Source organism: Streptococcus sanguinis (genome assembly GCF_003943735.1).
GTDB lineage: Bacteria > Bacillota > Bacilli > Lactobacillales > Streptococcaceae > Streptococcus > Streptococcus sanguinis_E.
In genome coordinates this window covers 1-57,671 of sequence record NZ_RJMV01000006.1, presented here as the reverse complement: position 1 = coordinate 57,671, position 57,671 = coordinate 1, and the positions used below count along the sequence as shown (strand labels likewise).

58 protein-coding genes and 1 pseudogene (1 of these 59 running past the window's edge) are annotated in these 57,671 nt (G+C 43.6%); 47 read left to right on the top strand and 12 right to left on the bottom strand.

Annotation, left to right across the window (positions count from 1 at the left end):
• From D8877_RS07885 to D8877_RS07825, 13 genes and pseudogenes are all read left to right on the top strand, one after another.
• Positions 1-738, top strand: partial view of a DHH family phosphoesterase gene (locus D8877_RS07885; protein ID WP_486985099.1) — the 3' end only. Its footprint begins 1,254 nt before the window's first position; 738 of the gene's 1,992 nt are visible here — the last part of the coding sequence; its start codon lies off the left edge, out of view; the stop codon is at positions 736-738.
• Positions 735-1,187 (top strand): 50S ribosomal protein L9, encoded by a 453-nt coding sequence (rplI, locus tag D8877_RS07880; protein WP_002894242.1) that lies wholly within the window; start codon positions 735-737, stop codon positions 1,185-1,187. Before D8877_RS07885 ends, rplI begins: the two co-directional genes overlap by 4 nt.
• 26 nt (positions 1,188-1,213) lie before the next feature.
• The gene (dnaB, locus tag D8877_RS07875) at positions 1,214-2,569 is read left to right on the top strand and encodes a replicative DNA helicase (protein WP_002894241.1); all 1,356 of its coding nucleotides are present in this window, start codon (positions 1,214-1,216) and stop codon (positions 2,567-2,569) included.
• A gap of 2 nt (positions 2,570-2,571) precedes the next feature.
• The gene (locus tag D8877_RS07870) at positions 2,572-2,847 is read left to right on the top strand and encodes a Veg family protein (protein WP_002894239.1); all 276 of its coding nucleotides are present in this window, start codon (positions 2,572-2,574) and stop codon (positions 2,845-2,847) included.
• Positions 2,848-2,943: 96 nt separating this feature from the next.
• A pseudogene (locus D8877_RS07865) lies at positions 2,944-3,573 on the top strand (HAD family hydrolase).
• 268 nt (positions 3,574-3,841) lie between these two features.
• The gene (locus tag D8877_RS07860; RefSeq protein WP_169449403.1) at positions 3,842-4,621 is read left to right on the top strand and encodes an ABC transporter permease; all 780 of its coding nucleotides are present in this window, start codon (positions 3,842-3,844) and stop codon (positions 4,619-4,621) included.
• Between the two features lie 44 nt (positions 4,622-4,665).
• Positions 4,666-5,664 carry an ABC transporter substrate-binding protein gene (locus D8877_RS07855; protein WP_032909456.1) on the top strand — a complete coding sequence of 333 codons (999 nt, stop codon included), beginning with the start codon at positions 4,666-4,668 and terminating at the stop codon, positions 5,662-5,664.
• Complete coding sequence (locus D8877_RS07850) at positions 5,664-6,386, top strand: ABC transporter ATP-binding protein (RefSeq protein WP_002899560.1); 723 nt, start codon at positions 5,664-5,666, stop codon at positions 6,384-6,386. Before D8877_RS07855 ends, D8877_RS07850 begins: the two co-directional genes overlap by 1 nt.
• Before the next feature lie 262 nt (positions 6,387-6,648).
• Positions 6,649-7,260, top strand: a complete 612-nt coding sequence (gene rpsD, locus D8877_RS07845) for a 30S ribosomal protein S4 (protein ID WP_002899562.1) — start codon at positions 6,649-6,651, stop codon at positions 7,258-7,260.
• A gap of 198 nt (positions 7,261-7,458) precedes the next feature.
• Positions 7,459-8,490 carry an NAD-dependent epimerase/dehydratase family protein gene (locus D8877_RS07840; protein WP_125352979.1) on the top strand — a complete coding sequence of 344 codons (1,032 nt, stop codon included), beginning with the start codon at positions 7,459-7,461 and terminating at the stop codon, positions 8,488-8,490.
• Positions 8,465-9,292, top strand: a complete 828-nt coding sequence (locus tag D8877_RS07835) for an MBL fold metallo-hydrolase (RefSeq protein WP_185760200.1) — start codon at positions 8,465-8,467, stop codon at positions 9,290-9,292. Before D8877_RS07840 ends, D8877_RS07835 begins: the two co-directional genes overlap by 26 nt.
• The gene (locus D8877_RS07830; protein ID WP_185760199.1) at positions 9,261-10,520 is read left to right on the top strand and encodes a F390 synthetase-related protein; all 1,260 of its coding nucleotides are present in this window, start codon (positions 9,261-9,263) and stop codon (positions 10,518-10,520) included. Before D8877_RS07835 ends, D8877_RS07830 begins: the two co-directional genes overlap by 32 nt.
• Positions 10,510-11,565, top strand: a complete 1,056-nt coding sequence (locus D8877_RS07825) for a 3-oxoacyl-[acyl-carrier-protein] synthase III C-terminal domain-containing protein (RefSeq protein ID WP_125352973.1) — start codon at positions 10,510-10,512, stop codon at positions 11,563-11,565. Before D8877_RS07830 ends, D8877_RS07825 begins: the two co-directional genes overlap by 11 nt.
• 103 nt (positions 11,566-11,668) lie before the next feature.
• Here the strand turns inward: D8877_RS07825 and D8877_RS07820 are convergent, their stop codons facing one another.
• Together D8877_RS07820 and D8877_RS07815 are read right to left on the bottom strand one after the other, a co-directional pair.
• Positions 11,669-12,199, bottom strand: a complete 531-nt coding sequence (locus D8877_RS07820; RefSeq protein WP_048773828.1) for a TetR/AcrR family transcriptional regulator — start codon at positions 12,197-12,199, stop codon at positions 11,669-11,671.
• A 232-nt stretch (positions 12,200-12,431) separates the two neighbouring features.
• Positions 12,432-12,824: a DUF4947 domain-containing protein gene (locus D8877_RS07815; RefSeq protein ID WP_081102933.1), complete on the bottom strand. Its 393-nt coding sequence runs from the start codon at positions 12,822-12,824 to the stop codon at positions 12,432-12,434.
• 241 nt (positions 12,825-13,065) lie between these two features.
• On the opposite strand from D8877_RS07815, the gene D8877_RS07805 reads away from it, so the two are divergent.
• From D8877_RS07805 to D8877_RS07795, 3 genes are all read left to right on the top strand, one after another.
• Positions 13,066-15,489 (top strand): YhgE/Pip domain-containing protein, encoded by a 2,424-nt coding sequence (locus D8877_RS07805; RefSeq protein WP_002910965.1) that lies wholly within the window; start codon positions 13,066-13,068, stop codon positions 15,487-15,489.
• A 178-nt stretch (positions 15,490-15,667) separates the two neighbouring features.
• Positions 15,668-16,381 (top strand): polyphosphate polymerase domain-containing protein, encoded by a 714-nt coding sequence (locus tag D8877_RS07800; protein ID WP_125352971.1) that lies wholly within the window; start codon positions 15,668-15,670, stop codon positions 16,379-16,381.
• A gap of 19 nt (positions 16,382-16,400) precedes the next feature.
• Positions 16,401-17,660 (top strand): carbohydrate-binding domain-containing protein, encoded by a 1,260-nt coding sequence (locus tag D8877_RS07795; protein ID WP_185760198.1) that lies wholly within the window; start codon positions 16,401-16,403, stop codon positions 17,658-17,660.
• A 79-nt stretch (positions 17,661-17,739) separates the two neighbouring features.
• On the opposite strand, the gene D8877_RS07790 is transcribed toward D8877_RS07795, so the two are convergent.
• From D8877_RS07790 to D8877_RS07775, 4 genes are all read right to left on the bottom strand, one after another.
• Positions 17,740-18,693 carry a S66 family peptidase gene (locus tag D8877_RS07790; protein ID WP_125352966.1) on the bottom strand — a complete coding sequence of 318 codons (954 nt, stop codon included), beginning with the start codon at positions 18,691-18,693 and terminating at the stop codon, positions 17,740-17,742.
• Positions 18,694-18,838: 145 nt separating this feature from the next.
• Entirely contained in the window at positions 18,839-19,906 is a 1,068-nt protein-coding gene (locus D8877_RS07785; RefSeq protein WP_125352963.1) for a DUF4097 family beta strand repeat-containing protein, read from the bottom strand.
• A complete protein-coding gene (locus D8877_RS07780) occupies positions 19,899-20,498 on the bottom strand; it encodes a DUF1700 domain-containing protein (RefSeq protein ID WP_002910970.1) in 600 nt (199 codons plus the stop codon). The genes D8877_RS07785 and D8877_RS07780 overlap by 8 nt, the downstream gene beginning before the upstream one ends.
• Positions 20,473-20,811 (bottom strand): PadR family transcriptional regulator, encoded by a 339-nt coding sequence (locus D8877_RS07775; RefSeq protein WP_002899377.1) that lies wholly within the window; start codon positions 20,809-20,811, stop codon positions 20,473-20,475. The genes D8877_RS07780 and D8877_RS07775 overlap by 26 nt, the downstream gene beginning before the upstream one ends.
• 258 nt (positions 20,812-21,069) lie before the next feature.
• On the opposite strand from D8877_RS07775, the gene D8877_RS07770 reads away from it, so the two are divergent.
• Genes D8877_RS07770 through D8877_RS07745 form a run of 6 tightly spaced genes read left to right on the top strand, consistent with a single transcriptional unit; the run spans position 21,070 to position 26,058 of the window.
• Positions 21,070-21,201: a teichoic acid D-Ala incorporation-associated protein DltX gene (locus D8877_RS07770; protein WP_002894209.1), complete on the top strand. Its 132-nt coding sequence runs from the start codon at positions 21,070-21,072 to the stop codon at positions 21,199-21,201.
• Between the two features lie 19 nt (positions 21,202-21,220).
• On the top strand, positions 21,221-22,771 hold the full coding sequence (gene dltA, locus D8877_RS07765) for a D-alanine--poly(phosphoribitol) ligase subunit DltA (protein WP_002910971.1): 1,551 nt from the start codon (positions 21,221-21,223) through the stop codon (positions 22,769-22,771).
• Positions 22,768-24,012: a D-alanyl-lipoteichoic acid biosynthesis protein DltB gene (dltB, locus tag D8877_RS07760; RefSeq protein WP_002899375.1), complete on the top strand. Its 1,245-nt coding sequence runs from the start codon at positions 22,768-22,770 to the stop codon at positions 24,010-24,012. The genes dltA and dltB overlap by 4 nt, the downstream gene beginning before the upstream one ends.
• 19 nt (positions 24,013-24,031) lie before the next feature.
• Entirely contained in the window at positions 24,032-24,271 is a 240-nt protein-coding gene (gene dltC, locus D8877_RS07755; protein WP_002894204.1) for a D-alanine--poly(phosphoribitol) ligase subunit DltC, read from the top strand.
• Entirely contained in the window at positions 24,264-25,532 is a 1,269-nt protein-coding gene (gene dltD / locus D8877_RS07750; protein WP_125341477.1) for a D-alanyl-lipoteichoic acid biosynthesis protein DltD, read from the top strand. The genes dltC and dltD overlap by 8 nt, the downstream gene beginning before the upstream one ends.
• Positions 25,533-25,572: 40 nt before the next feature.
• Positions 25,573-26,058, top strand: a complete 486-nt coding sequence (locus D8877_RS07745) for a GNAT family N-acetyltransferase (protein ID WP_125341478.1) — start codon at positions 25,573-25,575, stop codon at positions 26,056-26,058.
• Between the two features lie 29 nt (positions 26,059-26,087).
• Here the strand turns inward: D8877_RS07745 and D8877_RS07740 are convergent, their stop codons facing one another.
• From D8877_RS07740 to D8877_RS07730, 3 genes are all read right to left on the bottom strand, one after another.
• The gene (locus D8877_RS07740) at positions 26,088-26,915 is read right to left on the bottom strand and encodes a Cof-type HAD-IIB family hydrolase (RefSeq protein WP_125341479.1); all 828 of its coding nucleotides are present in this window, start codon (positions 26,913-26,915) and stop codon (positions 26,088-26,090) included.
• Positions 26,916-26,947: 32 nt separating this feature from the next.
• Complete coding sequence (locus D8877_RS07735) at positions 26,948-27,694, bottom strand: DeoR/GlpR family DNA-binding transcription regulator (protein ID WP_125341480.1); 747 nt, start codon at positions 27,692-27,694, stop codon at positions 26,948-26,950.
• 163 nt (positions 27,695-27,857) lie between these two features.
• A complete protein-coding gene (locus D8877_RS07730; RefSeq protein ID WP_002917987.1) occupies positions 27,858-28,253 on the bottom strand; it encodes a hypothetical protein in 396 nt (131 codons plus the stop codon).
• A gap of 280 nt (positions 28,254-28,533) precedes the next feature.
• Here D8877_RS07730 and D8877_RS07725 point away from each other — a divergent pair, with 280 nt between their 5' ends.
• Complete coding sequence (locus D8877_RS07725; protein ID WP_185760197.1) at positions 28,534-29,115, top strand: DNA-3-methyladenine glycosylase; 582 nt, start codon at positions 28,534-28,536, stop codon at positions 29,113-29,115.
• Between the two features lie 3 nt (positions 29,116-29,118).
• On the top strand, positions 29,119-30,381 hold the full coding sequence (locus tag D8877_RS07720; RefSeq protein ID WP_125341482.1) for a S41 family peptidase: 1,263 nt from the start codon (positions 29,119-29,121) through the stop codon (positions 30,379-30,381).
• Positions 30,382-30,407: 26 nt separating this feature from the next.
• On the opposite strand, the gene D8877_RS07715 is transcribed toward D8877_RS07720, so the two are convergent.
• Together D8877_RS07715 and D8877_RS07710 are read right to left on the bottom strand one after the other, a co-directional pair.
• Positions 30,408-31,574, bottom strand: coding sequence for a CynX/NimT family MFS transporter (locus tag D8877_RS07715; RefSeq protein WP_125341483.1), 1,167 nt, complete (start codon positions 31,572-31,574; stop codon positions 30,408-30,410).
• A 38-nt stretch (positions 31,575-31,612) separates the two neighbouring features.
• Positions 31,613-32,134 (bottom strand): TetR/AcrR family transcriptional regulator, encoded by a 522-nt coding sequence (locus D8877_RS07710; protein ID WP_002910979.1) that lies wholly within the window; start codon positions 32,132-32,134, stop codon positions 31,613-31,615.
• Positions 32,135-32,303: 169 nt separating this feature from the next.
• On the opposite strand from D8877_RS07710, the gene D8877_RS07705 reads away from it, so the two are divergent.
• From D8877_RS07705 to D8877_RS07595, 23 genes are all read left to right on the top strand, one after another.
• Positions 32,304-33,191, top strand: a complete 888-nt coding sequence (locus D8877_RS07705; RefSeq protein ID WP_125352961.1) for a cation diffusion facilitator family transporter — start codon at positions 32,304-32,306, stop codon at positions 33,189-33,191.
• Between the two features lie 1,120 nt (positions 33,192-34,311).
• A complete protein-coding gene (locus D8877_RS07700) occupies positions 34,312-35,994 on the top strand; it encodes a GspE/PulE family protein (RefSeq protein ID WP_002899360.1) in 1,683 nt (560 codons plus the stop codon).
• Position 35,995: 1 nt separating this feature from the next.
• Entirely contained in the window at positions 35,996-37,060 is a 1,065-nt protein-coding gene (locus tag D8877_RS07695; protein ID WP_002899359.1) for a type IV pilus twitching motility protein PilT, read from the top strand.
• 3 nt (positions 37,061-37,063) lie between these two features.
• Entirely contained in the window at positions 37,064-38,290 is a 1,227-nt protein-coding gene (locus tag D8877_RS07690; RefSeq protein WP_004190372.1) for a type II secretion system F family protein, read from the top strand.
• 121 nt (positions 38,291-38,411) lie between these two features.
• Entirely contained in the window at positions 38,412-38,921 is a 510-nt protein-coding gene (locus tag D8877_RS07685) for a prepilin-type N-terminal cleavage/methylation domain-containing protein (RefSeq protein WP_111676827.1), read from the top strand.
• Positions 38,922-39,063: 142 nt separating this feature from the next.
• The gene (locus D8877_RS07680) at positions 39,064-39,522 is read left to right on the top strand and encodes a type II secretion system protein (RefSeq protein ID WP_049542294.1); all 459 of its coding nucleotides are present in this window, start codon (positions 39,064-39,066) and stop codon (positions 39,520-39,522) included.
• Between the two features lie 72 nt (positions 39,523-39,594).
• The gene (locus tag D8877_RS07675; RefSeq protein WP_049542296.1) at positions 39,595-40,095 is read left to right on the top strand and encodes a prepilin-type N-terminal cleavage/methylation domain-containing protein; all 501 of its coding nucleotides are present in this window, start codon (positions 39,595-39,597) and stop codon (positions 40,093-40,095) included.
• 132 nt (positions 40,096-40,227) lie between these two features.
• The gene (locus tag D8877_RS07670; protein WP_125341486.1) at positions 40,228-40,722 is read left to right on the top strand and encodes a hypothetical protein; all 495 of its coding nucleotides are present in this window, start codon (positions 40,228-40,230) and stop codon (positions 40,720-40,722) included.
• 14 nt (positions 40,723-40,736) lie between these two features.
• Positions 40,737-42,113 carry a VWA domain-containing protein gene (locus D8877_RS07665; RefSeq protein ID WP_125341487.1) on the top strand — a complete coding sequence of 459 codons (1,377 nt, stop codon included), beginning with the start codon at positions 40,737-40,739 and terminating at the stop codon, positions 42,111-42,113.
• A gap of 12 nt (positions 42,114-42,125) precedes the next feature.
• Positions 42,126-43,586 carry a type II secretion system protein gene (locus D8877_RS07660; RefSeq protein WP_125341488.1) on the top strand — a complete coding sequence of 487 codons (1,461 nt, stop codon included), beginning with the start codon at positions 42,126-42,128 and terminating at the stop codon, positions 43,584-43,586.
• Between the two features lie 43 nt (positions 43,587-43,629).
• Entirely contained in the window at positions 43,630-45,042 is a 1,413-nt protein-coding gene (gene pilM / locus D8877_RS07655) for a pilus assembly protein PilM (RefSeq protein ID WP_002899353.1), read from the top strand.
• Positions 45,042-45,623 carry a PilN domain-containing protein gene (locus D8877_RS07650; RefSeq protein ID WP_125341489.1) on the top strand — a complete coding sequence of 194 codons (582 nt, stop codon included), beginning with the start codon at positions 45,042-45,044 and terminating at the stop codon, positions 45,621-45,623. Before pilM ends, D8877_RS07650 begins: the two co-directional genes overlap by 1 nt.
• Positions 45,607-47,193 carry a hypothetical protein gene (locus tag D8877_RS07645; protein WP_125352958.1) on the top strand — a complete coding sequence of 529 codons (1,587 nt, stop codon included), beginning with the start codon at positions 45,607-45,609 and terminating at the stop codon, positions 47,191-47,193. The genes D8877_RS07650 and D8877_RS07645 overlap by 17 nt, the downstream gene beginning before the upstream one ends.
• Positions 47,194-47,481: 288 nt before the next feature.
• On the top strand, positions 47,482-49,194 hold the full coding sequence (locus D8877_RS07640) for an SSA_2305 family type IV pilus system protein (RefSeq protein WP_427196719.1): 1,713 nt from the start codon (positions 47,482-47,484) through the stop codon (positions 49,192-49,194).
• A gap of 55 nt (positions 49,195-49,249) precedes the next feature.
• Complete coding sequence (locus D8877_RS07635) at positions 49,250-50,338, top strand: PRC-barrel domain-containing protein (RefSeq protein ID WP_004184880.1); 1,089 nt, start codon at positions 49,250-49,252, stop codon at positions 50,336-50,338.
• Between the two features lie 7 nt (positions 50,339-50,345).
• Entirely contained in the window at positions 50,346-51,410 is a 1,065-nt protein-coding gene (locus tag D8877_RS07630; RefSeq protein WP_002919953.1) for a VanW family protein, read from the top strand.
• The gene (locus tag D8877_RS07625; RefSeq protein WP_185760196.1) at positions 51,407-52,219 is read left to right on the top strand and encodes a prepilin peptidase; all 813 of its coding nucleotides are present in this window, start codon (positions 51,407-51,409) and stop codon (positions 52,217-52,219) included. Before D8877_RS07630 ends, D8877_RS07625 begins: the two co-directional genes overlap by 4 nt.
• Before the next feature lie 35 nt (positions 52,220-52,254).
• A complete protein-coding gene (locus D8877_RS07620) occupies positions 52,255-52,854 on the top strand; it encodes a glucosaminidase domain-containing protein (protein ID WP_002899346.1) in 600 nt (199 codons plus the stop codon).
• 161 nt (positions 52,855-53,015) lie between these two features.
• On the top strand, positions 53,016-53,930 hold the full coding sequence (locus D8877_RS07615) for a hypothetical protein (protein WP_125341491.1): 915 nt from the start codon (positions 53,016-53,018) through the stop codon (positions 53,928-53,930).
• A gap of 48 nt (positions 53,931-53,978) precedes the next feature.
• Positions 53,979-54,869: a hypothetical protein gene (locus D8877_RS07610; protein ID WP_002894163.1), complete on the top strand. Its 891-nt coding sequence runs from the start codon at positions 53,979-53,981 to the stop codon at positions 54,867-54,869.
• Positions 54,870-54,920: 51 nt separating this feature from the next.
• A complete protein-coding gene (locus tag D8877_RS07605) occupies positions 54,921-55,955 on the top strand; it encodes a SepM family pheromone-processing serine protease (RefSeq protein ID WP_002907534.1) in 1,035 nt (344 codons plus the stop codon).
• A gap of 196 nt (positions 55,956-56,151) precedes the next feature.
• A complete protein-coding gene (locus D8877_RS07600) occupies positions 56,152-56,751 on the top strand; it encodes a DUF3796 domain-containing protein (protein WP_125341492.1) in 600 nt (199 codons plus the stop codon).
• Positions 56,752-56,753: 2 nt separating this feature from the next.
• Positions 56,754-56,972 carry a helix-turn-helix transcriptional regulator gene (locus tag D8877_RS07595; protein WP_004184866.1) on the top strand — a complete coding sequence of 73 codons (219 nt, stop codon included), beginning with the start codon at positions 56,754-56,756 and terminating at the stop codon, positions 56,970-56,972.
• A 103-nt stretch (positions 56,973-57,075) separates the two neighbouring features.
• On the opposite strand, the gene D8877_RS07590 is transcribed toward D8877_RS07595, so the two are convergent.
• A complete protein-coding gene (locus D8877_RS07590; RefSeq protein WP_446677723.1) occupies positions 57,076-57,654 on the bottom strand; it encodes a DUF4238 domain-containing protein in 579 nt (192 codons plus the stop codon).
• Positions 57,655-57,671 lie beyond the last annotated feature (17 nt).

The following is a 57,671-nucleotide window of genomic DNA, read 5'->3' as shown; positions in this document are numbered from 1 at the left end:
CACTCCAAGATATCTCTGACGCTGTCTAAGGATTTCTTTGATCAATTCAGTCAGATTATCGTAGTCGACCACCATCGCCGTGATGAAGATTTTCCGGAAAATGCTGTGATTGCCTATATCGAAAGTGGGGCTAGCAGTGCCAGTGAGTTGGTAACGGAGCTGATTCAGTTCCAGAATTCTAAAAAGAATCGTCTCAGTAAGATGCAAGCCAGCATTCTCATGGCGGGGATTATGCTTGACACCAAAGGATTTTCATCTCGAGTCACCAGTCGGACCTTTGATGTGGCCAGCTATCTGCGGACTCGAGGCAGTGACAGTGTTGTGATTCAGGATATTTCCGCTACGAATTTTGAGGAATATCGTGCGATTAATGAGCTGATTTTAAACGGCAAGAAGATTTTGCCTAATGTCATTGTAGCAGCTGGTCCAGAAGAGAACACTTATGATACAGTTGTCATCAGTAAGGCAGCTGATACCATGCTCTCTATGTCAGGAATTGAAGCAACTTTTGTCGTGAGCAAGAATACCAAAGGTTATGTGTCTATTTCGGCTCGCAGTCGTAGCAAGATCAATGTTCAGCGAATTATGGAAAAGCTGGGCGGTGGCGGCCATTTCAATCTGGCGGCAGCTCAAATTGAAGGTAAAACAGTTTCTGAGGTCCTTCAGTCGCTGAATCAAGAAATTATGGACCAAGTCATTAAAGAGGAAGTAATAATAGACGAGGAGAAAAAAGGATGAAAGTAATTTTTTTAGCAGATGTAAAAGGCAAGGGCAAAAAAGGCGAAATCAAGGAAATGCCGACTGGCTATGCTCAAAATTTTCTGATTAAGAAAAATTTAGCCAAGGAAGCAACAGCGCAGGCTATCGGTGAGCTGCGCGGTAAGCAAAAGTCTGAAGAAAAAGCCCACGCTGAACTAGTGGCAGAAGCTCAGGCTATTAAAGCTAAGTTAGCAGAAGAAGCTACTCTTGTTGAATTTACTGAAAAAGTTGGTCCGGACGGCCGCACCTTTGGCTCTATTACCAGCAAGAAAATAGCAGAAGAGCTGCAGAAGCAGTTTGGCATTAAAATTGACAAGCGCCATATTAAGGTGGACTCACCGATTCGCTCCATTGGTCTGATCGATGTTCCAGTGAAAATTTATCAGGATATAACTGGGGTGATTCGTTTGCGGGTTAAAGAAGGATAATAGTGATTTGAAGGAAGGATTTACCGATGGCAGAGATTGATGAACTCCGAGCTCAGCCTCAGGATATTTTAGCGGAGCAGTCCGTTTTAGGAGCCATTTTCATTGATGAGAGCAAACTGGTCTTTGTTCGTGAGTATATCGAGCCTGCTGACTTCTTTAAGTATGCCAATCGCTTGATTTTCAAGGCTATGATTGACTTGGCTGACCGCGGCGATGCCATTGATGCAACGACTGTTCGCAATATTTTAGACAGTCAGGGTGACTTGCAGAATATCGGCGGTCTCAGCTACTTGGTGGAAGTGGTCAATTCTGTGCCAACCTCTGCCAATGCTGAATACTATGCTAAAATCGTTGCAGAAAAGGCTATTCTAAGGCGGCTGATTTCGCGTCTGACAGAGTCTATCAATCAAGCCTACGATGGTGACCGTCTGTCAGAGGAAATTATTGCCGGAGCTGAAAAAGCTCTGATTGATGTCAGTGAAACAGCTAACCGCAGCGGTTTTAAAAATATCCGTGATGTGCTGAATCTTAACTTTGGCAATCTGGAGGCTCGGTCTCTGCAGACATCAGATATCACTGGGATTGCGACTGGCTACCGTGAGCTGGACAAGATGACGACTGGTCTGCATGAGGAAGAATTAATCATTTTGGCGGCCCGGCCAGCGGTCGGAAAGACAGCCTTTGCCCTCAATATCGCTCAGAATATCGGAACCAAGCTGGATAAGACTGTAGCCATTTTCTCTCTGGAAATGGGGGCGGAGAGCTTGGTGGACCGGATGCTGGCTTCAGAAGGGGTGATTAATTCTCATTCCATTCGTACGGGGCAACTGACAGATGAAGAGTGGCAAAAATATACCATTGCGACAGCTAATCTGGCTAACGCTAGTATCTATATCGATGATACACCAGGGATTCGGATTACAGAGATTCGCTCGCGGGCTCGAAAACTGGCCCAGGAAACGGGGAATCTAGGGCTGGTTTTGATTGACTATTTGCAGCTGATTACGGGAACTGGGCGTGAAAACCGCCAGCAAGAGGTTTCGGAAATTTCCCGGCAGTTGAAAATCTTGGCTAAGGAGCTCAAGGTGCCGGTCATTGCGCTGAGTCAGCTCTCGCGTGGCGTAGAGCAGCGGCAGGATAAGCGACCAGTGCTGTCTGATATTCGGGAATCAGGTTCCATTGAGCAGGATGCGGATATCGTTGCTTTCCTTTACCGGGATGATTATTATGATCGGGCTGGTGAGGAGGAAGAAGGCATTCCCAACAACAAGGTTGAAGTCATTATTGAGAAAAACCGGAGTGGGGCGCGTGGTACAGTAGAGTTAATTTTCCAGAAAGAGTATAATAAATTCTCAAGTATTTCCAAAAGAGAGGATGAATAAAGATGAGTGATGCATTTACAGATGTGGCAAAAATGAAAAAAATCAAAGAAGATATCAAGGCGCATGAAGGACAAATCGTTGAGATGACGCTGGAAAACGGTCGTAAGCGCCAAAAAAGCAAGCAAGGCCGTCTGATTGAAGTCTATCCGTCTTTGTTTATCGTGGAATATTCCAATGAAGGCGGTCAGCCAGGGGAAATCTCCAATACCTATGTGGAGTCTTATACTTATTCTGACATTTTGACAGAAAAGAACCTCATCCGTTATTTTGATGAATAGAAAGGTCCAGTGGGCCTTTTTACTTATATTTGAAGCAATTCCTCAGTCAAATCGACGTATATAGAGGATGATAAGCAAAGAAAACAGGTGGTCATCATGATTAAAAATTTGGTTTTTGATTTGGGCAATGTTCTGATTGAATGGAATTCTAAGAAAATCCTGACATATTTTGAACCTGAGAAAGAGCGGCGGCAGGTTCTTAGACAGGCCATTTTTGAGTCAGGTGTCTGGCATCAGACGGACAAGGGAGAGCTGAGTTTGAAAGAAGCTTGTGAGGGAGTCCAGACTCAGTTAGATGCTTCCTATCATTCTGCCGTTAAGAATATCTTTTATCATTGGTATGAGGTTGTGCATGTTTACAGTGGTTTACAGGAAAGGATTCGGCTATGGTCTGATCAAGGTTATTGAATCTATATCTTGTCAACCACTTGTGAGATTTTTTATCATATTGAAAAAGCTGGTTTGTTGCCCATTTACCCACTGCTGTCGGGCTATATCCTTTCCTCAGAGGTTGGGGTCGTCAAGCCAGAAGCAGAGATTTACCAAAAGCTGTTGAAAAAATATAATCTGAATCCAGTGGAATCCGTCTTCATTGATGATATTCAGGCTAACTTAGATACGGCAGCTGAATTGGGTTTTGAAACCATCTTATCCACAAGCGAGACAGAGAATATCAGTGCTATGGAGGATTTGCTGGCTGTGAAAGGGAATTTGACTGAGCCATGATTATTTGCTTCACTTATCGTTGAAAAGTAGTGAGTCTGAGCTCCAACCTTGACATTTGCTGATGATTGCGCTATCATAGTCCTATATATGGGAGTCTGTGTACAGTCTGAGAGGAAGTGTAAGCTTCGACCGCACCTGATCTGGGTAATGCCAGCGTAGGAATCATACCGAAAATAGTGGTATTTGTGCGCCTTTTCCATATATGGAAAAGGCCTTTTCTTTTATCATCTTTATCGATGGTAATATCTTGAAGAATTGCAGCACCAAAATGCAGGAAGGGAGGAAAATAGTTCTAATGAAAGCACTACAAAGGCTGATGCGACAGCAAATCGGTCTCTTAGGTATGCTGGGTGTACTTGTCATCTGGCAGGTCATGGGCTGGCTCAAGCTCTTGCCCAAGTTTATCCTGCCGACACCTCTGGAAATCGGTCAGGCCTTTATCAGAGATGCTGGCTTTCTAGCAAGTCATAGCTGGGCGACCTTAAGAGTAGCCTTACTGGGTTTAGTCTTGGGTGTCATCTTGGCCTGTATACTAGCTATACTCATGGACAGCATGAGCTGGCTCAATGATCTGATTTATCCCATGATGGTCGTGGTGCAGACGATTCCGACCATTGCTTTGGCGCCAATCCTGGTTCTTTGGCTGGGTTATGGGATTTTGCCCAAGATTGTGCTGATTATTCTGACGACGACCTTTCCAATTATCGTCAGTATTCTGGATGGTTTTCGGCATTGTGATCGGGATACTCTAACTCTCTTTGAGCTAATGCAGGCCAATCGCTGGCAGATTCTCTGGCATTTTAAGATTCCAGCTAGTCTGCCCTATTTCTATGCGGGCTTGCGCGTCAGTGTTTCCTATGCCTTTATCACGACTGTGGTTTCCGAATGGCTGGGCGGTTTCGAAGGCTTGGGTGTCTATATGATCCAGTCTAAGAAACTTTTCCAGTACGACACCATGTTTGCCATTATTATATTGGTTTCGGTCATCAGTCTTCTGGGGATGAAGCTGGTGGCTGTCAGTGAAAAATATGTCATCAAGTGGAAATAGGAGCTCATCTCTGCTATTTCCCAAAGAAAGAAAAGAGGATAATGATGAAAAAAAGTTATAAAGTGTTGCTGGCAGGCTTGGCTGCCGTGTCAATCATCGGCCTAGCGGCCTGCGGTCAGTCGAAATCTACGTCTGAAAGCAAGGATAAAAAGATTGATTTTATCCTAGACTGGTCACCTAACACCAACCATACCGGCCTCTATGTAGCTCAGGAAAAGGGCTACTTCAAGGAAGCAGGCGTGGATGTGGATATCAAGTTGCCGCCGGAAGATAGCAGTTCGGATCTGATTATCAATGGCAAGGCACCTTTTGGTATTTATTTCCAAGATTCTATGGCTAAAAAACTGGATAAGGGCGCAGAAATCACAGCTGTCGCGGCTATTGTAGAGCATAATACTTCGGGCATTATTTCCAAGAAGTCTGCAGGGATTACAAGTCCTAAGGATCTGGCTGGGAAGAAATATGGTACCTGGAATGATCCAGTGGAGCTAGGCATGCTCAAAACTTTGGTTGAAAGCCAAGGCGGCCAGTTTGATGAGGTAGAAAAGGTTCCCAACAACGATTCCAACTCCATTACGCCGATTGAAAATGGCTTGTTTGATGCTGCGTGGATTTATCATGGCTGGGACGGTATCATGGCTCAAACTCAGGGCATGGACACTAATTTCTTTTACATGAAGGACTATGTCAAGGAGTTTGACTATTATTCTCCAGTCATCATTGCCAATAATGACTATCTGAAGAAGAATCCGGACGAGGCGAAAAAGGTCTTGCAGGCCATCAAAAAGGGCTATCAATATGCCATGGAGCACCCTGAAGAAGCAGCGGATATTTTAATCAAGCATGCGCCAGAGCTGAAAAATAAGCGTAACTTTGTCTTGGCTTCTCAAAAATATTTGTCCGAGCAATATGCATCGGATAAGGACAAGTGGGGTCAGTTTGAGGCTAGCCGCTGGAATGCCTTTTATAAATGGGCCAAGGATAAGGGTATCGTGGACAATGATTTGAGTGACAAGGGATTTAGCAACGATTATATAAAATAATGACAGAAATTAAACTTGAAAATGTAAGCTATGCTTATGATGAGCAGCAGATTTTGAAAGATATCAGCCTACAAGTAGAAGCAGGCCAGGTCGTAGCGATTTTGGGATCAAGCGGAGTCGGGAAAACGACCCTCTTTAACCTCATTGCTGGGATTTTGGAGGTCCAGTCGGGCAGGATTATCCTAGATGGCCAGGAAAATCCCAAGGGCCGGGTGAGTTATATGCTGCAGAAAGACTTGCTGCTGGAGCACAAGACGGTGCTGGGCAATGTCATCTTGCCCCTGCTAATCCGAAAGGTATCCAAAAAGGAAGCAACGGAGCAGGCAACCCAGATTTTGAAGGAGTTCGGGCTCTTTGATGTGGCAGAAAAGTATCCACATGAGCTGAGCGGGGGGATGCGGCAGCGCGTGGCACTGCTACGGACCTATATGTTCGGCCACAAGCTATTTCTTCTAGACGAGGCCTTTAGTGCTTTGGATGAGCTGACCAAGATGGAGCTGCACGCTTGGTATCTGGATATTCACCGTAGGCTAGGTCTGACGACTCTTCTCATTACTCATAGCATCGAGGAAGCTCTGGCTCTCAGTGACCGTATTTATATTCTGAAAAATCGGCCTGGGCAAATTGTTGCAGATCTCCAACTGACTTGGTCAGACAGCGAGGATAAGGAACTGCAGAAGCTGCGATATAAGCAGGAGATTTTAAAGATTTTGGGAGTGTGAAGTAACTGCCTGAATTCCTTTGCTTTCAAGAAACAACTTCAATCAAGCCTTTTGGCTTGATTTTTTGTCTGAGGCCCTTTACTTTTGACTTTATTAATGGTACAATAGCCTTTGTGTGAAATAGCAGCAGGAAAGCATGGAGCTCGTCAACAGAACATCAGCTATAAAAGTAGCCTTAGCTGTTTGGGCGAAAATGTTCTGCACGAATCAGGGCTTTCTAAGTGACTATTTCCTCAAAAATATTTTATAGGAGGACATTTTTATGTCACGTTATACAGGACCATCTTGGAAACAAGCTCGTCGTTTGGGTCTTTCTCTTACTGGTACAGGTAAAGAATTGGCTCGCCGTAACTATGTACCTGGTCAACATGGACCAAACAACCGTAGCAAATTGTCAGAATACGGTTTGCAATTGGCTGAAAAGCAAAAACTTCGTTTCACTTACGGTGTAGGTGAAAAACAATTCCGTAACTTGTTTGTTCAAGCTTCAAAAATCAAAGAAGGAATCCTTGGTTTCAACTTCATGCTTCTCTTGGAGCGTCGCTTGGATAACGTTGTTTACCGTCTTGGTCTTGCGACTACTCGTCGTCAAGCTCGTCAATTCGTAAACCACGGTCACATCCTTGTTGACGGCAAACGTGTTGATATCCCATCATACCGCGTAACTCCAGGTCAAGTAATCTCAGTTCGTGAGAAATCATTGAAAGTGCCTGCAATCCTTGAAGCTGTTGAAGCAACTCTTGGACGTCCAGCATTCGTATCATTCGATGCTGAAAAATTAGAAGGTTCATTGACTCGCCTTCCAGAGCGCGACGAAATCAACCCAGAAATCAACGAAGCACTTATCGTTGAATTCTACAACAAAATGCTTTAATTTGTATTTGTTCAGAAGCCGGGAAACCGGCTTCTTTTTTATACTCTCAATGAACTAATAAAGCTGATTCTAACTAAGAATAGGTCGAAAAGAGGCAGCTGTTTTTCAGAAATTGGTTGATTTCTTTCTGCTCCTATCCAATCAGGTGTGACATTTTGTAAAGATTTTTTCCAGCTTTTTTACGGAAGATTTACTGAAATGGTGTATAATGGGGACAAGACAGAAACAGAAAATTGTATGAAAGGAGTAGCGATGAAGGTTCTAGTGACAGGAGCGACTGGCTTTCTAGGAAAGTATGTTGTTGAAGAGCTGGCTGAACAAGGCTATCAGGTGCGGGCTTTTGGTCGTAATCTGAAGGCTGGTCGGCAGTTAGAAGGTCCTTTAGTAGAGTTTTTTGCTGGAGATTTTACCAGAGAAGAAGAAATTTTTGCAGCCTGTGAAGGAGTGGATGCAGTGGTGCATGCTGGGGCTCTCTCAACGATTTGGGGACCCTGGGAGCAGTTTTATCAGACTAATGTGGTAGGAACCAAACTGGTTATGGAAGCCTGCCGGCATTTTGGAATGCAAAGACTGGTCTATATTTCCTCCCCAAGTGTTTATGCTGCTGCGCGTGATCAACTTGCTATCAAAGAAGAGGCTGCTCCTCAGGAAAATGAGCTGAATTTCTATATAAAAAGCAAGCTCATGTCTGAGCGGATTGTCCGAAGCTATCCTCAAGTTCCATCGGTTATCTTGCGCCCAAGAGGGCTTTTTGGTATTGGGGATACCAGTATCTTTCCTAGGATTCTGCGCTTAAGCCAAAAACTGGCGATTCCACTCATCAGAAATGGCCAGCAAATGATGGACATGACCTGTGTGGAAAATGTGGCCTTTGCTGTTCGACTGGCTTTGGAAATGCCAGAAGCGCAAGGACAAGTTTACAACATTACCAACGGAGAATCCCGTAGTTTCAAGGATATGCTGGATGAAGCTTTAGATGGTTTACAGGTTCGTAAACGTTATATTAAATTACCTGCTGTTTTTCTAGGATTGCTGGCACAGGGATTTGAAAGCTTTTATCGCTTCTTTCATATTGAAAAAGAGCCACCTCTGACTCTTTACACTTATTACTTAATGCGTTACAGTCAAACGCTGGATATATCAGCAGCAGTAAGGGATTTGGGCTATCAACCCAAGTTGACAATCAGTGAAGGGATTGCAAAATATGTCCAACATTATCGAGAACATTGAGTATCTTCAGCCTGGGCGCTGCAGTAGTCACTTGCAGCAGATGTTTAAGGGAGTTGGCAAGAAAAAAATGATTTTTCCAGCTGGTGTTTTCCTCTTGAAGCATCGTGAGAAAGGCTATATTCTCTACGACACTGGCTATTCTCCAGCTATTCTGAAGCCCAATTTCAAATACTGGCTTTATGGTCTGGGAACGCCTGTTGATATGTCAGAAGAGGAGCGTGTAGATCGTCTTCTTGAGCAAAAAGGAATTGCGCCAGAAGATATTTCTTATGTCATCTTGTCGCACTTGCATCCAGATCACATCGGCGGAGCCGCTTTCTTTCCCAAGGCTCGCTTCATTCTGACCAAGACCGTCTTCAAAACTTATCAACATGCCAAGCTTAAGGATTTGATTTTCAAGGAATTTCTTCCGCAGGATTTTGAGAGTCGGTTGGAAGTTGTGGAACCTCAGCAGGTGCAAGAAGCATTCCTCTATCGCAAGACAGTCGACTTGTTTGGGGATGGCAGTATATATCTGGCCTCAGTTGATGGCCATGCCGCTGGTCAAGCTTGTCTCTTTTTGCCAGATTATCATCTGTTTATCGGAGCTGATTTGTGCTGGGGCGTGGATCTTTTGCCGTATACGGAGCAGATGCGTTTCTTGCCGTCACTGATCCAGGATAGCAAGGAAGAATACATGGCCGGTGTGGCCTTGCTTCGGCAGTTGCTTGCTGTCGGCTATCAGGTGCTAGTCAGTCATGATCCGGCTGAGAGAGCGGAGCAGATTTTGTATGAAACTAGGAACATTTCTAAAAACCTTTAGCGTCATGCGCTGGGGGCATCGATTTAAGGATCGACAGGCCTTGGAACGCTATCAAGCCAAGGCTTTAGCAGCTTATCGGGAATTTCTGCAGCAGGAATCGCCTTATTTTAAATCAGGCATTCCAGCAGATTTTAAGATGAATAAGGCCTTTATGATGGAGCATTTCAATGAGCTCAATACTCAGGGACTGGATCGAGATAAGTTGCTAGCCTTGGCACTGGAGAGCGAGCGGACACGTGATTTCAGTCCCATGATAGGAGAAATCGCTGTCGGCCTGTCTTCAGGAACATCTGGTCATCGAGGTTTATTTGTTACCACTGAAAAGGAGCGCAGTATGTGGACGGCAGCCATCTTGGCCAAGATGCTGCCTAAAGGCAAACTTTTTGGACATAAAATAGCCTTCTTTCTTCGGGCAGATAACCAACTCTATCAGACTGTCAATTCAGGCTTGATTTCTCTGGAGTATTTTGATACTTTTCAGGGAGCCGAAGAGCATGTAGAGCGCTTGAATGCTTACCAGCCAACAATTTTGGTGGCGCCAGCGTCAATGCTCTTGGAGTTGGCTAAACAAGTCCAGGCAGGGAATTTGCAGATTGCCCCTAGCAAAGTCGTATCAGTGGCAGAAATTTTGGAAGAGCCAGATCAGCAGAGTATTCAAGAAGGATTTGGTCTAAAAAAGGTGGATCAGGTTTACCAAGCGACCGAGGGCTTTTTAGCCTGCAGCTGTGCCTACGGTGATCTTCATCTAAATGAAGACATTGTCCATGTAGATAAGCACTACTTGGATGATAGGCGCTTTTACCCAATTATTACGGATTTCAAGCGGACTTCTCAGCCAATTTTTCAATATGAGTTGAATGATATCTTGGTGGAAAATCCTGAACCTTGCCCCTGCGGGTCGGTCTTTACACGGATTGATAGGATTGAGGGGCGCTCAGATGATATTTTCATTTTTGAAAATGCTGCAGGTCAGTCGGTGGAGGTCTTTCCAGACTTTATCCGCCGCTGTCTGCTCTTAGTTGATGGGATTGGAGAATATCAGGTAGCTCAGAAGCAGGACCATTCGCTGACCATTGCTATCGAACATCGTAGTCAGCAGCGAGAAGACGAGCTTGTCCAGCAGTTTCAGAACTTGGCGACTGATAAAGACTTTCTTATACCGGCTATTTCTTTTGAAAATTATCAGCGGGACAGAAGCCGTAAGTTGAAACGTATCTATCGGGCTTAAGAATGCTCCAAGTAGAAAAACATATGAATCAGAGGCTGAAGCGCTTTGGCAGTTTACCCAACTGTCAAGCAGTCTCAAGTCTGACAAGAAGGAGTTTAATATGACTGCAGTAAAGAATCATATAAAGATAGTTGGTTACGGTACGCATCTACCTAGAAATACCGTGACTTTTAAGGATCAGACTCGATATCGAGTGGTGGAAAATGAAGAAACCCAGCTTTCCATGGCAGTTAAGGCAATTGAAAAAGCCCTAGAGCAAGCGGGCTTGACAATCAAAGACATCGATTGTATCGTGTCAGCCAGTGCGGTGGGCGTCCAGCCTATTCCTTGTACTGCTGCCCTGATTCATGAGTTGGTAGCCAAGGGCTTGTCCATTCCAGCCATGGATATCAATACGACTTGCACCAGCTTTATCTCGGCTTTGAGTCTCATGTCTCATTTGTTGGAGGCTGGTGAGTATCATAGAATCCTCATCGTGTCTAGTGAGGTTGGAAGCCTAGGCCTCAATCCTAATCAGAAGGAAAGTTTTGAGTTGTTCAGTGACGGGGCAGCAGCTTTGATTTTTGAAGCAACAGAGGAAGAAAGAGGGGTCATCTCCAGCCTGCAGCGAACCTGGTCCGAGGGAGCTCACGATACAGAGATTCGTGGTGGTTTGACATCATTTCAGCCTAAGGAGTATTCGGATGCTACCAAGACTCACTACATGTTTGACATGAATGGTAAGAAGATTCTCTTGCTCTCTGCCAGAAAAATTCCAGAAATGTTTAAAGAATTTAAAGAAAAGAGTGGCCTCAGCCTGTCTGACTTGGATTATATCATTCCACATCAGGCTAGTCGTGCCCTGCCAATGGTCATGCGCAGCTTGGGTATTCCTGATGATAAATACCTTAATATTGTGCAAGACTATGGGAATATGGTGTCAGTGGCAGTGCCTTTTTCTCTCTGCTATGCTCTGGAGCGCAATCTAGTCAAGGAAGGGGACACCATCGCTCTGATGGGAACAGCAGCTGGTATGACAGTTAATATGCTGGCTATGAAACTATAATATAAGAAAAATAGGGTGTACAGAACCAAAAGAGGTTTTGTACACCCTGTTTAATTTTTCAAAATATGAAAAGAGCTGGAACCCATTGGGTTCCAGCAACTTCTTACAGCATTTTCAAAAGAAATTCTGCTATTTGTTCAGGACTTTCTTTCTTTCCTCTAGCAATCCACATTTGGCAGACACCAAAGAAGGCATTGGCGAGAAAGACTCTGCTGTATTCTTTTTCAAAATTATTGTAAACACGTCTACTAAAACGGTCCTGCAGACTATCCGCCAGCATCACCTGCAGCTTATGGCGCAGGAAATTTTGGATCTCTTTCGTGCCGTTTTCTGTCAAAAGAGCAGCCAAGAGTGGCTCTAGCTGGAGGAACTGAAAGACCTCTGTAATCGCAGTTTGAACATCTTCTTGATTATTCTCAAAAATATATCCCAACTGATGAAAGAGGTTTTGCTGATAACGTTCAATCATATCGTACTTGTCCTTGTAGTGAGTATAAAAACTACTACGGCTGATGCCAGCAGCTTGAGCTAGCTGGACAGTAGTGATATGGTCGAAGGACTGCTTATGCAGTAGTGAAACCATGGCTCTTTCAATAATAGCCTTGGTTTTTCGGCGTTTATTGCTTTCTAACATAAAATCTCCCTTTGAGGCTAAGCCTCAGTCTGCTCTTCAAGCGAATAGCCATCATAGCAAACTACTTTTTCTTTTTCTCCGTGTACTATTATATCAAATGTTTTTCCAGTGGAAAAGAGTTAAATTCCGGAATTAAGCATAGATAGTCAAAATTTTATCTGATTAGGCTTAGTCGACTGGTAAAATAATAAAGCCGAGGCTTAAAGTAAAGTCTCGGCTTTTGTTATGAACATTATTTGAAGTAGAGGTAATCAGGGTCAGGAGTTACGTAAAGTAGCTCGCCTTCCTGTGAGAAGATAATAGAAATTTGTTCATTTTTATAAGAGTAAATTGTGTAGGTATTTTGTAATCTTGATGCTTGAGCAATGTCAACTACACCCGCTAAGAAAGCACGCGCTTGTTCGGTACTTATTTTTTGCTCCTGAACCAGTCTTTTAAGATTTTCTAATTCTTTGTTTTGGAAGGCTTCATATTCAGAAGCGAGATCGGTGCTTATTTTTTCTGGTTCGCCGAGAATACTTTTAACTTTTTCTTGGGTATATCCTTTAAATTCAGGAATTTGAGCTTCAAAACCGCCAGATTCATAGGATTGGTAATAAACCTTGGCATCGCCAGTCGCATAAATCTTATCTTTCTAATATAATGCTGATTTTCTGTGTACCTACCTATGGGAAAAAACTTTTTATTTACAGATTGTTCAGAGATTAAAGACAGTAGGGCGAACTTATTCCGCTTCCCTACAATCTTTTTAAACAAAATTAGACACGGTGTCCAATTTTTAAAGAATAAACTTGTAATAATCTTCGATTGGTGTATAATCAATTTTATTGAAATTTGGACACTGTGTATAATTTTAGGAGGTAGATATGTTAAGAGAATGGAAAGCTATTTTAAAAAAGCCGGCTTTTATCATTGTGATGTTAGGAGTCTCTATGATTCCAGCCTTGTATAACGTTATTTTCTTAAGCTCCATGTGGGATCCATATGGAAAGGTTTCAGACTTGCCAGTGGCGGTCGTCAATCAGGATAAAGCTGTAACTGCTAGTGGTAAGACCTTGTCTATAGGCGAGGATGTTGTTTCCAGCCTCAAGGAAAATAAAAATCTGGATTTTCACTTCGTCAGTAAAGAAGATGCTCAAAATGGTCTGGAAAAGGGTGATTACTACATGGTTGTGACGCTTCCAAGTGATTTATCTGAACGTGCAGCCAGTATTTTGACTGATAATCCTCAGCAAATGAAGATTGACTATCAAACGTCTAGCGGCCACAGTTTTATTGCTGGTAAGATGAGTGATTCAGCCATGGCTTCTTTGAAGCAGACGGTGGCGCAAAATGTGACGGATACTTATACAAGCGCCATATTTAAGAATATGGGAGATCTAAAAACTGGCTTGGTTAAGGCATCTGATGGTGCTCAGCAATTAGCATCTGGCAGCCAACAACTAGGCTCAGGCAGTCAGACAATTGCAAATAATTTAAGAACTTTGAATCAAGCTACGAGCAAATTATCATCCGGTGCAGCTCAATTTAACACAGGACTACAGACTTATACTGGGAGTGTTGCACAAGTATCGTCTGGACTGGGTAGTTTGTCAAATGGGATAAACACTTATGCTAATGGTGTAAGTACCGTGGCCGCAGGTGCAAATCAGCTGTCGGGTCGATCAGCAGACTTATTGGGTGGAGTCCAACAGCTTACTCAGTCAGGAGATGGAGTTCAGGCCTTATCAACAGGTGTAACGAATCTGAATACGGGCTTGGCTACATTAAAGTCATCGGTAGATACCACCTTAGCTAACAACCAGCAAAATGTGAGTGATTTAGCAAATGGTTTGACACAGTTGAATGCTAGTATTCAAGCTGCAGCAAGTGACTCAGCTGTTTCGACAGACAGCATTGAGGCTTCACTGACTAGCATAGCAGCATCCGCTCAAGCCATTATCAATAATAATCAAGATGCCAAGGCCGCAGCTTTGGCAAGTGTTCAAGCTACGAGCGCTTATCAAGGGCTTTCTAGTGAGGCTAAGGCTGAGATTGATGCAGCAGTTGGTGCTAGTCAAGCGGGAAGTGATCAATCTGCTCAGACGATTTTATCAGAAATCGATACGATGAGGGCTTCTCTTGAAACGATAAAAGGCGCTAGTCAAACAAAACTTAGTCAGTTAGAAGGTGCATCAAATCAAGTTCTGCCACAGGCAGCTAACATGATTAATGGCCTTTATAATGGCTTATCAACGGTGAGTACTGGCCTCGGTTCAGCAAGCGGAGGAGCCAATCAACTAGTCGCAGGTGTAGACACCCTAAATGAGAAACTAACGACTGGCGCGACACAATTGGAACAAGGGGTGACAAGTTATACCAATGCAGTCGGTCAGCTATCTGAGGGGACATCAGCTTTGGCAAGTAAGAATCCTGATTTGCTAGCAAATACAACAAAATTAGCAAACGGGGCAGCCCAATTAACAGACAAATCTCCAGAATTGACCTCTAGTTTCGGGAAATTAGCAGATGGAACCAATCAATTAGCGAGCGGTACAGAAAAGCTGGCTGATGGCAGCAGTGCTTTAACAGATAATCTCTCTAAACTTACTGTGGGAACGAGCGATTTGTCCAATGGCCTCTCAGATGCAGGCGATAAATTGTCGACTGTTTCTACTAAGGAAGACAATGCAAAAACTCTGGCAGATCCTCTGACACTGAGCAAGACAGATGAGAATAAGGTAGAAAAAAACGGCATTGGGATGGCGCCTTATATGATTTCAGTAGCTTTATTTGTGGCAGCTATTTCAACTAATATCATCTTTAGCACACTTCCATCAGGTCAAGAACCTAAGACGAGACGAGACTGGCTGAAGGCCCGTATAGAGGTAAATGGAGTCATTTCTGTCGTGGCTGGTGTTTTGGTCTATGGTGCTGTGCACTTGATAGGTCTATCTGCTAACCATGAGTGGGCAACTCTTGGTTTGATTGTCCTAGCCAGCATGACCTTTATGGCTCTTGTGACGGCTTTGGTTACTTGGGATAGCAAGCTCGGCGCCTTTGCTTCTCTGATTCTTTTGCTTTTACAGCTGGCTTCTAGTGCAGGAACTTATCCATTGGAGCTGACTAGTAAGATTTTCCAAGTTATCAACCCTTGGCTGCCAATGAGCTATTCTGTATCGGGCTTACGCCAAACGATTTCTATGAACGGCCAAATTGGTAGTCAAGTGCTCTTCCTTGCTTTTGTTTTAGTTCTTTTCATGGCACTTGGCACTCTGGTCTATCGAACAGATAAAAAACAGCTAGCTTAGGGTTCGTACTTTTATGAATGTGTAAAAATGTAGATGAAAAGTCTATCTGTAATTCGTTTATTTTTTCTCTCATCAACATCTCCTGAAAAGGGAGATGTTTTGTTTTCTTTATCTTTCTTTTAAGTTTTCATCTTTAAAATTGCATTACATTCAAGAAAGATAGAGAGGTGAGAAGCCCATGGCAGAAAAATTTTTTAAACATCATTTTCAGCGCTTTGAAACCAAATACATCATTTCCAAGGAAACTTTGCTGGATCTATTGCTAGAGTTTGAAGGCTATCTGGTGGAGGATGAGCGAGCTTATTCGACTATTAACAATCTCTACTACGATACGCCGTTTTATCAGCTCATTCGTGAGTCCTTGGAAAATCCTTGCTTTGACGAGAAGGTGCGCTTGCGGACTTATCAAGAGCATCCGACCGAAGATAGTCAAGTCTTTTTGGAAATCAAGAAAAAGACAGAAGGTCTGGTCACCAAACGCCGGCTTGCAGCAGATTTGCTGACAGCGGAAGCCTATCTGGATGGTGATTATAGTCAGCTAACTGACCTTCAGATAGATAAGGAAATGGTCTGGTTGACCCAGCATTTTGGCAACATTCAGCCCATGATGTATATCGGCTACAATCGTTATTCGATGAAGGGGATTGAGGATGAGCGGATTCGGATTACCTTTGATCACGACCTGACCTACCGTCCTTATGATCTGAGTCTCTTAGCCGGTCGCCATGGAGATCATCTCCTGCCAGCCAATCATGTCATTATGGAAGTTAAGATTCCAGAAACCTGCCCGCTATGGCTGAGCGAGATCATGGATCGCTACCAACTGTCTCCAAGCTCTTTCTCCAAATATGGCTTTGCCTATAAAAGGGCAAACTGTATCAGCAGTAAATAAGATAGATAGGAAAAGAAAAATGAAACAATCAAAATCAACCCTTAAAAAAATTAAATTGATGATTCCACTGGTCTTGATGACAGCAGTACTGGGAGCATGCAGCTCAAATGCCAGCAGCTCTACAGCTTCAAGCAGCACTCAGACTGCTAATGCTACCAACACCAGTCAGACCAAGACCAATACTTCTGATTACTTTGCCTCAGAGGACTCAGACGCTTCTTATGATGAGTCTAAGGCGACAACCATCAGCCTGAGTGGCTCTAGTGCTAAGGCCTCTGGTGACGGGGCTAGTGTCTCCGGCTCGACTGTGACAATCTCAAAGGCTGGAACTTATGTCGTTTCCGGAACGAGTGAAAATGTGCAGATTGTTGTCAAAGCAGGTGATAGCGACAAGGTTCAAATTGTCCTAAATGGCGTAACCATGAGCGGGACAGACGCAGCTATTCTGGTAGAAAATGCGGGTAAAACAAGCCTGACTTTGGCTGACGGCAGCCAAAACACCATCTCAGACTCATCTAATCACAGTAATACGGATGCAGATGCAGCTATCTATAGTAACTCTGACCTGACTCTCAATGGCTCTGGAAGTCTGACAGTTGACGGCAAGTATGAAACAGCGATTAAGTCTGAGCAGACCTTGCGGGTGACAGGTGGCACTTATACGCTCAAGGCAGCTAAGAATGGTCTGTCTGCAGCTTCAGCCATTAATATCAAGGACGCTACTATCGATATCACAGCGACAGAAGATGCCATCCATGCAGACAATGATGAAGACACTTCTCTGGGGAATCTCTATATCCAATCAGGCACCATCACGATTAATGCTGGTGATGATGGTCTACACGCTAGCAATATTGCTTTGATTGATGGTGGGACGATTACAGTTTCCAAGAGTGTAGAAGCTCTGGAGGGAACGAATGTCACCATTAACGGCGGTAAGCTGGACCTTTATGCGACAGATGATGGTATCAATGCCGCTAGTGACGTAACTGGCGCTGATATCTTTATCAAGATTACCGGTGGCGATATCAAGGTCGAGGTCGGTGAAGGCGATACCGATGCTATCGATTCCAACGGCGATGTCATTATGTCAGGAGGAAACTTAGATATTACTTCTACGGTATCTGCCTTTGACTTTGATGGAACGGCTACCTACACTGGCGGCACCATCATGGTCAATGGTGAGAGCCGAACAGAAATTACAGCAGACGGACCTGGCGCTGGTGGACCCGGTGGCGGCGGTGCCCCGGGCGGCCAAGGCGGTTTTGGTGGACGATAAGAAAGCCAGCAAGATAACAATGAAATAGTGCCTAATGAAAAAGAAGAATCCTCATTCCAGCTGGAATGAGGATTTCTTGCTATTCATCAATTCTGATAGATAATTTTTCCGTATCCACGGTCACTTGAGCACCGATGGTAATGGTAAAGAGTGGCTGAGTATGAGCAAAGTCCAAGTCATAGAGGACAGGAATTGTCTTTAGAATAGGATGTTTGTCCAAGATATAGAGGAGCAGCTCCTCTGTCATCTGACATTCTTTTGGAAAGCGGCCGATGAGAAGGGCCTGCGGGTTGGGATAGGCCTGAAGCAGGGCAGCTAGATTGCGGTCAAACTCCACATAATCATCTTCCTCCGCCTCTTCAACAAAGAGGACATAGTTTTCATCTGTCGGGGCATAGGGTGTTCCACGCAGGAGTGAGAAGGTGGAGAGATTGCCGCTGATAGCAGTGGCTTGGGCTTGCCCATGGTGATAAACTTTCCACTCCGTCTCATGGAAGGTCAGTGGGGCATCAGGCAGATACCAAGCATTGTCGCCCCATTTTTCACTAGGAGTCAATTCATAAGAAGTCTGGCTGACGGCCTTGAGCCAGCTCTCGGTCTGATAGTCCTGCAGGGCATCCATTTTAAAGCTGGAGTAGGACGGTCCCATGTAGGTTTTCATGCCGGTCTTGCTATAGATAGCGTTGAGCAAGGCTGTTGTGTCTGAGTAGCCGCAGAAAATCTTAGGATTTCTAGCAATCAATTCAAAGTCCAGATAGGGCAGGAGCTCATTGCAGTTGAAACCGCCGATGGTGGCCAGAATAGCATCAACGGAGTCATCCGAAAAGGCAGCATGAATGTCTGCCACCCTGCTTTCGATGGAGGCAGAGTCTAGAATATCATTTTCCAGATAATGCTCCGAAAAAGACACGATAAAACCCAGCTTTTCCAAGCGCTCCTTGGCGGCTAGATTGGCCTCAAAGCCACCGATGTGTTCGATTGATGCCGAAGGGCTGACGACCCGAATGTGCATACCAGGTGCGAGTTTTTTCATAGGAACCTCCTTGGGATAAATTTTTATAGAATATCATAGCACAAAGGCCAAGACCTGTAAAGCAAACTTAGGTCAGTGCGGGAATTTTTATCAAAAAAAGGGAGCCGCTGAAGACTCCCTGATTGTATATATTCTTTTCTATGATTTATTCGCTGAGCTTAATGCTACCGCTTTCGACGCTGGCAGTAAGTGTAGTTGTCGGATTTTCGACTTTACGGATGGCAGAGCCGCCAAGTTCATGGCCTTTGGAGTGCTCTACACTTATACTACTAGGGATGTCAATTTCACCTAGATCCGTTTTCAGATCAAAGGATAGCTGCGACAAACTGCCAGAAACCAGATGCAGATTAATATCGCCCAGTTGGTTAGTGATAGAGATTGTACCAGCTAATTCCAACTGTTCAGAGTTCAGTGAGCCGCTTGAGATTTTCAGAGTGCTGTCGGAGATTTTGCTCGAGTTTAGATTGACCTCTCCCAGAGAGTTTGATATTTCGCCAGATGCGAACTGGCTGTTGCTCAGAGTGATGGTACCCGAAGAATCAATGATTTTTCCAGAGCTAATCTGACTGTTATTGATGGTAATCTCTCCCAGAGAGTTCTTAAATTTACCAGATGCGAATTGGCCATCATTCACAGTCAACGAGCCCTGAGATAGAGAGAAGTCAGCATTTTTGGCTGATAGATTGGACAGCGTAACATCTCCTAATGACGAACTGCCGCTGAATGTCTCAAGCTTGGTCCCCTTGGGCAGGGAAAGCTGCACAGTACGCTTCCCCTGAGATTCTTGGTCAAATAAGCTGAGTAAGGAGCGGATGCCAGTGCTTATGTGGAAGGAGAAGATGCCAGAGCTTATGTTGAAGGAGCCTGCACCATCTTCCTTGATGTTTAAGTTTCCATTTTCAGAACTTGTTGTTATTTTTCCAAGTGTGCTGCCGTCAATCTGATAGTTGCCGTCGCTTTGGTAATAGGTCAAGTGAGCCTTGTCATCAGGAGATTCGCTGATGACGAGGTTTCTAGCTGCTAAATTAATATTTAGGGAAGAAAGATCAGAGAAACTTTCTTCTTTTTTCGTTAGTTTTACCTTGCTTTTGGCAGAATTGACCAAGTCATTGACACCGCCTGTAATGGAGCCAATCGTTGTCAGGGCTCCACCAAAGAGGCAGGCTAAAATAGCTGCGGATAAAAGAGGTTTTTTCAATTTGATGTTAGCCATGACGTGCTCCTTTCTTTGCGAAAAGTTGAGCTAGTTTGACAAAGCCAGCCTTGCCAAACTGAGTAACAGGAGAAATGCCTGCGTAGAAGATGCCGGACAGTCCCAGAGCTAGAACACTGAGCCCCAGAGTGAACAGGAAGGCCGGGATCGATGTCGTCAGTCCCACTGTCAAAGTGTCCCAGATCAGGCTGATTCCAAAAATAAAGAAGGCAAAGGCACCTATAGCCATGACGAGAGCAAAGATAAAGACTAAGAGGAAGAAAACGAAAGTCAAAAGAGCTGCTACTATAAAGAGCGGAATAGCCAAGGGTGCTGCCAAAATGGATAGGATAGCAATCTGGACGATGTTCTTAGTGTTTTTTGAGGAACTGCTGTCTTGATTATCTTCCTCGACTTTTTTGTCCAAAAGATTCAACATAATCTCGTGGGCCGCTTCCTTAGGGCTGCCTAAATCAGCAATAGCGGCTGCCTCGCCCTCTGGGCCTACCTCGTCGAAGTACTCAGTGAAGTAATCCATAGTTTCTTCATAGTCCTTGCGTGGCAGTTTTTTTAGATATTTTTCTAGCTCAGCTAGATACTCGGTTCTTGTCATGACGGATGCTCCCTTCTATGATACCGCTGATGGTCATGGTATAAGTTTGCCACTCTTCTTTTAGAGTGAGTAGATGTTCGTGCCCGTAGGCAGTGAGTGAATAGTATTTTCGTTTTCGTCCTTGGTACTCCTGCGAATAAGTCGTGAGGCAGTCATTTTGCTCCAGCTTCTTCAGAATGGGGTAAAGTGTTGATTCTTTGATATTGGCAATCAGCTTGATTGTCTGGCTGATTTCATAACCGTAGGAATCGTCTTTTTCAAGGATGGCTAAGATGAGAAACTCAATCAAAGCCGATGATGTGGGGAAAGACATAGGACCACCTCCTTGTGTAAAATATTTATATATAATCTTTCTATATATAGTCTACAACCTCTTAGGAAAAAAGTCAAGCAAAATATATAAAATTTTTATATATTTTTTGAAAAAGTCTTTTAATGGCTGTTTATAAGGCACATCAAAGTACATTTCTTCCTTACAAGAACTTTACATCTTCCTTAGCTTTTGTGTTGAAAACATCTTCCATAAAATGGTAAAATGGTGTAAGTCTAACTAAAAATATAAGAGAGATCAATGAAAAAACATCAAACCCTATATAAGTTTTTGGGCCAAACCCTACTATATTTTGTTATCTTTCTGGCCTTGCTTTATTTCTTTAGCTATCTGGGTCAGGGTCAGGGCGGCTTTATCTATAATGAATTTTAATGTGAGAGAGTAGGAAACAATGTCAAATAAAGTTATACAAGATATGATTGAAGCGATTGAGCATTTTGCTCAGGTGCAGCCGGATTTTCCGGTCTATGATATTTTAGGTCAAGTTCATACTTATGGCGATTTAAAGAAGGATTCCGATTCGTTGGCGGCTCAGATTGACCGTCTGGGACTTCCTGACAAGTCTCCGGTTGTGGTCTTTGGCGGCCAGGAATACGAGATGCTGGCTACCTTTGTGGCCTTGACTAAGTCTGGTCATGCCTACATTCCTATCGACAGCCATTCAGCCTTGGAGCGCGTGGCAGCGATTGTGGAAGTTGCTGAGCCAAGCTTGATTATTGCCATCAATGATTTTCCGCTGGCAGATGTAGCTGCTCCTATTTTCAGTGCGGAGCAAGTTCAGACAGCCTTCAGAGAGGGAGCGTCCTATGAGCTTAGCCATCCGGTGCAGGGAGATGACAACTATTACATCATTTTCACATCGGGAACGACTGGCAAACCTAAGGGAGTGCAGATTTCCCACAATAATTTGCTCAGCTTTACGAATTGGATGATTACGGATAAGGAGTTTGCGACTCCGGAGCGTCCTCAAATGTTGGCTCAGCCTCCATATTCTTTTGACTTGTCAGTCATGTACTGGGCACCGACTTTGGCCTTGGGAGGGACTCTTTTTGCCCTACCTTCGGCTGTGACTCAGGATTTCAAGCAGCTGTTTGAGACGATTCTCAGTCTGCCTATTGCTATATGGACTTCGACGCCTTCCTTCGCAGATATGGCCTTGCTGTCGGATGACTTTAATAGCCAGAAGCTGCCTCAGCTGACACATTTCTACTTTGACGGCGAGGAGTTGACAGTCAAGACAGCTCAGAAGCTGCGCGATCGCTTCCCTCAAGCACGCATCATCAATGCTTACGGTCCGACTGAGGCAACAGTGGCCCTGTCTGCGGTAGCAGTGACAGATGAGATGCTGCAAAATTGCAAGCGCCTGCCGATTGGCTATACCAAGGCGGACTCTCCGACCTTTGTCATTGACGAAGAGGGACGGAAAGTGCCGAATGGTCAACAGGGAGAAATCATCGTCTGCGGCCCAGCCGTATCCAAGGGCTATCTGAATAATCCTGAGAAGACAGCGGAGGCCTTCTTTGAATTTGAAGGTCTGCCAGCTTATCATACAGGAGATGTCGGCTCAATGACAGATGAAGGCCTGCTGCTCTACGGAGGCCGGATGGACTTCCAGATCAAGTTTAATGGTTTCCGTATTGAGCTGGAGGATGTGTCTCAGAACCTGAACAAATCTAAATACGTTGAGTCTGCGGTGGCTGTGCCCCGCTACAATAAGGACCACAAGGTCCAAAATCTGCTGGCCTATGTCATTCTCAAAGACGGTGTGGCTGAGCAGTTTGAGCGAGAAATCGATATTACCAAGGCAATCAAGGAAGATCTGCAGGATATCATGATGTCCTATATGATGCCGTCCAAGTTCCTCTATCGAGAGACCCTGCCTCTGACCCCGAATGGCAAGATTGACATTAAGGGGCTGATTAGCGAGGTCAATAAGCGATGATGGATTTCTTGAAACAGCTGCCTCACTTGGAACCCTACGGCAATCCAGTTTACTTTGTCTATATCGTTCTGGCAGTTCTGCCAATCTTTGTTGGACTTTTCTTTAAGAAACGTTTCCCCCTTTATGAAGCCTTGGTCAGCTTGGTCTTTATCGTCTTGATGCTGACAGGTCCCAGTCTGGCGCAGCTTTGTGCTTTGTTAGGCTATGTCATCTGGCAGATAGTCTGGGTTTATTCATACAAGCTCTATCGCCGGTCGCGGGACAGCAAGTGGATCTTTTATCTGCATACCTTGCTGGCGGTTCTGCCGCTTGTGCTTGTCAAGGTAGAGCCCGCGATCAGCGGTCATCAGTCTCTCTTTGGCTTTTTGGGAATTTCCTATCTGACCTTTCGCTCGGTAGGGATGATGATTGAGATGCGCGATGGGGTTCTGACAGAGTTCACGCTCTGGGAGTTCTTGCGTTTCCTGCTCTTCATGCCGACCTTTTCAAGCGGTCCTATTGATCGTTTCAAGCGTTTCAATGAAGATTATTTGAACATTCCTGAGCGCGATGAGCTGCTGGATATGCTAGAGCAGTCTGTCAAGTATATCATGCTAGGCTTCCTTTATAAGTTTATCCTGGCCCATATCTTTGGACACCTGCTGCTGGGTCATGTCAAGACCTACGCTCTCTATACCGGCGGTTTCTTTAATCTAGGAACTCTGGGCGTTATGTATGTCTTTGGTCTGGATCTCTTCTTTGACTTTGCCGGTTATTCGATGTTTGCGCTAGCTATTTCCAATCTCATGGGAATCAAGAGCCCTATCAACTTTGATAAGCCCTTTCTCTCACGCGATTTGAAAGAATTTTGGAATCGCTGGCACATGAGTCTGTCCTTTTGGTTCCGTGATTTTGTCTTTATGCGGCTGGTCATGGTGCTGATGCGCAATAAGGTCTTTAAAAACCGCAACACGACCTCCAGTGTGGCCTATCTGATCAACATGCTGATAATGGGCTTCTGGCATGGTGTGACCTGGTACTATATCGCCTACGGTCTCTTTCATGGAGCTGGTCTGGTCGTCAATGATGCCTGGCTGCGCAAGAAGAAAACGCTAAACAAAGAGCGCAAGGCTAAGGGGCTTCCGCCTCTGCCAGACAATAAATGGACTCAAGCTTTGGGGATTGTGGTGACCTTTCACGCAGTCATGTTCTCATTTTTGATCTTTTCGGGATTTTTAAATGAGCTTTGGTTTAAAAAATAAAAATGAATGAGGAAGAAAAATGGATATAAAAGCAGAAGTAATTGAAATTATTGAAGAACTATTTATGGAAGATGTGTCAGACATGATGGACGAGGATTTGTTTGACGCTGGTGTCCTAGACAGTATGGGAACGGTCGAGCTGATTGTTGAGCTAGAAAACCGTTTTGATATCCGCGTGCCAGTGTCAGAGTTTGGCCGCGATGACTGGAACACAGCCAATAAAATCGTTGAAGGCGTAACGGAGCTTCGCAATGCTTAAACGACTCTGGCTGATTCTGGGGCCGGTTTTCTGCGCCATGGCCATGGTTGCCCTGCTCTTTTTCTTCTATCCGCTTGATAAAAAGCATAATATAGAAGCAGAGAAGCGCTCGGCAGTGACTTTGACAGCAGAAAACTTCAAGAGCCGCAGCAAGAAGGTGACAGCCTTGACCGATAAGAAGATGCGCTTTGTTCCCTTCTTTGGCTCTAGTGAATGGCTGCGCTTTGATAGCATGCATCCGGCGGTCCTTGCCGAGAAGTACGACCGCTCCTATCGGCCTTATTTTCTAGGCCAGCGCGGGGCAGCATCATTTAATCAGTACTTTGGCATGCAGCAGATGTCCTCTGAGCTGAAGGGACAAACGGCGGTCTATGTGGTGTCGCCCCAGTGGTTTACCAAGACCGGCTATGATGCTTCGGCCTTTCAGCAGTACTTCAACAGTGATCAGCTGACGGCTTATCTGTCTCAGCAGCAAGGAGATGCGGCGGCGCAATATGCAGCCCAGCGCCTCCTGCAGCTTTATCCAGATGTTGCTATGGCAGAGAGCGTCCAGAAGCTGTCTGAAGGTAAAAAGCTGAGCAGCTTTGAAGAGCGTCATATTGAGATGATGGCTCATCTTAATGAGCGCCAAGATGCTTTTTTCAGCAACTTTGCTGCCCTCAATAATGAAAACTATGACCAGCGAATTTTGCCTTATATGGCTGATCTGCCAGACACCTTCTCCTATCAGGCTTTGGAAGAGATTGCCACAGCAGAAGCCAAGAAGAAGACCAATAACAATCAATTCGGCATAGACAATCAATTTTACAAGACCCGTTTGGCTGGTAAGGTTGCCAAGCTCAGAGGTTTTCAGACCAAGCAATCTTATGAAAAATCTCCTGAGTACAACGACTTGCAGCTAGTTCTGGATCAGTTCGCCAAATCAAAGACCAATGTTATCTTCATCATTCCACCGGTCAATTCTAAGTGGATGGAGTATACAGGACTCAGTTCTGAAATGTACCAGCGGACGGTTGCCAAGATTCGCTACCAGCTGGAAAGTCAGGGTTTTACCAACATTGCTGATTTTTCTAAGGACGGCGACAAGCTTTACTTCATGCAGGACACTATTCACATGGGCTGGAATGGCTGGCTGGCCTTTGATAAGGCGGTTGATCCTTTTGTAGCCAATCCACAGCCGGCGCCAAACTACCAGATCAATGACCGCTTCTTTAGCAAGGAATGGTCTCAGTATACTGGCAAACCAGAAGAATTCAAATAAGGTTGGGACTTTCCAGCCTTATTTTTATAAAGGAGGAAAGATGAAAATTCGTTTGTCCCAAATAGAAGATATCCCAGCCATTATGGCGATTTATGATGTGGCCCGTCAGTTCATGAAAGACCAGGGCAATCCGACTCAGTGGGATGGAGGCTATCCTAGCGCGGGTTTGATTGAGGAAGATATTGTGGCTGGCCACTCCTTTGTTGTCGAGGAAGAAGGGCAGCTGGTCGGCACCTTTGCCTTTATCATCGGAGAAGACCCGACCTATCAGGTCATCGAAAAGGGCAGCTGGTATTTTGCAGAGCCTTACGGCACCATTCACCGCATCGCCTCGAACGGGCAAGTCAGAGGCCTATCCCGTCAGGTCTTTGATTTTTGCTGCCAGCAGATTCCCTATTTGCGAATCGATACCCATGCGGACAATCAGGCTATGCAAGCAGCAGTGCTGAACTACGGCTTTAGGAAGTGCGGTATTATTTATGTAGCTGATGGCAGTCCTCGCCTAGCTTATGACTACCATCAATAAAAAATCTGCCCTTGAGCAGATTTTTTGCCTTATAGTAAAACATACTTTTCGACAGCTTCCGCGACCCCGTGCTCATTGTTGCTTTTAGTGACGGCTTTTGCCTTGATTTTGACTGCTTCAGGGGCATTGCCCATAGCGACTCCAAGTCCAGCCAGTCGCAGCATAGGAAGATCATTGAAGTTGTCTCCGATTGTCATGATCTGCTCTAGAGGCACTTGGTAGTGCTGAGCAATTTCGTACAAGGCTTGCTCCTTGGAGACATGCTTGGCCGTGACTTCCATGTAGTTCTCCTTTGAAAGGTAGAAGGCTGTCTTGGGAAAGTCTAAGGTCTGCAGGTAGTCATGGAGTTTCTGGATGACAGGCGCTTGATCAATCAGAAGTAGCTTGTGGACGGGCATTAGAACGTCCAGCACTGGCATTAACACATTCTGAATCATCGGTCGCTCACCTGTAATCTCAGCCTCTATCTGCACCCATTTATCCAGACGATCAGCAATCCAATCCTTACCAGAATAGAGATTGATGGACACGCTAGGAAATTCAGCCTTGACAAGTTCCAGAAAAGTGCGGATTTCTTTCTTGTCCAGAGGATGCTCAATAATGGTCTCGTAAGCTTGCGGGTCTCCCTTGATGACTAGAGCGCCATTGTAGCAGGCCAACGGATTATCTCCCAGTCCCAGCTCACGCGCAATCGGCTCCATGCCTAGAGGAGAGCGAGCAGAAGCGAGGACGAAAGGGATTTTTTCTCGGTTTAGCAGGGGAATCATGTCCTTGAGTTTAGAATCTACTTGGTGCTGGTCATCCAAAATGGTGCCGTCAATGTCGCTGATAATCAGGCGAATCGCTTGTTTTGTCATGGGTCGTCCTCCTTTGTATCGAATGAACTGATTTAATAAATGATTTGAACCTTGTCTCCAAGCGATTTTTGGACTTCAGGGATGGGCTCTTGGTCCGTAATCCAGTAGTCAAAGTCGCTGACAGGCCTCAGGATGTACTTGGACTCTTTCTGCCATTTGTCTTGCTCGGCCAGCAGGATTTTAGTCTTGGCGTGCTTCAAAGCCAGTTTTTTCAGGTGAGCATCAGCCTCGTCTTCAAAGCTGACTAGACCATCAGAGACACTAGCTGCCCCTATAAAGGCAATGTCAAAGGAAATTTGCTCCAGCAGCTCTGCTTCATTGAGCGCGTAGTAGAATCGGTTTTTGGGATAGAATTTTCCGCCTAAGAGGTGAAAGTTTACTTTGTCCTGACTGCTCAGCATGATTGCATTATCCAGAGAATGAGAATAGATTGTCATAGGCTCCTTGATGCGCTGAGCCAGATGGAGAACGATGGTTGAGACATCAAAGAAAGCAATCTGCCCTGGCTTGAGAAAGTCATGAGCCTTCTGAGCAATAGCCTTTTTTTCTTGACTTAGTTGGTTGATGCGGTCGTTAAAGGAGGGGATTTGCCTGCTAGTGTCCAGCGGGATAATACCTCCGTGGGTGCGCTGCACAAGCCTACGCTCGCTCAAAATCGAAAAATCTCGCCGAATAGTATCTTTAGAAACCTGAAAATGCTCAATCATATCCTTGGCTGACAGCTGTTTTTTCTCAGCCAAGAGCTCTAAAATTTCAGCTAAGCGTTGTTCTTGGTACATGCTTGTCCCTCCTTGCTTTTCTGAATAGAGTATAACACAAGAAATAAGTTTTTACAAGTCTATTTAATGATTTATAAGTTTTAAAAAAATACATTGGAGAAAATCAAAAAACCGAGCGAAACTCGGTTTTTATGAATTATAATAATCGAAAGGCTTTTTTCAATTAAGGTGTTTGGATATTGACAGATCCATCGCTGCCGACCTTAACATCAACACCGCCGCCTTGAACATGAACGCCATCTTCATTTACGCTAACACCAGCGTTGTCAGTTTGTACATTAGCACTACCGTCTCCGTTAGTTTCAACAGAAGCATCTCCGCTTTCGTCTCCGCCATTTACATTAACGCTAGCATCTCCGCCGTTTACGTTGACTTTGGCACTACCGCTTTCTTCAGATGTGCTGCTAGAGCTTGTCTTAGCTTTAGATGAAGAAGATACGCTTGAGCTGGAACTTGAGCTTTCTTCAGTCTTCTTATCTGCAGAATTTCCGCAAGCTGCCAAAAAGAAAAGTGCAATTAGTGGTAATAAAAATAAAGAAATTTTAGATAATTTTTTCATCTTACCCCTCCTTCTAGTATAATATTAAACAAATATTTCATTTGAAGCAATGAAAAACCGGATTGATACATAAATAACATACTCTGTTAATAAAAATGTTACAAAATATATGTATGATAAATAGATAATACATAGATTTTATAAGCTTTTCTACGATTTTCCGCTTATTTAGTGTGTAATTGTTTTGTAATATAATTCTTGCCCATGAGAAGGAGAAAAATAACATTTTTGCAACATTTCTTTTCCTCTGTAAATGGAGAAATCATGCTATAATCAACCTATGTTATCAAGAGATTTTCAGAAACTAATCGAGGCAGATACGGTTGCAGCAGCGCGAGCTTTGCTAGGTATGCAGCTGATTCTAAATGGCCAGAAGTTAGGCCGGATTGTCGAAACAGAAGCCTATCTAGGAAGTCAGGACAGTGCCTGTCATTCAGCTAGAGGGCGCCGTTCCCCTAAGAATGAATCCATGTATCTGCCAGCTGGTCACTGGTATATCTATCAGATTCATGGCCATCAGATGCTGAATCTGGTGACCAAGGCTGAAAATGTGGCCGAAGCCGTACTGATTCGAGCCTTGGAGCTACCGGATGGCCGTCTTTTAGCTAATGGTCCTGGCAAGTTAACCAAGTATGCTGGGATTGATAAGCGCTTTGATGGGCAGAGTTTAGCGACCTCCAGTCTGCAATTAGCCTATGACCTGACTCCCAATCAGATTGCCAGCCGTCCGCGGATTGGCGTGACCTGCACAGATGCTTGGCGGGAGGAGCACTTGGGCTTTTATGTGGCCGGCAATCGTCATGTCTCAAAAATTCCCAAGCGAGGCCTGCTGTATGATGAAGACACCTGGAAGAAGGAGTAAAGGATGAAGAAAACAGAGATTTTTGAGCAAGTTGTAGAAATTATGCGAGAGGATTCCTCTACAAAGAAAGACATCAAGGGTGCAAATCCCGAAGAATATCGAGCGCGTATCACAGACCAGATGAGCAAAGAGGACTTTCTTTACCAGATGCATTGTTATATAGCCAGTTTTGGAATTTTGTCTCATGTTTGGTTTGGACTTAAGGAAACGCAAATGCCTGGTTTTAAACTGAGATACTACCAAGACTGCCTCTACGTCCTGCAGGCAAATAATGACACGGGGCTGAAACGTGGCGACCAGATTCTAGCCTTGGATGGGAAAGCCTTGCCTCAGGTCTATCAAGAACACAAGGATTATTTTGTCAGTTCCACACCAGAGCGACAGCACAAGGAGTGGGCTTACTTTGTGGAGCATGCCGGAGAAGTTACGGTGGTACGCAATGGCGAGGAAGAGCAACTGCATGTTCAGCCAACCGCGCACCCAAAGAAGCCGCCGCAGTTTGAATGGCGCAGCCTTTCTGAGGATGTCGTCTATCTTAAGTTAGAAGATTTTACGGATGAGGCAGCTATCACTCAGCTATATGCAGACAGTCAAGCAGCTATTGAGCAGGCCAAGTATTTAATCATTGATGTTCGAGTCAATTATGGCGGGACGGACTCGCTTTATTATCCACTTTTTAAATATACTCTCCCTCAGGGAAAGGCCTTCAGTGACTTAGATTTGCCAAACGATGATGGGATGGAGATTCTCTATACTGATAGAAATGTTGATTTGCGTCAGCAACTGATGCAAAATATCCTAGAAGATCCAAACTTGTCAGCAGAAACTCACCAGATTCTCAAAGAATTTCTAAAAGAGTTAGAAGAAAATCGGGGCAAAGGTTATGTCCTTTATGGCGATGAGGACAGTGATCAGAACATTCTGCCAGACGTCCTAGGCCTAGCACGCCCTGAAAAAGTCTTTGTGCTAGCAGATGTTACTTGTGGGTCTTCAGGTGACAATTTTGTTGATACCATGAAAAAGATGCCCAAGGTTACGGTCCTAGGGCGTCCGACTATGGGAATTTTAGATTATTCCAATTGCTGTGTGAAGGATTTTGGTGACTATGAGCTCCTGTTTCCTACTTCACGTGACACTAGGATTGATCAAGGAAAGGGCATGAATGACAAGGGAGTTGAGCCGGATATCTTGATTCCTTGGACACCAGAGCACTTAGAACGGGATGTGGACCTGGAAGAGTGCCTCAACTATTGCAAAAACGCTTAGGATTTCTAAGCGTTTTTTCGTCTATATTAGATCTTGTCAAACTTCTCAATGTAAAAGAGAGTTAGTGTCACGATGGCAGCCAAGCCAATGAGAATGAGGATGGCTGGAGTCCAGGAATGGAATAAATCAAAGCTGTATCCAAAGAGGCTAGGACCAAAGGCGGCCAGAATATAACCACCAGTCTGGGCTAAGCCAGATAGCTGAGCGGTTTGCTCAGGAGTACTGGTTTTCAGCGAGAAAGTAACCATAAGGTAAGGGAAGAGGGCGCTGACGGACATACCGATTAGCAGATTGAGAATGAGCCAGTAGATAAAGGAATCTGTCTTGACCAGCAGCATGCCCAGACCAACCATACCAGTTACAGAAAAGAGAGCAATCATCCCCAAGCGTTTTTTAGCGGATAGACGCGTTGTCAGACTAGGTATCGTCATAGCCAAAGGAAGGCTGATAATTGAAAAGATAGAGGCTAAGAATCCAGTAGCATCATCGGAAAGTCCTGCCAACTGGCCAAGAGTCGGCAGCCAAGTGATAGCCGTATAAAAGAGTAAAGACTGCAGGCCGCCGAAAACAATCAGAGCCCATACTCTAGGATTTTTTAGCAGACTCCCCATTTGCTGCTCGCGGCTTTTGCTAGTCAGTTGGTGATTGTGCCGACTGTTGGGCAGCCAGATTAAGCAACCCAGTAAGCAGATGAGGGTCAGGACGAGAATCAAGCCTTTCCAGCCAGCTAAGCGGACAATAGGCGCAGCCAAGGGAGACATGACTGAGATGGCCAGTCCCATAGAAGTGATATAAAGCGTGGTTAAAAAACCAATTTTTTCTGGCTGATTAGCCTGAATGACATTGGGCAGAAGCACATTTAAGACGGCGATGGCAGCCCCTAGCATGATTGTACCTGCATAGAGTAGAGGCAGGTTAAAGATACGAATAAAAGAGCCTAGAGTTAGCACAATCATGGCTAGGGTAAAGAGCTTTTCCAGACCGACCTTTTGAGCTAGGCGTGGGGAAAAGGCTGAGCAGAGGGCAAACATGATCAAGGGCAGGCTAGTCAGCAGTCCCAGTGAGTTGACGGGAACTTGCAGCCCCTTGGCAATATCGCCCAGAACAACGGGCAGCACTGCAAAAGGCGCCCGTAGGACAACCCCTACCATCAGAATGCCTGGAAGTAAAAATTTCGAATGTTGCTTTTTCATAAAGTTAAGTTTCCTCCTATATAAATATCAAAATAAAATCAGTCCATCAAATCCAGAAAATACTGGCTGATAACTGTTTCTGGCAATGTTTTCTTCTGCTGGAGCCACCAGCTGACCGTCTCCACAAAGGTAGAAGTCACATAATTTCTCAGAAAGGGCTCTGGCAGCTGAGATTTTTTCTGAAGGAGCTGTTCCTGAATCATCGGAAAGAGATAGTTTTCCAGCTCAATCTTTAAGCGATTGGTGAAATAGATATTTTTCGAAAGCAGTAAGGTTGCAATCTTGTCCTGATTCTTTTGGAAATGCTTGAAAATATGGGCGGTTGCTTCAAAGAGATCCTTGCCGTCGTCGCGTTCAAGAAAGGTATGCTGAAAGAGGTCTTGGCAAACCTCCTCCAGCAAGGCTTCCTTGGTATCGAAATGGGCATAAAAAGTCGACCGGCCAACGTCTGCCAGGTCGATGATTTCTTGCACTGTAATGCTTTCGTAGCTTTTTTGATGCAGCAGGCTGATAAAAGCTTGGTAAATAGCTGCGCGTGATTTCTTGACTCGTCTGTCCATAGCGTTTCGGAACAAAAGAGCAGGATTGTTCAGTAACAGACAAAGCCCCTCAATTGCTTCTTGTTTCCTTTCTGAGAATAAGGGATAATAAAGATGAGAAAAACTGAACAAGGTGTTCCGTTTTGATTACATTATACTATAAAATTTGCTAAACTGAAAGGAGGCAGCCGTGAAATCTAGTAAAAATATGACCATTGCCTTTCTGTTAAACTTTTCCTTTGCCATTCTTGAGTTTATCTTTGGCTTCATGTTCAATTCCAGCGCTGTACTAGCCGACGCTGTGCACGACACAGGAGATGCGATGGCCATCGGACTTTCCACCCTTTTTGAAAAAATTTCTAATAAAAAAGAAGACAAGAAATACACTCTGGGCTACAAGCGCTACAGCCTTTTGGGAGCCCTGCTGACCTCGGTCATCTTGCTGGTTGGCTCGACCTTGGTGATTATTGAAAATATACCCAAGGTCTTTGCGCCTGAAAAGGTTAATTATGACGGCATGCTGGTGCTGGGTATCTTTGCCATTATAGTCAATCTAGCAGCCAGCAAGGTGGTAGGCCATGGTCATGGACACAGTCATAATGAGTCTATTCTCAGTCTCCATTTCTTAGAGGACATTCTGGGCTGGGTGGCTGTTATTCTAGTCTCTATCGTGTTGCGCTTTACCGACTGGTATTTTCTTGACCCACTGCTCTCCCTGCTTATTGCGGGCTTCATTCTCAGCAAGGCTCTGCCTAAGTTTTGGGAAAACATCAAGATTTTTCTGGATCACATCCCAAGCGATATTGATCTGAGTCAGCTTTATCAGGAAATTCTGGCAGTTGAAAACGTTCAGGCTATTACCCAGCTCAATGTCTGGACCACAGACGGTTTAGAAAAATTTGCCATGATCCATATCTGTCTTGAAAATCCAGAGCTTCTGGCCGAGACCCAAGCCACCCTGCGTCAAGAACTGCAAGCTTACGGTATTACCAAAATCACTATCCAGACAGATAGTAGCTTGGAAGAGCATGAAGAGTGGTGCATAGGTGGAGAGGGCGATTTAAAACCTCATACTTAATAGTACTACTGTAAACATATCTCTGCAGTCCGATAATCGGGCTGTTTTTTGTTTTATAGTCTGATTGCCATCTTTTAAGTACTTCTAATTTTATGATTTTCTTCTTATTTAATGTGTCTTTTTCCCTGTCTGAAAATTCTAGCTTTTTTGTTTTTGTTGGATTTCAAGAAAAAATAGACAGGCCGCGCACAATGTGCATTTTTAGATAGGTTTTACATATAATAAAGTGCAAATGTATTGACAATGCTTTTTCTTTAGCATATACTATTGGGTAGGAAGAAACAGGCAAAGCTTGCTAAGCCTTGTCCTGAAGCGCCTTTCCTAAGCATATCGACTACCGATCAGAAGAGGACAGATGCTGTCACACTGTCCATCTGAAGGTTGAAAAAGAAGCAGTAAAGGGGAAATTTCCTCAAAAAAAATTGCTGTTTTTTAAACTTTGAAAGAAAAAAAGCTATTTAAAAAACGTTAGAAACGTTGATATAACAAGCTTTTATCAAAATTAAACATTTTTTTAAATGCAATCATTTTTTTCGAGGCAAACCTGTTGACAAGATGTCAATTATGTCATATACTGTGATAGGTAAATGTTTTTTAAAGCAAATAAAGCTTTTGTTCCTAGCATTTCCTACCAAAATATGCATATCGGTAAAAAGAAAAAACCATAAGACAAGAATTCTTATCTTATGGCACTGGCTGCTTGCTGATTCGGGTTAAACCAACTTCACACACACACGGTTTAACCTAAATCTCAAAGCATGAGAAATTTTGCAAGAGAACTTGCTTTGTATAGTATTTAAGAACGCAAGAACAAATGTTTTTGGCATCTGCTTTTTTGCGCCCCTTTTGACAAAACTAAAACGTCCCTTGTCAATCCTAGGATTGGTTTAAGGACTGTTTACTAGGTTTATCAAATAGAGATACTGCTCAAAGCATCTAACTTAAAACATTAAGTTTGGTTCTATTGGTAAATTTTCCATGTACTAGCCTAACTTAAAAAGCTTAAAGAAACCTTAAAGGAAACTTTAAGCGAGGGAGATTTTTTAAGAAAGCTGTTATCTAATAACGCATAGAAAGAATTGAAGGATTTTTACAAAAAAATCACAGACAGGAGAAACAAATGGCACTAATCGCTATATTGGTTCAATTCAATCTGATAACGGCAGCTCAAAAAGAAGAAATTCTTCAAGATATGCCACAATCAAACATGCAGTTAGAGAGATATCTAATCAGCAAGGGCTATGTGACAGAAGAAGATATGCTGAAAGTCATGAGTTACTATTATCGTGTACCTCATGTCAATCTATCACAGTTTGTGATAGAAAAGGAAGCTGTCGAGAAGGTTTCAGAGAAAGTTGCTAAACGTCATGGATTGATTCCGATCTCTTTCACAGATGGGGAAGAGGGAGAAGAACCCAAGTTAGTAGTTGCGATGGCAGACCCAAGCAACTATATCGCCCTAGACGACGTTAAAATCGTTTCTAAGATGGCGGTAGAACCTTATGTAACTTTTCGGGATGATATTGAGAAGTATATTGATCAATACTATTCTAAAGGAGAAGAAGCCCAACAGGCAGCGACCGAAATCGAAGGTTTTAATGTGGACGAGGAGATTGTCGAAGAAGATCTCGAAATCAAAAACGCTCCGGTTGTACGTTTGATTGACTCGATTATTAGTCAGGCAATCAAGACGCGGACCAGCGATATCCATATTGAGCCCTTTGAAAAAGTTGTTCGTGTTCGTTTCCGGGTTGACGGGACCTTGGTGGAAAACATGCAGTTGAAAGCCAATGCTCACTCAGCCATTGCGACACGGATTAAGATCATGAGTGGTCTGGACATTGCCGAGCGGCGGATTCCTCAGGATGGACGGATTGAAACAACCATCGACGGCAAAGAAGTCGATATGCGGGTTTCAGTCTTGCCTACTGTATTCGGTGAAAAAATCGTTATTCGGATTTTGAGCCGGAATGCAACCCTCCTCAGTAAAGAGGAGCTGGGATTCTCACCAACCAATCAGAAGCTCTTTGAAGATATTCTTAAGGCGCCAGAAGGCATTATCTTGCTGACTGGTCCTACGGGAAGCGGAAAGACAACCACTCTTTACACAGCGCTCCGTGAGCTCAATGATGTAGGAAAAAATATCATCACCGTTGAAGATCCGGTTGAGTACCGATTGGAAGGGGTCAACCAAGTTCAGGTAAATAATAAAGCTGGACTGACCTTCGCGAGTGGTTTGAGAAGTATCCTGCGTCAGGACCCGGACATCGTTCTCTTGGGGGAAATTCGGGACGAAGAGACAGCTAGTATCGCGGTTCGGGCCGCTATCACTGGTCACGTCGTTCTCTCGACTATCCACACCAATGACACAGCTAGTACAGTCAACCGTTTGGTCGATATGGGCATCAAGCCTTATCTGGTCTCAACGGCGACTGTCGGTATTATCGCACAGCGCTTGATTAAGCGCATCTGTCCTAAGTGTAAGACTGAATACACTGTAGAAACAAATGAACATGCAGGTATCGGTATTCACAAGGGAGACACCTTGTATCGCGGACGCGGCTGCAACTACTGCAGCGGTACGGGATACTATGGACGTATCGCTATCCACGAAATCATGGCAGTGACACGGGAGATTAAGTCACTAATTAATGATGGTGGAACAACGTCACAGCTTCGAGCAGAAGCTAAGAAAAATGGTATGCGAGACTTGGCGGAGGAGGCCATTGATATCGCAAAACAGGGGACTACAACGATTGAAGAAGCAATGAAGATTGCCTTTAGTCTAGAAGGGGAAGTTTAGGATGAATTTGGATGAGTTAATTAAGCAGGCGATTGAAGCGGGTGCATCAGATATCCACTTCACGGTTGGCGCTGAGCCAACCATGCGTCTGCACGGGAGGTTAACACAACTCAACAATACAATTTTGACCAACGAAGACACGGTTCGCTTCACCAAGCATATTTTAAATGAGAAGCAGATTGCTCATCTTTTAGAAGTCGGTGAAGTGGACTGTGCCTACGAGGTCGATAATGGCTATCGCTTGCGGGTCAATATCTTTAAGCAGAAAAACAACTGCGGGATTGCCTTGCGGGTCATTCCCAAGGATATTCCATCTATGGAATCTCTGGGATTGCCACCAGTTATCAAAAAGCTAGCTGAGAAACGTCGGGGTCTGATATTGGTTACCGGACCAACAGGAAGCGGAAAGTCAACGACCCTGGCAACCATGATCAACTACATGAACAGCTTGCGGGACGAGCACATCATCACGATTGAAGATCCGATCGAGTACATGCACACGCATAATAAGTGCTTGGTCAACCAGCGTGAGCTGGGAGCGGATACACAGAGCTTCGGCAATGCTCTTCGCGGTGCACTCCGTCAGGACCCGGATGTCATCCTAGTCGGCGAGATGCGGGATAAGGAAACGATTGAAATCGCCCTGCGTGCGGCGGAAACAGGTCACTTAGTCCTGTCAACCCTCCACACGGTCGGTGCCGTAAACACCATGGACCGGATTATCGACGTATTTCCAGCCGAGCAGCAAGAGCAGATCCGTGTACAGCTTTCCGCCGTTATGGAAGGAGTTGTATCGCAGCAGCTTATGCGTACAGCGACCGGCAAGGGGCGTGTAGCTGCCTTTGAAATCATGCTGGGGACACCCGCTATTCGCAACCTCATTCGCGAAGGGAAGACCCACCAGCTGCTGACGCCAATCCAAACAGGGGCTCAGCTAGGCATGATTACCATGGATACTTCGCTCATGGGACTCTACCGTCGCAATGTCATCGACCAAAGAACGCTGCTGTCCTACTCAGTGGATCGCGCTCAAGTTGAAAAATCCCTAGGAATAGTGGGGTACTAGAGCATGACAGTATATGTTTGTAAATACTTAGACACTCGCCAAGGGGTCGTCACACTAGAGGTGGACGCTCCTAACCGGACAGACGCCGTCAATCGGATCCGTCTCAAAGGGAAGCCAATCAGTGTCGAAGAAAAGGTCATGGGTTCTAAGGAGATTGTCCTTTTCCAAAGCAAGAAGATCAAGCTCAAGGACATATCGCTCTTCTGTAAGCAGATGTCAGTTATGCTGGAGTCAGGGATTCCCCTCAATAATGCAGTGGATATCCTAGAACAACAGGCTACTTCAAAGAACCTCAAATCTAGCCTTAAAATCGTCAGCAAGAGCCTAAAAGAAGGTAGTCAGCTGTCCAAGGCTATGCTGGATCAGGAAGGGATGTTTCCCGATCTCCTGATCCGTATGGTGCAGGCTGGTGAAAAGACTGGTAAGCTGGACGAGGTGCTGGAAAAGATGTCTGAGCACTATAACAAAGAGCTCAAGACCAGCCGCCAGATTCGTGGAGCTATGATCTATCCTGCAGTCCTGGCCTTTCTGGCTGTGGCGGCAGTCCTGGCCTTGCTCTATGTCGTTATCCCAAGCTTCTCAGGAATCTTTGAGCAGAGTGGGATGGCCATGCCGCTACCAACGCGTATCGTACTAGCAGCTAGTAACTTTGTCCGCTCTTCATGGTACATCCTCTTCGGTGTGATAGGGATTCTGGTCTTCCTCTTCTTACGCTATCGCAGTACAGAGGCAGGCCGCTACCAACTGGATCGGCTCAAGCTTAATCTGCCGGTCATCAAGGGGCCAATGCAGAAGATTGTCACTGCTCGCTTTGCCAGCACCTTGGCTATCTTGACCAGTGCAGGTATCCCTTTGGTCGAGGCTATTGAGTCTGCTGCTGCAACGACCAACAACGCTGTCGTCATTGAAAAGATGAAGATCGCTAATGAAGGTCTGCAAAAAGGGGAACGTCTGACAGGGATGATTACCTCAACCGGTCTCTTCCCGCCTATGATGCTCTCCATGGTCAAAATCGGTGAGGAGTCTGGGTCTCTGGAGTCCATGCTGGTCAAGACATCAGATTATTATGAAGAAGAGCTTGAAACAGCTATCAAGCAGTTGCTCTCACTCTTGGAGCCAGCCATGATCATCGTCATGGGGGTTATCATCGGAGGTATCGTTGCCTCTGTCATGCTGCCAATGTTTGAGCTTGCTCACGCTGTGGATGCAGGATCTGGAGCCGACCAGTAGGAAGGTGTTTCAGAAAAGTTTAGGAGGTAGCAGGGCAACTGCTCTGCACAAAAAGTTAGGAAATCGTTCTGCTGCTGGGAGTTTGTAGGGTCTCCCAGCTAGGAACAAAACAAATGCCCCTGTGGGCAAAAATAGTAAAAATTGTGAAAAAATAGGAGATCTATTCAAAATGTTAAACAAATTGCAAAAGTTCCGTCAGGACTTGAAGAAAAAAGGTAAAGGTTTTACCTTGGTTGAGTTAATCGTGGTAATTATCATTATCGCTATCATTGCAGCTGTAGCTATCCCAGCTATCACTTCCTTCCAAGATAACGCACGCCGTTCACGTATCCAATCAGAACACCGTGAGCTGGTATCAGCTATCCAGTCTTATATCGGAGCGCAAGATGATCCATCTAATCCAGGTGAGATTACACTTGAAAAACTAGCACCATACATTTCTAAAAATGCTAAAGGCGATTCAACTAAAATCGTAGATGCTCTAGCTAAGAATGGTACTGCAACTGCTCATACAATTGACTCAACAAACCATATTTTGACTTCTACCTTTAAGCCATCAGGCGCTAAAGATGCTTCAAAAGATAAAGTATGGAAGTATGACTGGTCAGCTAATGGTGTAAATGCCAACTAAAGAAGTAATCTCTAGTTAAGCTGTTTCAAAAAGTGGTAATACTTATCAAATCATCTAAGAAAAGATGAATTAAAACCCTACATTTGAGAGATATTAAAAAGGCTGCTCAGCAGCCCTTGTGAAAAAGAATTAGGAGAAGTTAGTGCTCAACAAATTGCAAGAATTTCGTCGTAATTTGAAGAAAAAAAGCAAAGGTTTTACCTTGGTTGAGTTGATTGTGGTTATCATCATTATCGCGATTATCACAGCTGTAGCGGTTCCTGCCCTTACTTCTTTCCAAGATAACGCGCGTCGTTCACGTATTCAATCGGAACACCGTGAGTTGGCAACTGCTATTCAGTCTTATATCGGATCACAGGATGACCCGGAAACTGTAAAGTCAATTACAATGGAGCAATTGGCACCATACATTTCTAAAAATTCCAAGGGAGATTCGGCTAAGATTATGGATGCCCTTGCTAAGAATGATACGGAGCCAGCTCATAAAATTGATGGAACAACTTTGGTTTCGACCTTCCATCCCTCAGGAGTGGGAACTGATAAAACCAAGGACAAAACTTGGCTTTACGATTGGAGATATAGTGGTTCAAATACAAACTAGCCCAATTAAATTTAAAACTAAGCTGATATTCAGCGAAAAATAAAGATAAAAAGAAAATAGGAGAATATTTAAATGTTAAACAAATTGCAAAAATTCCGTCAGGATTTGAAGAAAAAAGGTAAAGGTTTCACCTTGGTTGAGTTGATCGTGGTAATCATCATTATCGCTATCATCGCAGCTGTAGCGATTCCAGCTATTACTTCCTTCCAAGACAATGCACGTCGTTCGCGTATTCAATCAGAACACCGTGAGCTGGTATCAGCTATCCAATCTTATATCGGCGCGCAAGATGATCCAACTAATCCAGGTGAAATCACTCTTGAAAAACTAGCACCATACATTTCTAAAAATGCTAAAGGCGACTCAACTAAGATTGTAGATGCTCTGGCTAAGAATGACAAAAACACAGCTCATACAATTGACTCAACAAACCATGTTTTGACATCTACTTTTATCCCATCTGGCAAACAAGCAGGTGATAAAAATCAAAAACAATGGAAGTATGACTGGTCAGCTAACGGTGTTAACACTTCAGCGACAGCAAACAACAATGCTGGTGGCGCTACTCCATAATCATCAAATCATCTAAACATAGAGATTTCTCTACTCCGACTGCTTTAGCAGTCGGATATTACCAAAGTAGTTGTCAGACTGTGACAACTATTTTGGCAATATCAAAAGTAGAAATATTAGGAGAAGACTAAAATGAAAGGAAAAAAAAGACAGGGGTCTACGTTGCCCATGGTTATTGTGACCATTGTGATTCTGGTCGCTATGATTGGTATTTTAGCATCTATCGTAGATACTGGGCAAACCCAAACTCAGCGCATGTTTAGCTACCTAAAAGCTAAGTACACAGCGACTTCTGGCACGCAGTTGGCTTGGGGTGCCTATTTGGATCCTGTTGACGGCAATCCGTCATCGGTTTATGAAGAGTTTTACGAGCGGGCTCATAGCACGGATCCTTCAAGCGTGCCGATTAAGTCAACCCATACTTTTAAGGATGGCGGTGTAGCAGAGATCGAGATGAATGGTCAGCTTGTAGATGGTCTGACAGGTCCGGAAAATTATAATATCACGATTAAATCGAAGTCAAAATTAGCTGGGTCCAATGACTATTATGAGCATATTGTAACATTCAACTTTGACACAAAAGGAATTCGCTCAGAAGAAGGCCATGTAAGATCGGCACAAAAGTAAAAAAATAGGTAGGAATGATGAAACAAATACAAAAAGGTTTTACCCTGGTCGAGATGATTATGGCTATCATGTTGATGAGCATGATAGCACTCATTATCGGCGTTATATTTAACACCATGTTTTCCAGCCGAGAATTGATCGAGCGTGAAGCCAGTATCCAGGCGGAAATGCGAACCTCCATGCAGTACGTGGACCGAACTGTTGGTAAGGCAACCTCAATCTTTATCTTGGATGATTCCAAGTTCAAAGGTTCCAAGCAAGGACTAACCAGAGAATGGAGCTATATCGGCCTATCTGCGGATGGCAAGAAGGTCATGAACTATGTATGGAATAAGAAAAAACAGGACTGGGATGTCAGCGAGCTGGGAACCAAATCTCTCTACAATATGAAGTTGGACTTGGAGTTTAAGACAGAGGGCGCCTATCAGGACAACCGCTTGATTAGCTATAATCTGACAGGGAAATATCCAGATACCAATAACAAGTTAGGCATTGATACAGCTATATCAGCACTCAATACTAAGCAGGTCTTTTCCAAGGTTGCTAAAGGCAAGAAAGGGATTGCTATTGCTTATCGAACTGACCCTATTCAAGGGCAGATGAATATTGCCGTTTCTTTTGTTTTTGATATTTCTGGTTCTATGCTAGGAGCATTAAACGGAGCTAATCCAACAGCAAAAAATCCTAGTAGAATGCAGATTTTACGTGAGAAAGCTGCCATAATGATAGATGAACTTCAAAGTGTTGGGAATGTAAGTGTTAATTTAACAACTTTTTCGACCACGGGAAGTTATAAACAAAAAAATTTTTCTCAGCTAGACAAGGAGTCTAAAACCATAAAAGACAACATCGATTCCTTGCAATCAGATAGAGGCGCAACTAATCCTGGTGATGGCCTTCGCTACGGGATGGTCAGCCTCCAGCAACAACATGCTCAGCTTAAGTATGTGGTACTATTAACAGATGGTGTTCCCAATACTTATTTGGTCAACGAACAAGGACAGGCTGGAGGTTATCAGTTTCAGGGACCGAGGGCACAACATTTTAATAAGCTTATTTTTGAACTTTCGCCAAATGTTCCAACAAATTATAATTTTAGCCGTATTGGATATGATCTTAATTCGAATGTTTCTGAGGTTCGAGATGCATCGATAAACTATGCTGGAGAAGTATCTAAAAAATTTGGCCTTGGTGTTAAGCGGGTCAATGTGATTGGTTTTTCAGGTTTGAATCATGAGATCGCTTATGGCCAAAATTTGACAGATAAAATCCGCGAAGGTGGTGTGGAGGCTAAATATGTATCAGCCACGAAAGAAGAAGAGTTGCAAAAGACCTTCTCTGACATTAAAAAGCAGATTCAGCAGGATTTGTGGTTTGTATCAGGGCCATAGAAAGGAGCAGAGATGAAAAGATTAAAGAGACACAGAGGGATTACACTGGTCGAAGTCTTGGTTTCTCTGATTCTGATTGGTGTTATTGCGGCAGGGTTCTTGACTTTCTTTTCTGGGAGTTTTAATAATATTCTCCGTCAGCGAAGTCAGAATGCTATCAACTTTGATATTCAGGAGTCTTTCGAGAAACAACTGGCTGAAAGCAAGAAACGTGAAGGTACAGGAACGGATATTGAAACCTTTACCTACCAAATCGGTAATGGGGGCAAGCAGAGTATCGATGTAAAAGGAACAAATCTATCTTATAATGATAGAATCAAAAAGATACATCTTTTTGCTGCTAATGCAATTGAAACTCCACTGGGACTTCCTGATATGAAGGTTACTATCCCTGGTGGGAAAAGGTATTATTATGCTGGTATGGGGATAACGACTCCTGGTGGTAAGGTAGATACGGCTGATATTCAGAAAAAGAGTAAGGCTCGGATTTACACAGAATCTGGATGGTTTCTAAGCGATCGTGCTATAGGACAAGGGGTGTCTGGAATTGTCCCAGTAGGAACGATAGGTAAAAGTGGTGATGGTACTGTATCGCAGACTGTCTATCCAGAAATATCTACAGATTTTAAACAATTATCAAAGTTAGAAACCGGGATACAGATTACAGATGATATGAGAGGGAAGTACCTGACTTTTGCTGCTCGAGCCATTAACTCTTATGGACGGGTAGGAAATTATCAGGAAGCAGATCGTATTTGGGTCATGGGACTGCCGCTAACTCAGAACCTTCGGATTCATACAGATGCAGACTTGGCACTGTTAAAGAATGGGAATACTACCTCGATTATACCAACTGATAACCGGTCACACACCAACACAGAGGTAAGAGATTATTTTAATGATGTTGTTTATGGCGCTACTATCCCTGTTCTGAATTATAAAGAGCCTGCAATTAACCAGACCCGCCAGTTAATAGCACTTGATGGCCGTACGATGCAGTTTAGTAATCATAATTTTAATAATGGCTATACGACTTCTGTATTGATTGGGAATCGTCAGCAGACCGGACCGCTTCTAACCTATAAACTAGATGATACACTAACTTGGGGGATCAATCTGGAAAACGATGGTAGAATTGCTATTAAAACAGTAGATACAACTACAGCTAATAACGGTGGTCAGGAATATATACAAAATGTTAAGTTAGACTATAGTAATGATAATTCTATACAAGTGCGTAGTGCTGCGAAGAATGGCTCTTTAGGGATTGAAATTTTTATCAATGGACAATCAGTCTATAATAAAACAGTTTCGCTGACCAGAAACAGAACGACGCATAATATTAGTAGTGGTCAGATTATCTTTGGTGGCAATACTTATATTAATGAGTTTGCAGTTTATACTGAAAGTCTGAATAACAGCAATATACAAAAACTTGCTGAATACTTCCGCGATAAGTATAAGGCAAGCTAATAGTGAAATAGTTTTTAGGAAAAATAAGGGAGATTAGGAGATTATGGCAAAAAATATGTTTTCGTCCAAGGGGCGCAGAAGAGCTCTGGACGAAGAAGATAATGAGAAAAAAGGTTCATTTTTAGGAAAATTAAATAAACCGCTCTTCTCATCAAAAGGGAAACATAAAGAACACTTATCTATTCAAGGAGTTCAGATCAAGTCAGATCGTCAAGAAGACTTTGACGATGAGGAAAAGTCAACGGCAAAAGGGAGCTTCTTAACCAAGCTCAACAAGCCGCTTTTTTCTAAGAATAGTGGCAGTGATGATATGCCTGCTAAGTCTGGAAATCGTTCGCTCTTTGCTAAGAAAGGCAGTGGTGCAGCGAGCCAACCGGTTACTAGAATGCATGCACCTTACACTATGTTTGGCAAGCCAATTAAGGGTAATCTGATGGCCATTGACTTCACTGACGAATCAGTCTATCTGGTTGTTGCTAGACAGAAGCGCAATGAGCTGGAGATTATCAAGATGGCATCTGCTAATCTGCCAGAAGGTGTTGTACTGAATAGTGAGATTATCGACCCGATTACTCTCAAAAATATTATCAGTGACCTGATGGAGCAGCATGCTATCACTGCTAAGTACGCTTTCTTTGCACTTGGCAATACCAATATCATCGCCCGTTCGGTTGATGTAGCAGCTAGTGTGCAGAATGATGAGGATATTGAGGGCTTGGTATCTTACGAGCTCCAGCAATATCTGGATATTGATCCGACTTCTTATGTCATCCAGTTCCAAGAGCAAGAGTCTAATTCAGCTTTTCCGCTTGATGAAGATACTCGCTCACTCATGGTCTATGCTGTGCCAAAAGGCGTGGTAGAGCAATATCTGGGCTTGGCTGAGAATTTGAAGTTGACACCTTATGTCTTTGACCTTCAGTCTAATACCTTTGAAAAATGGCTGGAACGCGTTCAGGCGGTTAACAATCGTGCCAAGAAGCTGACCAAGGAAAATGTCGGCATGGTACATCTGAGCAAGAGCTTCATTGGTGTTTATCTCTACTCAGAAGGCAAGTTTGTGACCAGCAACTATCTCAACCGTGGCTACAAGGACATCCTGAGCTATGCAGACGACGCTAGTCTATTGCAGAAGCTTCCAGCAGTGGCTTCAGATGATCTGGATACAGGTCTCTTGAAGAGGGCCTTGGATGAGTGGGTGGCTGATGCTAAGAACCACATTCTCAATACTGAAAACTTCTTTAGCGGATCAACCGGTCTCAACATTGACAGTTTCTACGTCTTTGGTGATCAGGACATTTGCTGGCAGTTGGCAGCTATTCTGAAGCAGAGCATGAATCGGGAATTCATCTCAATTGATAATGTAGATTATGAGAATGTACTGTGGGAAGGTTCTGCCGAGTTTAATGCGGAGTTCATTCCGGCCACAGCCATGTTGATTAGGAGAGCGAACTAATGCGGAGAGATTTAAACTACTTTTCAAAATATCATGTGGCACCGGCTAAAGCCAGTCCACTAAAACTTGCTGCTATTTCCGCTTTTACTGGGATTGTAGCGATTATGATTGTGCTGATTGGCTTCTTCCAGTTTAGCGCTATGCACCTCCAAGGCGAGATTGACCGAGCGGAGCAGACACTCAAGAGTCCAGAGATGGCTCAAGAGCTGAAGGCAGTCTCTGAGACTGAAGATAAGATTGTTACGGTCAAGAATGACGAACTTCTCTTTACCAGCCTAGAAGGCGACTTCCGCCGCCTGCATCGAGTAAACAAAGCTTTTATGGACTTCCTTAATAAAAACGTGACACGGAACCTGGTCTTTGACGATATCAAGATTAATAACGACAATGTAGAAATCAATGGTTCGTCTCAAGAGCATCTTTCTATCGCTAAGTTTGAGGAAGAGCTTCGTAAGTCTGAGAAGTTTAACCATATTTTTGTGGATAACATTACTCGCGAGGAAAAGGATAACAATACAGTGTACAAGTTTAACATTAAAATTTTGACGAAGGATGTAGATTTCAATGAAGAGCAAAAATGAGAAAGAAAAGAAAAAAATCCTGAGTAATTTAAATGAGCGTGATAAGAAATTGTTGGCCTGTGTTGGAGGAGTAGCGGTACTTGCTGGTGGTGGGTATCTGGTAACAAATTCTTATACACGGATGGCGCAGTTAGCTGAAGAGCATGCAACTATCTCGACAGAGTTGGAAGGTAAGAATGCCAAGATTAGTCAGAGGAAGTCTCTTACCAAACAGCTTCAAACTTTGAATGCTAAGACTCTGGATCAGGCTAAGAAATACTATGGTACGACCAATCAAGGGGAGTTCATTTTCTTGATTGATAAGTTGGTCAACGAAAGCGGTATTAAATTCAAGTCTGTCAACTACACTGAGAGCACAGAGTTGGAACTCCAGCAGGAGGGATTGGCTGCGACTTCGTCCAAGGGGNAAAACTCCAACTCTTCTGGTACGACTAGCAGTTCAAGCTCGAGTGAGACGTCTTCTTCATCCAGTACGACCTCTAGCTCGTCTGGTACATCGTCTTCATCTTCATCTAGCAGCAGTTCTTCATCTGATGCGAATACTGCAACAACAACTGCAGCTAATACAGCGACACCAGGGAACGGAACGACCAATAATACCAACATCACGCAGATGACAGCGGACATTGAGTTCGAAGGAACTTATACACAGGTTCTGAAATTGTTGGAATTGATTGATGGCAATCAACAAAAAATCGTTTCCAGCGAGCTGGAATTGGGTGGAAAGAAAAGCCTGTCTAGCACGGAGGAAAATAAAAACCCTGATCTAACCAGCGGTAAAATCAAGCTGCGTTTCTATCAGGTTAAAGACGTTGAGCGCTATGTGACTCTGGAGAGTAATGTCGATAAGACGCCTATTCAATTTGCCAATTGGGAGTCTCCATTTGCGATTCCGACTTGGCAGGCAGGCTCTATCTCTGTAACAACAGCTGGTGGTGGCACAGATGCAACTGGCAATAAGGGCAGTTTGGGGGCCGCAACAACCAATACAACTAGCAGCGCGAATGCTAACAGCAGTACCAATCTGGCTCCGTCTTATCTGGAGCAGCTTAGCACTCAGTCTAGTCGGAACGATGGTCTGTCAGCTTATTACAATTCATCAACTATCTACCGCTTCGAATCACCACTGAAGCTGATTCAGTCAGGCGGTAGCAATCAGTATGATGTGACGGTTGACAATACGGACTTCCTTGAGGGTTCAGGTTCCAATGTGGTTAAGATTCCAGCAACCAAGTCTTCTACTATGTATGAAATGGAATTTGCAGCACCGTATGTATCCTTGAACAATAAGCCGGATGCTATCAGCTTCTCTCTATCTATGTCTAATCAATGGCAGGGCAAGATTGGCTTGATTGTCAAGAATGCCAGTGGGCAGAAAATTTACCTTCATGTAATTCGTCCAAACAGCTGGACTGGCTGGCGCGAAGTTAGCTTCGATCCTGAAAACATTCCAGGATTCAGCTATCCAATGACTATTGTGGGTTACTACTTTGAAACTCCAAGCGGAGAAAGCCCTGAAACGACTATGAAGCTGGATAACCTATCTGTGAACAACTTGGTAGTCAGCTAAAATACTTTGAAAAAATACCAAATAAGTCTATGGTTTAAAATTTCAAGAGCATGAGTAAATTTTTCTTAAAAAAATGCTAAAAACCAAGTTATTAGACTAGTATTCACGGTGCATTTATAGTAAACTAAAACATAGAGATATTTGAAGTATAATACAAGCAAACTCAGAATAGACGCCCGAGTCTATTTTGGGTTTTAATGGAGTTTATGGAAAAACAAAATCAAGTCTGGTTTTGCATTGAAAAAGTTTAATATCATTTAGAAAGTGGGGGGTGTCGAAAATATTCAAATGGCATATTTTTTACCTTTTGGAGCAGGGCTTATAGCACTGCATACGATTAGCATTTTATTTGTTTCTAGGATTTCATTAATAAAGCGCCTTTTTCTCGTAGTATGGGTCATGCTATTTGCGATTGGTGCTCCATTCCTCTTTCAACAAGTTCCCGGCATAGCCTTTGTTGGGCTCTGTGCCTTGGCCTTGGCTGTCTATATGGTGCTGCTCTTTTCACAGGAGCTAGCTCCAGTCAAGAAGAGAGCAACTGCTTCTGCGCGAAGCAGAAGCCAGAAGCACGCCAAGAGCACACGCAAGAAAGTGGAAGCGACGAGCGCAGGCTTGTCATCTGCTAGAGATTTGAACTTTTCCAATGCTTCAGCCGGTAGGATGAGAAAGGAAAGTAAAGAAAGGGTTCAGGCTGAGGAAAGTCCGGCAAGGCAGAGAGTATCTGCTTCTGGTCGCACCCTGGCAGACCGTTCTATCAAAAAGGATATGACAAGATTTGAGAAAGTAAAACCTCTCTACCCTGTTGATAATCTGGCTACAGCTCCTGCCTTTGGAGAATACGAGCCAAAAAGTCAGCTAGCGGCAGCTGAGGTCGGTATGGTGGGTATGGACCACAGCGCACAAAAGGCCAATGATGAATTTTTGCAGTCCCTGCTTCATCACCGAAAGGGTTCTACTAAGATTAAGGTGGCCAACTCTCTGATTCAGCCTACGGAAGCAAATGCAGCCGGCAATCAAGGCTATACAGATATAGATGATCCAGCCTTTGAGACTGCTGTTCTGTCTAAGATTAGACCGATGTCCTATACGGAGTCTAGCTATGGCAACTTCAGACCGCAGGCGGTTGAGGTGACAGGTGTTGTTTCTCAAGATGAGGAAGAATTCTTCACTGAGCAAGAACAAGCTCAGCAGCCAGTGGCAGAAGAAGTAGGCAACAGCCTGGAAGATGTTTTTGCTGCTACGGGAGATATCAAGCCAGTTAGAGCGGAAGAGTCAAGAGCAACAAACAGCTTAGAATCTCTCTTCTTTGCTGATTCAGACACTGAGCCACAAGCTAAGATGGATTCAGCCTTCAGCCAAGCTGCTGCAGAGCCAGAATTTTCTGCTTCTGAAGAGTCTATGGTTAGCCGTGATCGCGCTGATATTCAGGGTTATCAAGATATTCTCAGCCAGATTCAGCATGATTTTCTGGGATCTGAAGAGGAAGATTTAACTGCTGAAGTGGCAGAGACTTGGGAAGAAGAAAGCAGCTTCTCACCTGCTGCAGAAACGTTTGAGTTTGAAGCAGCTGCTGAACCAGCAGTTGTTCAATCAGTTTCTGAAAACGCTCTTTGGACACAGGCTGAGCCTATTCAAGAAGCAGTTGCAGATGAGACAGAAGAAGACTTGCTCAAGGGAATTGCTGACATCCTCAAAGCTGAGGAAGCACAAGTCAAAGCAGCTCCAGTCGTTCCGGCTGCAGATGAAACAGAAGAAGATTTACTTCAGAAAATTACTGATATCCTCAAGGCTGAGGAAGCAGCAGAAGCAAGACCAGCTGCAGCAACTGCGGGAGATAAAGAAGTCTATTTCCAATTCCTCCTACTGGAAAGTCAGGAATTATTGGCTTCTAATGTAGTTCAAGAAGCTGAGAGCTATCTGAAAGAAATTGTCCAAGGCAGCTCAGATCAAAATCTTCGTCAAGAAGCGTTCAACATGCTGGACAAAATCGTGAAAAATTAATACTATATAAACATACAATTGATTGTAATCAATTAGAAGGGTTTTAGGGGAAATTATGAAAAGTTGTAAAACAATCACAGGGACCGTTGTCATTGAGATTGAAAAAGGGATGGGACTGGGTGAAGTCCATGAAGTCTTTGTTGACGAGGGGGTCAATCTGACTTTTGTTATTAAGTCAAAGCAGTCTGAACAGCCTTTTGCCTTGCTGTCTAGCAAGAACATCCAAGGCATCGGTGACTTTGCGGTCATGGTAGAAAACAGCTCAGTCTTTCAAGAGCTGGAAGAGGCTGATCTGAAGGTCTTGAACGACAAGCAGGGTAGCGTCTTTGACGAAATTGTCATCACAATTGATGGAAACAAGGTGGGAACTGTTGTTGACTATCATATTGATGAAAAGAATGAAATTGGTTACTTGGTGGTTAATTCTGAAGATGCCAGCGAGGAAATTCAGATTCCTAAATCACGCATCTTGATGATTGGCAAAGAGTACATCATCCTCAATGATGAAAAAAAGACAGCTCCTCATCTTGAAGCAGATGTAGAGATGGGCCGTCTGGCTGCAGCAGATTTGCTCCATGAGACTGAAGCTGCAAGACCTGCCGAAAAAATTGAGGAAGTAGTTGCTGAAGAATCTGTATTCGAGCCAGTTGTAGATGAAAAAGTAGATGTAAAAGAAGAAGCTGCGACAGATTTGACAGAGGCCTTGGCTGCTGTAGGTCTGGGAGCTGCTGCTTCTGAGTTGGAGTTTTCTGAAGCTGTCGTAGAGACAGCAGAAGAGCCAGAAGTTCAAGACTTGGTACAAGAAACAACAGCTCCAGCTGAAGAAGAAGTTGAAGAAACAGATGCAGCGCTGAGCTTAGATGCTGCTTTGGAAGAAGTATTGGCAGCTCCTGCTGAGGAAGTAGAAACAACTATCAGCACAGCTCCAGTTGCTGAAGAAGAGTCAGCAGCAAAGAAAGCTGTCAACGACTTTATCGATCGGCAAAAACGTCTTCTGGTAGGCAAAACACTGCAAAAAGATCTTGTTAATGCAGATGGAGGAGTTATCCTGAATGCCGGAGATACTGTTTCAGATGACATCATTGATTTTCTTCGCCGTATCGACCGTAAATTCCTTATCCGCTTAGCTGAATGCGTAGTATAAGGTTGGGATGAGATTCATGTCAAGAAGAAAAAGAAAGGTTTCATCAAAATATCAAAAACTACTTCCAGCAGCGACACTTGCTGCCTTTCTGCTGGGTAGTTTATTTTATGTCATTTTTGTCTTTAATCCAACGATTGACCTGAGTATCAACGGCCGTCCCTCTATGAAGGTACGCTCTCGGAGCGAAGCTGAGATTGAAGTTTACAGGGAGCTGCCCTATAAGGCTACATTTCAGCTGTCTACGGGGCAACACTTCTCTGTAGATATGCGCTTTTTAGGACTGAGCTATTTCACAGAAGAAGAGCTCAAGCGGCTGGATAATATTTCAGCCAAGACAGTCTGGGATAAGTTTACACCGTTTTTTGATACCAAGGAAAATCTACAGATTTCCATCTATCCTAACCGTCTTTTTTGGCTTAGACCTTTAAACGATGTCTTAGCTGCCCATCCTGATGTTCTCAGTCAGCTTCCAACGACCAATCATCTGGTCATGGACGGCGAGTCTAACGTAAAGGTGGGAGACAAGTCTAATGGCTATAAGATTGACCCTGCTGCTTTTATCCAAGCATCTGAGGAGATTGCCAAGACTGGTAAATTTGATGATGTCAAGGTTGAGAGTACACCTGTTGAAGCAGAAGATCAGAGTGAGCTTCTAAGTCAATATACGCACTTTATAGAGCGTAAGGAAGTACCGCTGCCGACTAACGCTGCCCAAGCTCAAAACATGAAGACAGCCTTTTACAAGCTGCAGAATGTTTACTTGGCTCCTGGGGAGACCAAGTCTATCTCAGAGTTGCTGGGAGCTTTGAATGCGGAGTCTGGCTATCTGCCAGTCAAGGGCAAGGATAATAAAGAAGTTTACGGTCAGGGTGCTGAGCAGATTATAGATGCCATTCAGCAGCTCGCCTTTTCACGGACCAATGTTATTTCCTATCGAGGACAGTATTTCAACATCGGAACGCCTGCTGAAGGTTTGACCGAATTGACCATTCAAAACAATACAGAAACAGATATGGTGTTTTCATTAAGTTTGGAGGAGGGGCAAGTATCCATCATTCTGGCATCTAAGTGATACTCAAGGGAAGTCGAAATTTGACATCGTCACCTGAGACTTTCAAAGAGTATAAAAAGGGAAAAATTATGATTGCAAGTTTAGTATTTATATTAGGTGTCGTATTTGGGAGCTTTTTCAATGTCGTCATCTACCGTGTACCACTGGAAAAGAGCATTGCCAAAGGTCGGTCCATGTGCCCGTCCTGCGGTCATGTCTTGACTTCGGTGGAGCTGATTCCGGTTGTGTCGATTATCATGCAGGGCTTTAAATGTAAGCACTGCAAGGAGCCGATTTCACCGCGCTATCTCATTGTGGAGCTCCTGACGGGTCTGCTCTGGTTGGCCTCTTATCTGATCTTTCAAGATCAGGGGCCATGGATGGTTGTTTCAGCCTGTCTTTTGGTGTCGCTTTGTCTCATTATCGGTTATATTGATTTTGATACTCAGTACATCTCGGACTCGGTTCTGCTGGTTTTCTGGCTGGGCCGCATGGCTGTTACGTTTTTTACCAATGAGTTCAATTGGGACCTGCTCCTTTCGCTGCTAGTCGGCGCTGGTCTCTACTCTCTCATTTATTTTGGGGCCAAGGCTTATTACAAGAAAGAGGCTTTCGGGATGGGAGACATTCTCTACTTAGCTGCCCTGAGCAGTTGGTTTAGCCCCTTGAATACGCTGATTTTGGGATATGGTTCTTTCTTTGTGGCTGGAGCTATTCTCTTAATCGCAACCATCTTTAAGAAATTCAAATTTAAGTTGAAAGAAGAAGTCCCTTTTGGTCCTGCTATGAGTATCATGGCGGTCATCCTATATTTCTGGGGAGGAATTTAGGAAACCAAAAGCGACAATAGAAATGGATAGAAAAAATGTTTAGGAAGAAAAAAGTTATCATAGCATTAGCGACAGCTACTGTCCTTTCAGGCAGTGTGTTGCCTGTCAGCCGCCCAGCGGCAAATGAAAAGGCCAGTCTGGATCCGTCTTTAGTGCAGGTGTCAGATCAGTTTCAGGCCAAGAAAACAGGAGCAGTCGTCTTTTCAGAAGATGTAACAGTGCCAAGCACAGTGTCAGCCGATTTCATTGATAGTCGTCTGGCTGGCACACCGATGGCTGGATTGGGAAAAGCTTTCAAAAAAGCAGAGAAAGATCATGGAGTTAATGCAATTTTTCTCGTAGGGCTGGCTATTCACGAATCGGATTACGGCCGCAGTCAGATTGCTCAGGCCAAGCACAACCTGTTTGGTTTCATGGCTTATGACTCCAGTCCTTTTTCCAGTGCAGGAAATTTCGCAACATTTGACGATGGTATAGATACCGTTGCCCGCTATCTCAGCGAGCACTATCTCAAGCCTGGCGGTCAGTTCTATAATGGTAAGAGCATGGCTGCTATCAATGTAAGATACGCATCTGACAAAACTTGGTCAAGCAAGATTATGATTCGTATTCGAAATTTTTTGAAAAAAGGTTAAGGAGGCTGGGACAATCGTGTCTCAGCTTGCTTTATTATAGAAAGAATTTCTTTTGGTGAGGCGATTGACGGGGTTTTTCTTGTTCTATGGGGCTCTAAAAATTCCTAATCATCCTCTCAGGACTAGAAAATAAAAAAATTGCTTCTGCGACATCGTCTTTTATGGCGAAAAATGACTTAATTAGGGGATTTATGAAGAGAAAGTTTGACGTAAGCGATGTGTTAAAGGAAGCCTGGGGACTGACTGTTGATTACTTTTTTGTATGGACAGCAGGGCTTGCTATCATTCAACTGCCATTTTTTATTCTGGGGCTGTTAATTCTATTTTTTTCTCCATTGACTTCTACATTTCTTCCAAGTATAATTCTGTTGGGATTTCTATGTTCTTTTGTGATTGCTTATATCCATAAGTTTTCCTTGACCATGGTTCGTAATCCGCAGATGGTGCGAAGAAACTTCTGGAGGGCTGTTGGCTACAGTATTTCTGATGGCTTTTTTGGGCGTTTGCTTTCTATGTCTATTTACGTCTTTATATCTTTCTTGGCTATATTACTTCTTATTGTATACTTCTATAATCTCTTGATGACAGATGCAAATTTTCAAGAGATTATGAGAACCGGGCTTATTTGGGTTGCAAAAAATCAAGAGAAGATAGCTAGTATGCTCTTCCTGCTTTTTTTGATAGCACCAATGTTTAACTTGGTATTCCATTTGTTTTACAGCTATTTTATAGTCTCTCACTTCTTCTTATTGCCCTATATTATTCAGGATACCAACTCCTCTGATAATCTCTTGCGTCCTCTGTCAGCCTTTGGCAGCTTGGGCAAGTCCTTTTCTTGTATGAATGGTCAGAGGGGGCGTTACTTACTGGTAGAGCTTGTCTTAAAGCTTATTCCTGTAGTATTGGGTCTGATAGAAATTTTGAGTTTACTTTTTAGTGCTGGTGTGTCTAATATTGTGGGAATGATTGTTAGTATGATAAATGGCTTTTTGCTGATTTATGCCTTGGCAGCCCGTTCGGTTATGGCTGACATCCTGATGTCTTATGATCGGGAAATAGTTAATTTTGGAGATTAATATTTATGAAAAAATTAGAAAGGGTTTTAGGATTTAGGATAATGAACGATGAATGATGTAAAAGTAACAAGGGTTTTCAGAGAAGCTTGGATTTTTGTTACAGAATATTATTTTGTCTGGCTGAAAGGCCTTTTGCTGGTCGGAATCCCGCTTGCAGTGCTGGGCTGGTTTCTTTTTCCGCTGGTTTCGAGTTGGTCTTACCGGTCCATTTTAGTCTTGACTTGTTTGGCATTTATAATTGCCTTCGGTTTTGCTTACGTCAATAAATTTGCCTTGACAGTGATACGAAATCCGCAGATGGTTAAGCTCTATTTTGGCTATGCGGTTTGGTACAGTATCTCAGATGGCTTGCTTACTCGCCTCTTTTATTCCTTCATTGTCAGTGCAGTCCAGGTTCTGATTTTGTACATGGGTTGGTCGGCAATCGGCATCAATCTTGGGGTGGCTAGTCTCTTTGCCTTTTATCGGAGAGCAGTAAGTCCAGAGGCCATTGTAATTTTCCAGTTTCTTTTTCCTTTCTTGTTCATGGTTTTTTACCTGCTCTTCACTTATCTGGTTGATTCGCACTTCTTTTTGCTGTCTTATATCATTCAGGATACTAGCTCCAGGGACAATCTGGCCAAGCCGCTTTCTTTTTATGGCTGTTTGAGAAAGTCAGTCCTGTTGATGAAGGAGCGCAGGGGTCGTTATGTTCTGCTCAGCTTTTTTCTAGCTTCTTTTGGTGGGCTGATTGGGCTGGGCACTCATCTCCTGATGGATCTGATAAGGCAGTATATTGGTCCCTTGCTGGGGGAACTGGATGATTTACTTGGCCTGATTCAGATGATTCCTGTCCTAGTTTTCAGTAGCTTTTACTGTGTATTTGTTCTGGTTGTTCGGACAGTTTTTGCTGATACTCTGATGGAAAATGATGCAGAAGTGGTGGATTTTGGTGATTAATTTAGGAAGTAGCAAGACCAGACAATACTTGATAGAAACAAGAGGAAGGATATGAAATCAGTAACAAGAATCTTAATAACAGCTTTGGTGCTAACTGGGATAGGCTTTATTCCTCTCCCTTATGAATTAGAGACCGTGAGGCCGGCTTTGAATGCCAAAGACTTTGTCCAAGTTCAAGGAGGAACTGATAAAGGAAAAGGTAAAATCTATGTCATGGCTGTTGGTGTTTCCAAGGCCCGAGTGTTCAGTCTCTTTTTGACTCTGCTGCCTAATTACAGGCTGGAAACAGAGTATGTCTCTGTTCCTGAAAACTATTTCGATAAGGAGAAGGGACGGGAAGAGCGAGAGAACAGCACAATGGGGTCTTCCCATCTTAATGCCTTGCAGGTGGCTTATCAGGCTGCTGGTCGTACAGTTGAGATTAGGCATAAAGAGATTTACGTAGGTGGTATCAGCAGCGAGACGCCTCTGTCAAAGGAGTTGCAGCGAGGCGATGTGATTTTAAAGATTGACAATCAGACTTACACTAGCCCATACGACATCGTTGATCAGATGGAACAGCGGCCAGTTGGCGATGTGGTATCCATTGAGTACAGTCGTAATGGTGTAATCGGTTTGGCTAGCGGTCCTGTGATTGTGGATGAGACAACTGGTAAGCCTGGTTTGGGAATCGAATTGGGTTCTAAAGCTAGTGTTGCCATGAATCCTCTGACGGAGTTTAAGAGCAACGGTGTAGCAGGTCCCTCTGGTGGACTCATGTTCAGTTTGGAGCTTTACAATCAGCTCGTGTCTGAAGACATTACTAAAGGAAAAACTATTGCTGGTACTGGAACGATTGACCACAAGGGAAATGTTGGCCGGATTGGCGGGATAGAGATGAAGGTCATGGCTGCAGATAAGGCAGGCGCTGAGATTTTCTTTGTTCCTGATGATACTATTGACGCCGATATTGCCCAGTACAATCCCAAGTTGCGCTCTAACTACCATGAGGCACTTCGTGCTTCTATCAAAATCAAGAGTAAAATGAAAATCGTCCCTGTCAAAACCTTCAACGAAGCTTTGAACTATCTCAGAGAGATGGAATAAGGGACTTTGCTATTCTTGAATAATCAATAAAAACATAGGACCTTGCTGGTTATTTATCTGGCAAGGGCTTTTATTATAGAATTTTTTCAAATAATTGCCACCTTAGCACATAAATACTTGATTTATAAATCGCTGTGTGATATATTTATAACATAAAGAGTGTTAAATATTTCTAACACCAGGAAAGGAGTCTATCATGAAAAATAGTCAAAAAACGGGTGGTCTCATTGCGATGATTGCCGCAGCTCTCTTTATTGATTTTACTGTTTTATTTGGTTCTAATCTTAGTTGGGGACCCAAGTTGCTTATTGTTGGTATTTCAGCATTAGGTCAGATTGTAGCTATTTGGGGCTGGCTACATATGAAACCATGGCCGGAGAAGACTCAAGAGGTTAAGGAAAAGCAAGTATATAATCTAACCATGAAATTTTATAATGTACTTACTCTTATAGCAACCTCTATCTATACTGTCGGAATCGGGTTGTCGACTCCAAACACCAATCCGCCCTTTATAAAATATATTGCCTTGGGAGGTCTCCTCGCTATCCAGTTTTTCTTTCTTCTGTTCTTTTCTTTGAAAAAGATCAAAGAGAGAGCGGATGAACGCTTTTATGCTAACCTGGCAAAAGCAGCTACTTTGATGTTTGCCATCTGTATAGCAACTTTACTGGTTCTTGCAGGTATGAGTGCTATTTTAGGATCGATTGCAATCAACGCTGGAATATTTTTTATCATGATTGGTATATTGGTTCTGCTGTTTAGTTTTGTCTTCTTTCTATTTGATAAGGGAGGATAACCATGGCAAAAGAAAGCAAGATTATCACTAATCTCAAATCCGTTCGCGAATCCATGGGCATGACCCAGCAGGAGCTAGCCGACCGCATCGGCATGAGGCGCGAGACAATTCTGCACTTGGAAAATAACCGTTACAATCCTTCGCTGGAAATGGCTCTCAAAATTGCTCAAGTCTTCAATCTAAAAGTAGAAGACCTCTTTGAACTCAGACAGAAAGAGTAGGCTTAATTCTTTTCGAGACCTAGTATTAAGTTCGTTGATTAATTAGGAATTGAAGCCAAAAGAAAAAATCCTTTGAAACTTTGATTTCAAAGGATTTTTGTTATTAAAAGTGTGGCTTACTAAATGTCCATTTTTTGTTATTAAATCGGTTATNCAAATAATTGTTCTGAGATAGAGTAAATGGTTTGTTTGAAATGACAAAATAGTTTGCTGTATTAATGGTTGCTTGATTTAAATACTTAATCTTGTCTGATGTCAACAATATTAACATATTTTTCGCTTCATCAATTGAATTGTGTGTAAATTCAAGAGCTAAAAATGGACATATAGGCAGAACAATTCGTTTCCACATGTCAGTGCCAATTACAGGATTGTCACTCGTTAGTAAATTTTCTTTACTAACTGCAATATGGAAATTCATACTATCATTTTTTTTAAATTGTAAGTAGTTTTCTAAAACTCCATCTTGTTTAAATAACTTGTTAAATTTTTTAATCTTTTCTTGATTTTCTTTTATCTCTGCTAACTCTATAGGTAAAGTTCTAGGTTTGTATGAGAAAATATTTTCATACATTGTGATAAAATTGATTCTGCCAGCATCCGTTCTTAAGTATTGTAACCAAAGGTATAAATATAAGAATTCCTGTTGTTCTTTTGTAACTGTAAAATCTTCAGAAGTAATATTATTTAAAATATAAT

Excerpts from the sequence above, each read along its gene's own strand:
- rplI (WP_002894242.1), top strand. The coding sequence starts at position 735 with ATGAAAGTAATTTTTTTAGCAGATGTAAAAGGCAAGGGCAAAAAAGGC.
- dnaB (WP_002894241.1), top strand. The coding sequence starts at position 1,214 with ATGGCAGAGATTGATGAACTCCGAGCTCAGCCTCAGGATATTTTAGCG.
- D8877_RS07870 (WP_002894239.1), top strand. The coding sequence starts at position 2,572 with ATGAGTGATGCATTTACAGATGTGGCAAAAATGAAAAAAATCAAAGAA.
- D8877_RS07860 (WP_169449403.1), top strand. The coding sequence starts at position 3,842 with ATGCAGGAAGGGAGGAAAATAGTTCTAATGAAAGCACTACAAAGGCTG.
- D8877_RS07855 (WP_032909456.1), top strand. The coding sequence starts at position 4,666 with ATGAAAAAAAGTTATAAAGTGTTGCTGGCAGGCTTGGCTGCCGTGTCA.
- D8877_RS07850 (WP_002899560.1), top strand. The coding sequence starts at position 5,664 with ATGACAGAAATTAAACTTGAAAATGTAAGCTATGCTTATGATGAGCAG.
- rpsD (WP_002899562.1), top strand. The coding sequence starts at position 6,649 with ATGTCACGTTATACAGGACCATCTTGGAAACAAGCTCGTCGTTTGGGT.
- D8877_RS07840 (WP_125352979.1), top strand. The coding sequence starts at position 7,459 with ATGGTGTATAATGGGGACAAGACAGAAACAGAAAATTGTATGAAAGGA.
- D8877_RS07835 (WP_185760200.1), top strand. The coding sequence starts at position 8,465 with ATGTCCAACATTATCGAGAACATTGAGTATCTTCAGCCTGGGCGCTGC.
- D8877_RS07830 (WP_185760199.1), top strand. The coding sequence starts at position 9,261 with ATGAAACTAGGAACATTTCTAAAAACCTTTAGCGTCATGCGCTGGGGG.
- D8877_RS07820 (WP_048773828.1), bottom strand. The coding sequence starts at position 12,199 with ATGTTAGAAAGCAATAAACGCCGAAAAACCAAGGCTATTATTGAAAGA.
- D8877_RS07805 (WP_002910965.1), top strand. The coding sequence starts at position 13,066 with ATGTTAAGAGAATGGAAAGCTATTTTAAAAAAGCCGGCTTTTATCATT.
- D8877_RS07800 (WP_125352971.1), top strand. The coding sequence starts at position 15,668 with ATGGCAGAAAAATTTTTTAAACATCATTTTCAGCGCTTTGAAACCAAA.
- D8877_RS07795 (WP_185760198.1), top strand. The coding sequence starts at position 16,401 with ATGAAACAATCAAAATCAACCCTTAAAAAAATTAAATTGATGATTCCA.
- D8877_RS07790 (WP_125352966.1), bottom strand. The coding sequence starts at position 18,693 with ATGAAAAAACTCGCACCTGGTATGCACATTCGGGTCGTCAGCCCTTCG.
- D8877_RS07785 (WP_125352963.1), bottom strand. The coding sequence starts at position 19,906 with ATGGCTAACATCAAATTGAAAAAACCTCTTTTATCCGCAGCTATTTTA.
- D8877_RS07780 (WP_002910970.1), bottom strand. The coding sequence starts at position 20,498 with ATGACAAGAACCGAGTATCTAGCTGAGCTAGAAAAATATCTAAAAAAA.
- D8877_RS07775 (WP_002899377.1), bottom strand. The coding sequence starts at position 20,811 with ATGTCTTTCCCCACATCATCGGCTTTGATTGAGTTTCTCATCTTAGCC.
- D8877_RS07770 (WP_002894209.1), top strand. The coding sequence starts at position 21,070 with ATGAAAAAACATCAAACCCTATATAAGTTTTTGGGCCAAACCCTACTA.
- dltA (WP_002910971.1), top strand. The coding sequence starts at position 21,221 with ATGTCAAATAAAGTTATACAAGATATGATTGAAGCGATTGAGCATTTT.
- dltB (WP_002899375.1), top strand. The coding sequence starts at position 22,768 with ATGATGGATTTCTTGAAACAGCTGCCTCACTTGGAACCCTACGGCAAT.
- dltC (WP_002894204.1), top strand. The coding sequence starts at position 24,032 with ATGGATATAAAAGCAGAAGTAATTGAAATTATTGAAGAACTATTTATG.
- dltD (WP_125341477.1), top strand. The coding sequence starts at position 24,264 with ATGCTTAAACGACTCTGGCTGATTCTGGGGCCGGTTTTCTGCGCCATG.
- D8877_RS07745 (WP_125341478.1), top strand. The coding sequence starts at position 25,573 with ATGAAAATTCGTTTGTCCCAAATAGAAGATATCCCAGCCATTATGGCG.
- D8877_RS07740 (WP_125341479.1), bottom strand. The coding sequence starts at position 26,915 with ATGACAAAACAAGCGATTCGCCTGATTATCAGCGACATTGACGGCACC.
- D8877_RS07735 (WP_125341480.1), bottom strand. The coding sequence starts at position 27,694 with ATGTACCAAGAACAACGCTTAGCTGAAATTTTAGAGCTCTTGGCTGAG.
- D8877_RS07730 (WP_002917987.1), bottom strand. The coding sequence starts at position 28,253 with ATGAAAAAATTATCTAAAATTTCTTTATTTTTATTACCACTAATTGCA.
- D8877_RS07725 (WP_185760197.1), top strand. The coding sequence starts at position 28,534 with ATGTTATCAAGAGATTTTCAGAAACTAATCGAGGCAGATACGGTTGCA.
- D8877_RS07720 (WP_125341482.1), top strand. The coding sequence starts at position 29,119 with ATGAAGAAAACAGAGATTTTTGAGCAAGTTGTAGAAATTATGCGAGAG.
- D8877_RS07715 (WP_125341483.1), bottom strand. The coding sequence starts at position 31,574 with ATGAAAAAGCAACATTCGAAATTTTTACTTCCAGGCATTCTGATGGTA.
- D8877_RS07710 (WP_002910979.1), bottom strand. The coding sequence starts at position 32,134 with ATGGACAGACGAGTCAAGAAATCACGCGCAGCTATTTACCAAGCTTTT.
- D8877_RS07700 (WP_002899360.1), top strand. The coding sequence starts at position 34,312 with ATGGCACTAATCGCTATATTGGTTCAATTCAATCTGATAACGGCAGCT.
- D8877_RS07695 (WP_002899359.1), top strand. The coding sequence starts at position 35,996 with ATGAATTTGGATGAGTTAATTAAGCAGGCGATTGAAGCGGGTGCATCA.
- D8877_RS07690 (WP_004190372.1), top strand. The coding sequence starts at position 37,064 with ATGACAGTATATGTTTGTAAATACTTAGACACTCGCCAAGGGGTCGTC.
- D8877_RS07675 (WP_049542296.1), top strand. The coding sequence starts at position 39,595 with ATGTTAAACAAATTGCAAAAATTCCGTCAGGATTTGAAGAAAAAAGGT.
- D8877_RS07670 (WP_125341486.1), top strand. The coding sequence starts at position 40,228 with ATGAAAGGAAAAAAAAGACAGGGGTCTACGTTGCCCATGGTTATTGTG.
- D8877_RS07665 (WP_125341487.1), top strand. The coding sequence starts at position 40,737 with ATGATGAAACAAATACAAAAAGGTTTTACCCTGGTCGAGATGATTATG.
- D8877_RS07660 (WP_125341488.1), top strand. The coding sequence starts at position 42,126 with ATGAAAAGATTAAAGAGACACAGAGGGATTACACTGGTCGAAGTCTTG.
- pilM (WP_002899353.1), top strand. The coding sequence starts at position 43,630 with ATGGCAAAAAATATGTTTTCGTCCAAGGGGCGCAGAAGAGCTCTGGAC.
- D8877_RS07650 (WP_125341489.1), top strand. The coding sequence starts at position 45,042 with ATGCGGAGAGATTTAAACTACTTTTCAAAATATCATGTGGCACCGGCT.
- D8877_RS07640 (WP_427196719.1), top strand. The coding sequence starts at position 47,482 with ATGGCATATTTTTTACCTTTTGGAGCAGGGCTTATAGCACTGCATACG.
- D8877_RS07635 (WP_004184880.1), top strand. The coding sequence starts at position 49,250 with ATGAAAAGTTGTAAAACAATCACAGGGACCGTTGTCATTGAGATTGAA.
- D8877_RS07630 (WP_002919953.1), top strand. The coding sequence starts at position 50,346 with ATGAGATTCATGTCAAGAAGAAAAAGAAAGGTTTCATCAAAATATCAA.
- D8877_RS07620 (WP_002899346.1), top strand. The coding sequence starts at position 52,255 with ATGTTTAGGAAGAAAAAAGTTATCATAGCATTAGCGACAGCTACTGTC.
- D8877_RS07615 (WP_125341491.1), top strand. The coding sequence starts at position 53,016 with ATGGCGAAAAATGACTTAATTAGGGGATTTATGAAGAGAAAGTTTGAC.
- D8877_RS07610 (WP_002894163.1), top strand. The coding sequence starts at position 53,979 with ATGAATGATGTAAAAGTAACAAGGGTTTTCAGAGAAGCTTGGATTTTT.
- D8877_RS07605 (WP_002907534.1), top strand. The coding sequence starts at position 54,921 with ATGAAATCAGTAACAAGAATCTTAATAACAGCTTTGGTGCTAACTGGG.
- D8877_RS07600 (WP_125341492.1), top strand. The coding sequence starts at position 56,152 with ATGAAAAATAGTCAAAAAACGGGTGGTCTCATTGCGATGATTGCCGCA.
- D8877_RS07595 (WP_004184866.1), top strand. The coding sequence starts at position 56,754 with ATGGCAAAAGAAAGCAAGATTATCACTAATCTCAAATCCGTTCGCGAA.